The sequence below is a fragment of the Streptomyces sp. MK37H genome, assembly GCF_018035285.1.
GTDB lineage: Bacteria > Actinomycetota > Actinomycetes > Streptomycetales > Streptomycetaceae > Streptomyces > Streptomyces endocoffeicus.
The window spans coordinates 55,270-110,670 of record NZ_JAAAYH010000001.1; the positions used below are offsets into that span (position 1 = coordinate 55,270).

52 protein-coding genes and 5 pseudogenes (1 of these 57 only partly in view) are annotated in these 55,401 nt (G+C 70.2%); 37 read left to right on the forward strand and 20 right to left on the reverse strand.

Annotated elements, in window-relative coordinates; translation table 11 throughout:
• The first annotated feature begins 223 nt into the window (after positions 1-223).
• Together GWI24_RS00305 and GWI24_RS00310 are read left to right on the forward strand one after the other, a co-directional pair.
• A complete protein-coding gene (locus GWI24_RS00305; RefSeq protein ID WP_210943729.1) occupies positions 224-619 on the forward strand; it encodes a TetR/AcrR family transcriptional regulator C-terminal domain-containing protein in 396 nt (131 codons plus the stop codon).
• A 112-nt stretch (positions 620-731) separates the two neighbouring features.
• Positions 732-1,511, forward strand: coding sequence for a CPBP family intramembrane glutamic endopeptidase (locus GWI24_RS00310; RefSeq protein ID WP_210943843.1), 780 nt, complete (start codon positions 732-734; stop codon positions 1,509-1,511).
• On the opposite strand, the gene GWI24_RS00315 is transcribed toward GWI24_RS00310, so the two are convergent.
• Positions 1,476-2,675, reverse strand: coding sequence for an abortive phage infection protein (locus GWI24_RS00315; RefSeq protein WP_210943731.1), 1,200 nt, complete (start codon positions 2,673-2,675; stop codon positions 1,476-1,478). The genes GWI24_RS00310 and GWI24_RS00315 overlap by 36 nt on opposite strands.
• 166 nt (positions 2,676-2,841) lie before the next feature.
• Between GWI24_RS00315 and GWI24_RS00320 the strand changes: the two genes are divergently transcribed.
• The 3 genes from GWI24_RS00320 (at position 2,842) to GWI24_RS00330 (ending at position 5,318) form a co-directional block, all read left to right on the forward strand.
• Positions 2,842-4,050, forward strand: a complete 1,209-nt coding sequence (locus GWI24_RS00320) for a sensor histidine kinase (protein WP_210943733.1) — start codon at positions 2,842-2,844, stop codon at positions 4,048-4,050.
• A 4-nt stretch (positions 4,051-4,054) separates the two neighbouring features.
• Positions 4,055-4,708: a response regulator transcription factor gene (locus tag GWI24_RS00325; RefSeq protein ID WP_210943735.1), complete on the forward strand. Its 654-nt coding sequence runs from the start codon at positions 4,055-4,057 to the stop codon at positions 4,706-4,708.
• Positions 4,709-4,946: 238 nt separating this feature from the next.
• Positions 4,947-5,318, forward strand: a complete 372-nt coding sequence (locus GWI24_RS00330; RefSeq protein WP_210943736.1) for a hypothetical protein — start codon at positions 4,947-4,949, stop codon at positions 5,316-5,318.
• Between the two features lie 83 nt (positions 5,319-5,401).
• Here GWI24_RS00330 and GWI24_RS00335 read toward each other — a convergent pair whose 3' ends face one another.
• From GWI24_RS00335 to GWI24_RS00350, 4 genes are read right to left on the reverse strand one after another with little or no spacing between them, the layout of a single operon-like run.
• Positions 5,402-5,857, reverse strand: a complete 456-nt coding sequence (locus GWI24_RS00335; protein WP_210943738.1) for a MaoC family dehydratase — start codon at positions 5,855-5,857, stop codon at positions 5,402-5,404.
• Positions 5,854-7,380: an o-succinylbenzoate--CoA ligase gene (gene menE, locus GWI24_RS00340; protein WP_210943740.1), complete on the reverse strand. Its 1,527-nt coding sequence runs from the start codon at positions 7,378-7,380 to the stop codon at positions 5,854-5,856. Before menE ends, GWI24_RS00335 begins: the two co-directional genes overlap by 4 nt.
• Positions 7,381-7,390: 10 nt before the next feature.
• A complete protein-coding gene (locus GWI24_RS00345) occupies positions 7,391-8,266 on the reverse strand; it encodes an amidohydrolase family protein (RefSeq protein ID WP_210943742.1) in 876 nt (291 codons plus the stop codon).
• Positions 8,266-9,183 (reverse strand): SDR family oxidoreductase, encoded by a 918-nt coding sequence (locus GWI24_RS00350; RefSeq protein ID WP_308343253.1) that lies wholly within the window; start codon positions 9,181-9,183, stop codon positions 8,266-8,268. Before GWI24_RS00350 ends, GWI24_RS00345 begins: the two co-directional genes overlap by 1 nt.
• A gap of 248 nt (positions 9,184-9,431) precedes the next feature.
• Between GWI24_RS00350 and GWI24_RS00355 the strand changes: the two genes are divergently transcribed.
• From GWI24_RS00355 to GWI24_RS00370, 4 genes are all read left to right on the forward strand, one after another.
• On the forward strand, positions 9,432-9,857 hold the full coding sequence (locus tag GWI24_RS00355; RefSeq protein ID WP_210943845.1) for a MarR family winged helix-turn-helix transcriptional regulator: 426 nt from the start codon (positions 9,432-9,434) through the stop codon (positions 9,855-9,857).
• A 105-nt stretch (positions 9,858-9,962) separates the two neighbouring features.
• Positions 9,963-10,787 (forward strand): PaaX family transcriptional regulator C-terminal domain-containing protein, encoded by an 825-nt coding sequence (locus GWI24_RS00360; RefSeq protein WP_210943743.1) that lies wholly within the window; start codon positions 9,963-9,965, stop codon positions 10,785-10,787.
• Positions 10,788-10,950: 163 nt separating this feature from the next.
• Positions 10,951-12,333 (forward strand): alpha/beta hydrolase, encoded by a 1,383-nt coding sequence (locus GWI24_RS00365; protein ID WP_210943745.1) that lies wholly within the window; start codon positions 10,951-10,953, stop codon positions 12,331-12,333.
• A 15-nt stretch (positions 12,334-12,348) separates the two neighbouring features.
• Entirely contained in the window at positions 12,349-13,977 is a 1,629-nt protein-coding gene (locus tag GWI24_RS00370; protein ID WP_210943747.1) for an MFS transporter, read from the forward strand.
• On the opposite strand, the pseudogene GWI24_RS44675 reads toward GWI24_RS00370, so the two are convergent.
• A pseudogene (locus GWI24_RS44675) lies at positions 13,962-14,359 on the reverse strand (VOC family protein). The gene GWI24_RS00370 and the pseudogene GWI24_RS44675 overlap by 16 nt on opposite strands.
• Before the next feature lie 75 nt (positions 14,360-14,434).
• Here GWI24_RS44675 and GWI24_RS00380 point away from each other — a divergent pair.
• The 3 genes and pseudogenes from GWI24_RS00380 to GWI24_RS00390 all read left to right on the forward strand — a co-directional run bounded on the left by GWI24_RS00380 (position 14,435) and on the right by GWI24_RS00390 (position 16,438).
• A complete protein-coding gene (locus GWI24_RS00380) occupies positions 14,435-14,728 on the forward strand; it encodes an IclR family transcriptional regulator C-terminal domain-containing protein (RefSeq protein ID WP_210943751.1) in 294 nt (97 codons plus the stop codon).
• A gap of 364 nt (positions 14,729-15,092) precedes the next feature.
• A pseudogene (locus GWI24_RS00385) lies at positions 15,093-16,109 on the forward strand (PHB depolymerase family esterase); the annotation flags it as partial.
• Positions 16,110-16,165: 56 nt separating this feature from the next.
• On the forward strand, positions 16,166-16,438 hold the full coding sequence (locus GWI24_RS00390; protein ID WP_210943859.1) for a hypothetical protein: 273 nt from the start codon (positions 16,166-16,168) through the stop codon (positions 16,436-16,438).
• Here GWI24_RS00390 and GWI24_RS00395 read toward each other — a convergent pair.
• Positions 16,437-16,571, reverse strand: a pseudogene (locus GWI24_RS00395) (LysR family transcriptional regulator); the annotation flags it as partial. The gene GWI24_RS00390 and the pseudogene GWI24_RS00395 sit on opposite strands and share 2 nt — an antisense overlap.
• A 166-nt stretch (positions 16,572-16,737) precedes the next feature.
• Between GWI24_RS00395 and GWI24_RS44680 the strand changes: the two are divergent.
• Complete coding sequence (locus tag GWI24_RS44680) at positions 16,738-17,139, forward strand: hypothetical protein (RefSeq protein ID WP_247615660.1); 402 nt, start codon at positions 16,738-16,740, stop codon at positions 17,137-17,139.
• A gap of 671 nt (positions 17,140-17,810) precedes the next feature.
• Positions 17,811-18,932 (forward strand): LCP family protein, encoded by a 1,122-nt coding sequence (locus tag GWI24_RS00405; RefSeq protein ID WP_210943755.1) that lies wholly within the window; start codon positions 17,811-17,813, stop codon positions 18,930-18,932.
• A gap of 59 nt (positions 18,933-18,991) precedes the next feature.
• On the opposite strand, the gene GWI24_RS00410 is transcribed toward GWI24_RS00405, so the two are convergent.
• The 3 genes from GWI24_RS00410 to GWI24_RS00420 all read right to left on the reverse strand — a co-directional run bounded on the left by GWI24_RS00410 (position 18,992) and on the right by GWI24_RS00420 (position 21,173).
• Positions 18,992-19,159, reverse strand: coding sequence for a hypothetical protein (locus GWI24_RS00410; protein ID WP_210943757.1), 168 nt, complete (start codon positions 19,157-19,159; stop codon positions 18,992-18,994).
• Positions 19,140-19,832: a tetratricopeptide repeat protein gene (locus tag GWI24_RS00415; RefSeq protein ID WP_210943759.1), complete on the reverse strand. Its 693-nt coding sequence runs from the start codon at positions 19,830-19,832 to the stop codon at positions 19,140-19,142. Before GWI24_RS00415 ends, GWI24_RS00410 begins: the two co-directional genes overlap by 20 nt.
• 183 nt (positions 19,833-20,015) lie before the next feature.
• A complete protein-coding gene (locus tag GWI24_RS00420) occupies positions 20,016-21,173 on the reverse strand; it encodes an alkaline phosphatase PhoX (RefSeq protein ID WP_210943761.1) in 1,158 nt (385 codons plus the stop codon).
• A gap of 324 nt (positions 21,174-21,497) precedes the next feature.
• Between GWI24_RS00420 and GWI24_RS00425 the strand changes: the two genes are divergently transcribed.
• Positions 21,498-23,849, forward strand: a complete 2,352-nt coding sequence (locus tag GWI24_RS00425) for a glycoside hydrolase family 95-like protein (RefSeq protein ID WP_374103248.1) — start codon at positions 21,498-21,500, stop codon at positions 23,847-23,849.
• A 45-nt stretch (positions 23,850-23,894) separates the two neighbouring features.
• Here the strand turns inward: GWI24_RS00425 and GWI24_RS00430 are convergent, their stop codons facing one another.
• Both GWI24_RS00430 and GWI24_RS00435 read right to left on the reverse strand, forming a co-directional pair.
• Positions 23,895-24,962 (reverse strand): D-2-hydroxyacid dehydrogenase, encoded by a 1,068-nt coding sequence (locus tag GWI24_RS00430; RefSeq protein ID WP_210943764.1) that lies wholly within the window; start codon positions 24,960-24,962, stop codon positions 23,895-23,897.
• Positions 24,959-25,597 (reverse strand): RraA family protein, encoded by a 639-nt coding sequence (locus tag GWI24_RS00435; protein WP_210943765.1) that lies wholly within the window; start codon positions 25,595-25,597, stop codon positions 24,959-24,961. Before GWI24_RS00435 ends, GWI24_RS00430 begins: the two co-directional genes overlap by 4 nt.
• 536 nt (positions 25,598-26,133) lie before the next feature.
• On the opposite strand from GWI24_RS00435, the gene GWI24_RS00440 reads away from it, so the two are divergent.
• The 8 genes from GWI24_RS00440 (at position 26,134) to gdhA (ending at position 34,276) form a co-directional block, all read left to right on the forward strand.
• Positions 26,134-27,510, forward strand: a complete 1,377-nt coding sequence (locus GWI24_RS00440; protein WP_210943766.1) for an MFS transporter — start codon at positions 26,134-26,136, stop codon at positions 27,508-27,510.
• Positions 27,511-27,562: 52 nt separating this feature from the next.
• Positions 27,563-28,378 (forward strand): LamB/YcsF family protein, encoded by an 816-nt coding sequence (locus tag GWI24_RS00445; protein WP_210943767.1) that lies wholly within the window; start codon positions 27,563-27,565, stop codon positions 28,376-28,378.
• A gap of 18 nt (positions 28,379-28,396) precedes the next feature.
• On the forward strand, positions 28,397-29,134 hold the full coding sequence (locus GWI24_RS00450) for an allophanate hydrolase subunit 1 (RefSeq protein ID WP_210943768.1): 738 nt from the start codon (positions 28,397-28,399) through the stop codon (positions 29,132-29,134).
• The gene (locus tag GWI24_RS00455; protein WP_210943770.1) at positions 29,131-30,135 is read left to right on the forward strand and encodes a biotin-dependent carboxyltransferase family protein; all 1,005 of its coding nucleotides are present in this window, start codon (positions 29,131-29,133) and stop codon (positions 30,133-30,135) included. The genes GWI24_RS00450 and GWI24_RS00455 overlap by 4 nt, the downstream gene beginning before the upstream one ends.
• 53 nt (positions 30,136-30,188) lie before the next feature.
• Positions 30,189-30,986 (forward strand): SDR family oxidoreductase, encoded by a 798-nt coding sequence (locus tag GWI24_RS00460; protein WP_210943772.1) that lies wholly within the window; start codon positions 30,189-30,191, stop codon positions 30,984-30,986.
• A 24-nt stretch (positions 30,987-31,010) separates the two neighbouring features.
• Positions 31,011-32,180, forward strand: a complete 1,170-nt coding sequence (locus GWI24_RS00465) for a pyridoxal phosphate-dependent aminotransferase (RefSeq protein WP_210943773.1) — start codon at positions 31,011-31,013, stop codon at positions 32,178-32,180.
• Positions 32,181-32,212: 32 nt separating this feature from the next.
• Positions 32,213-32,842: a TetR/AcrR family transcriptional regulator gene (locus GWI24_RS00470; RefSeq protein WP_210943775.1), complete on the forward strand. Its 630-nt coding sequence runs from the start codon at positions 32,213-32,215 to the stop codon at positions 32,840-32,842.
• Positions 32,843-32,929: 87 nt separating this feature from the next.
• Positions 32,930-34,276, forward strand: a complete 1,347-nt coding sequence (gdhA, locus tag GWI24_RS00475; RefSeq protein WP_210943777.1) for an NADP-specific glutamate dehydrogenase — start codon at positions 32,930-32,932, stop codon at positions 34,274-34,276.
• 85 nt (positions 34,277-34,361) lie between these two features.
• Here the strand turns inward: gdhA and GWI24_RS00480 are convergent, their stop codons facing one another.
• The 6 genes and pseudogenes from GWI24_RS00480 to GWI24_RS44695 form a co-directional block, all read right to left on the reverse strand.
• Positions 34,362-35,624 carry a PQQ-binding-like beta-propeller repeat protein gene (locus tag GWI24_RS00480; RefSeq protein WP_210943779.1) on the reverse strand — a complete coding sequence of 421 codons (1,263 nt, stop codon included), beginning with the start codon at positions 35,622-35,624 and terminating at the stop codon, positions 34,362-34,364.
• Between the two features lie 136 nt (positions 35,625-35,760).
• A pseudogene (locus GWI24_RS44685) lies at positions 35,761-36,202 on the reverse strand (hypothetical protein); the annotation flags it as partial.
• A pseudogene (locus tag GWI24_RS00490) lies at positions 36,193-36,966 on the reverse strand (acyl-CoA dehydrogenase family protein); the annotation flags it as partial. The pseudogenes GWI24_RS00490 and GWI24_RS44685, both read right to left, overlap by 10 nt.
• The gene (locus tag GWI24_RS00495) at positions 36,959-37,237 is read right to left on the reverse strand and encodes an acyl carrier protein (protein WP_210943783.1); all 279 of its coding nucleotides are present in this window, start codon (positions 37,235-37,237) and stop codon (positions 36,959-36,961) included. The gene GWI24_RS00495 and the pseudogene GWI24_RS00490, both read right to left, overlap by 8 nt.
• Complete coding sequence (locus tag GWI24_RS44690; protein ID WP_308343259.1) at positions 37,234-37,608, reverse strand: 3-hydroxyacyl-CoA dehydrogenase family protein; 375 nt, start codon at positions 37,606-37,608, stop codon at positions 37,234-37,236. The genes GWI24_RS00495 and GWI24_RS44690 overlap by 4 nt, the downstream gene beginning before the upstream one ends.
• A 16-nt stretch (positions 37,609-37,624) precedes the next feature.
• A complete protein-coding gene (locus GWI24_RS44695; protein WP_308343261.1) occupies positions 37,625-37,969 on the reverse strand; it encodes a 3-hydroxyacyl-CoA dehydrogenase NAD-binding domain-containing protein in 345 nt (114 codons plus the stop codon).
• A 188-nt stretch (positions 37,970-38,157) separates the two neighbouring features.
• Here GWI24_RS44695 and GWI24_RS00505 point away from each other — a divergent pair, with 188 nt between their 5' ends.
• From GWI24_RS00505 to GWI24_RS00515, 3 genes are all read left to right on the forward strand, one after another.
• Positions 38,158-38,799 carry a hypothetical protein gene (locus tag GWI24_RS00505; protein WP_210943784.1) on the forward strand — a complete coding sequence of 214 codons (642 nt, stop codon included), beginning with the start codon at positions 38,158-38,160 and terminating at the stop codon, positions 38,797-38,799.
• Between the two features lie 106 nt (positions 38,800-38,905).
• A complete protein-coding gene (locus GWI24_RS00510) occupies positions 38,906-39,772 on the forward strand; it encodes a helix-turn-helix transcriptional regulator (RefSeq protein ID WP_210943786.1) in 867 nt (288 codons plus the stop codon).
• 44 nt (positions 39,773-39,816) lie between these two features.
• Entirely contained in the window at positions 39,817-40,800 is a 984-nt protein-coding gene (locus GWI24_RS00515) for a zinc-binding dehydrogenase (RefSeq protein WP_210943788.1), read from the forward strand.
• A 32-nt stretch (positions 40,801-40,832) separates the two neighbouring features.
• On the opposite strand, the gene GWI24_RS00520 is transcribed toward GWI24_RS00515, so the two are convergent.
• A complete protein-coding gene (locus GWI24_RS00520) occupies positions 40,833-41,318 on the reverse strand; it encodes a TetR/AcrR family transcriptional regulator (RefSeq protein ID WP_210943790.1) in 486 nt (161 codons plus the stop codon).
• Positions 41,319-41,487: 169 nt separating this feature from the next.
• The gene (locus GWI24_RS00525) at positions 41,488-42,168 is read right to left on the reverse strand and encodes a TetR/AcrR family transcriptional regulator (protein WP_210943792.1); all 681 of its coding nucleotides are present in this window, start codon (positions 42,166-42,168) and stop codon (positions 41,488-41,490) included.
• 102 nt (positions 42,169-42,270) lie between these two features.
• Here GWI24_RS00525 and GWI24_RS00530 point away from each other — a divergent pair, with 102 nt between their 5' ends.
• The 11 genes from GWI24_RS00530 to GWI24_RS00580 form a co-directional block, all read left to right on the forward strand.
• Complete coding sequence (locus tag GWI24_RS00530) at positions 42,271-43,857, forward strand: methylmalonyl-CoA mutase family protein (protein ID WP_210943793.1); 1,587 nt, start codon at positions 42,271-42,273, stop codon at positions 43,855-43,857.
• 48 nt (positions 43,858-43,905) lie between these two features.
• Positions 43,906-45,510, forward strand: a complete 1,605-nt coding sequence (locus GWI24_RS00535; protein WP_308343262.1) for an acyl-CoA carboxylase subunit beta — start codon at positions 43,906-43,908, stop codon at positions 45,508-45,510.
• A 17-nt stretch (positions 45,511-45,527) separates the two neighbouring features.
• The gene (locus GWI24_RS00540) at positions 45,528-45,737 is read left to right on the forward strand and encodes an acyl-CoA carboxylase epsilon subunit (RefSeq protein ID WP_210943797.1); all 210 of its coding nucleotides are present in this window, start codon (positions 45,528-45,530) and stop codon (positions 45,735-45,737) included.
• 31 nt (positions 45,738-45,768) lie between these two features.
• Positions 45,769-45,996 carry a hypothetical protein gene (locus GWI24_RS00545; RefSeq protein WP_210943861.1) on the forward strand — a complete coding sequence of 76 codons (228 nt, stop codon included), beginning with the start codon at positions 45,769-45,771 and terminating at the stop codon, positions 45,994-45,996.
• The gene (locus GWI24_RS00550) at positions 45,993-47,765 is read left to right on the forward strand and encodes a biotin carboxylase N-terminal domain-containing protein (protein WP_210943846.1); all 1,773 of its coding nucleotides are present in this window, start codon (positions 45,993-45,995) and stop codon (positions 47,763-47,765) included. The genes GWI24_RS00545 and GWI24_RS00550 overlap by 4 nt, the downstream gene beginning before the upstream one ends.
• Before the next feature lie 197 nt (positions 47,766-47,962).
• On the forward strand, positions 47,963-48,385 hold the full coding sequence (locus tag GWI24_RS00555) for a Zn-ribbon domain-containing OB-fold protein (RefSeq protein WP_210943798.1): 423 nt from the start codon (positions 47,963-47,965) through the stop codon (positions 48,383-48,385).
• A gap of 201 nt (positions 48,386-48,586) precedes the next feature.
• Positions 48,587-49,558, forward strand: a complete 972-nt coding sequence (locus GWI24_RS00560) for a cyclase family protein (RefSeq protein ID WP_210943800.1) — start codon at positions 48,587-48,589, stop codon at positions 49,556-49,558.
• Positions 49,559-49,625: 67 nt separating this feature from the next.
• Positions 49,626-52,394, forward strand: a complete 2,769-nt coding sequence (locus tag GWI24_RS00565) for a SpoIIE family protein phosphatase (RefSeq protein ID WP_210943801.1) — start codon at positions 49,626-49,628, stop codon at positions 52,392-52,394.
• A 175-nt stretch (positions 52,395-52,569) separates the two neighbouring features.
• On the forward strand, positions 52,570-54,120 hold the full coding sequence (locus tag GWI24_RS00570; protein WP_210943847.1) for a sugar ABC transporter ATP-binding protein: 1,551 nt from the start codon (positions 52,570-52,572) through the stop codon (positions 54,118-54,120).
• A 7-nt stretch (positions 54,121-54,127) separates the two neighbouring features.
• Positions 54,128-55,174, forward strand: coding sequence for an ABC transporter permease (locus GWI24_RS00575; protein ID WP_210943803.1), 1,047 nt, complete (start codon positions 54,128-54,130; stop codon positions 55,172-55,174).
• Position 55,175: 1 nt separating this feature from the next.
• A protein-coding gene (locus tag GWI24_RS00580) for a substrate-binding domain-containing protein (protein ID WP_308343264.1) crosses the window boundary here: on the forward strand, positions 55,176-55,401 show its beginning. It continues 914 nt past the right edge of the window; only the first 226 of its 1,140 coding nucleotides appear in the window; the start codon lies at positions 55,176-55,178; its stop codon lies off the right edge, out of view.

Sequence of the window (55,401 nt, forward strand, 5' to 3'; positions counted from 1 at the left end):
GGCTCGGTGCCACGGTCGCCCGCACGCTACCGACCCGGGTGCATCCCGCCCAGCCACGACGTCCACGGGCCGTCGACAGATCCAGGCCGTAGGTCGTCGTCGGTGCCCAGGGACCGGCCCCCGTAGAAGAAGCCGTCGGGGTCGGGAGCGGCGTCCCCGTCCGGGCCGAGGAACTGGCGCGCCTCCGCGTACGACGCTCTGATCGGCGCGCCCGACGCGACTGGTGATCGACCTCGGCGTACTGGCCGGAGGCTACGTCGAGTTGGGGATCCGGCGGCTGACCGACGAGCAGTGGTGGGCCGCCCGCGCCCACTTCTGGGAGGCCGTCTTCGTCCCGGCACGCTATCCGGTGGTGGCGACCCTTCGCGCCGCGGGTGCCCTGCTTCACCCCCGCGACCGTGGCTTCGAGTTCGGCCTCCGGCTCGTGCTGGACAGCATCGAGACGTTCGTCCGGAACCAGCCCAATGCCCGCGACGAAACATCAAGGCGTTACGAAACTCCCTGTCCGCAGTGCGGCAACCCCGTCTCCCGCCTCGCTTCCACCGGCCGCCCACGTACCTACTGCTCCGACGCCTGCCGCCGACGTGCCTACCGCATCCGCCGGGCCCGCCCGGCGTAGGAAGCCCAGTGCCGAAAGTCCAGCCAGGACTAGCAAAGCAAGACCGGATCATCTCGACCACCGAAAGCTCCGCGTTCCCTTTGCCGCGCCCGCGGCTACGCTCGTCCCCGTGATGCAGCGGTGGAAAGACCACGTCATCCGTCATCCACTGTGGGGCGCGGTGGAGTTGACGCTCGCATGGCACACCGTGCTGCTGCTCTTCGCCAAGGTCATCCTGCCTCCATTGGCGCCCTCCTGGTACCCGGACCTCGGCGCCACCCTGGTCAACGCCATCTGCGCCGCGGGGGTGTGGCTCGTGCTGTGGCGGTGGGGCCGGCTGCGTGTCTCCGGGGTGGCCGCGCTCGGCCGTCCACGCCGCTGGTGGCTCGCCGCGCCGATGCTGCTGGTCGCCTGCTCGTACTCCGTGGTCGGCCTCGACGGAAGCGTGACCGTTGTCGTCAGCGGCCTGGTGTCGCTGCTGTGGGTCGGCATCAACGAGGAGATGTACAGCCGGGGACTGGTCCAGCAGGCCCTCGGCCCACTCGGTCCGGTGCGCGCGGCCGTCGGCGTCGCCGTCCTCTTCGGAGCGGGCCACATCCAGAACGTCCTGTTCTTCGGCGACCCGCTCGACGACACTCTGTGGCAGATGCTGTCCGCCGGATTCTTCGGCTTCACATGCGCCGCACTGCGCTACGCGATCGGCTCGATCTGGCCGATGGTTGTCGTCCACGGCCTCGACGACTTCTTCCAGATCCGCTCTCCCGGCTCGGCCCCGGACTGGTGGCAGGCGAGCGTGTACGCCTTCCACTTGGTGTACGGCCTGTGGCTGCTGCGCCGGTACGGTACGGTGCGGGCGGGTCGTACGAGCGCACATGAATCACCACGTGAGTGGCTGCGGTGGCCGCGGTCGTGAGGGACGCCGTCGGTGGCGGGCGTACTCGTCGGCCAGGGCCCGGAAGGATTCCTTGGGCTCCCAGTGCCAGGGGGAATCCGGCTCCGCCGGACGGTCCCGGATCACTTTCACCAGGCTGTAGCCGGCCATGTCCAGGTCGAGTCGCGGCTCGCGGCGGTGTGGGGCGTCGGGCGTGACGAAGGTGTAGGCCATGGCCGCGTACAGGTTCATCGACTCGAACACATCGAGCACATCGGTCAGATACGCCGCCTGTGTGTGCTCGCTGCGCACCAGCCCCTTCTTGACCCGCGGCGGCGTCTTGGCGTAGTCGACGACGTCCCAGGCCATACCGCCCAGGCGGGGTGCCCCCTCGAAGGTGCAGCAGCCGAACTCGGTGATCGCGAGCGGCTTGCCGTGACGCTGGTACTTACACAGTTCCTTGACGTGCCCGCCGCGGTTCGGATACCAGCCGTAGTAGTCGACGCACACCAGGTCGAACAGGTCCCAGTCCACGTCCTCGTCCTGCGCGGCCCCGTACGACAGCGGCCCGCGGAAGACCGAGCGGCCGACGGCGGCGGCCCGTGCGGTGAAGCGGCGCAGCCGCCGGGCGGTCTTCACCGGGTCGTAGTTGCCCTTGACCAGGTTCTCGATCCGCTCGGTCGCGGTGGCGCCGGGCACGATCCCGGGGACGAACAGCAGAAACTCACACCCCACGTTCAGATGCACCTGTACGCCCTGCCGGCGCAGTCGTTCGGCGAACCGCCCGGTCTCCGCGAGGTGGTCGAGGATGTCCGAAGCGGGCACATCGCCGAGGGTCGGCTCCAGCCAGACACGCAGACCGTTCTCGGCCGCCTCGGCCGCGGTGCGGGTGAGCCGCTCGACGCCATCGCCGGTGATCTTCACCGTGTCGGCATGCAGTTGGTGGCGGATGGCCCGCAGGTCGGTGCGGGTACGAGCCGTGTTCCACGCCGTCGCCGGCGTCTCGCCCTCGCCCACTTCGTAGACGACCCCGCGATAGCGCACTCCGCCCGCCCGGGCGTCCCCCACCCGCTTCCGATCGGCCGGGGCGCGTGTGCTGTCGTGCCACTCCGCCGCGGCGGCGTACCCGGCGGGCAGTGCCGTGCCGACGGCGACCGCCCCCGCGAGCCGCAGCAACCGAGCCCTGCTCATCTGGGCTGCACCCATCTCGTTCTCTCCCGTCTTCCGGATGGGAGCAGCCTGCGGGGACCACCGGGGTCGGCACCATTCGCCGATGGTCCACGAGGGGATGGCTGGAGTCAGACCGATGGCCAAGGGACGTCTGGCCGGTTGGCCGATGTGCCGCCCTTCGCGGCCCGCATACCCTCACCTCATGACCAACGGCCTCGACCCCGCCCTCCCGGCCGGGCACACCTGGCGCGACCGGGCGGTGGACGCGGTCCTCTTCTGCGGGGCCGTCTTCCTCGGCATGGTCGTGCTCGGTGTGGTGAGGGAGCAGGGCGATCTGCCGGGGTGGGCGGCGGAACTGGACCCGCTGCTGGGGCTCGTGGCCTGCTGTGCGCTGTGGTTCCGGCGCGGTTTCCCGCTCGCCGTGGCGCTGATCGGGCTGCCCGCGGTGGCGCTGGCGACCAGCGCTCTGCCTGCCGGTGCGGTGATCGTCACCAACCTCGCGCTCCGTCTCCGCTGGCGGCAGGCGCTGCTGATGCTCGGTGCGTACGTGGTGTGCATGGTGCCCTCCGGCCCGCTGCTGTCGGGAGCGGCTGACGACCTGTGGTTCGACGCCGCGTTCTCGCTGGCCTACCTCCTGGCCGCCTTCGCCTCGGGCAACGCCCTGCGGTCCCGGCGGCTGCTCGTCGAGCGGCTGCGTGTGGACGCCGAGCGGGCCCGGGCCGAAGACGAGCGCCGGCTCGCCGACGCCCGCCGCGGCGAACGCCAGGCCATCGCCCGCGAGATGCACGACGTGCTGGCGCACCGCATCTCCCTGCTCTCGGTCCACGCGGGCGCGCTTGCCTACCGCACCCGGCAGGCGGAGGCGGGCGCCGGTCCCGCGCTGAGCAGCGCCGAGGTCGCCGAGAGCGCCGAGGTGATCCGGGGCAACGCGCATCAGGCCGTGGAGGAGTTGCAGGAGGTGCTGCACCTGCTGCGGGCGGAGGGCGGGGGAGAACCGGTATCGCTGCTCCCACGGATCGCGGACATCGACGGTCTGGTCGCGGACGCCCGTGCCACGGGCCAGCCGGTGGACTTCCGTACCGAGCTGACCGCCGACGCCGTCCGCGGCCTGCGGTTGCAAATGCACCGGACCGTCTACCGCGTGGCGCAGGAGGGCCTCACCAACGCCCGCAAGCACGCGCCCCGCACACCCGTCAGCGTACGTCTGGCCGGAGGTCCCGGCGGCGGCCTCACGGTGGAGATCCGCAACGGGCTGCCCGCCGTGCCACGCGCCGACGGGGCGGTCCCGGGCACCGGAGCCGGTCTGACCGGGCTCGCCGAACGGGTCCGTCTCGACGGCGGCACCCTCGACCACACCGCCACCGACGGCACCTTCACGCTGCGCGCCCGGCTACCGTGGCCCGCGAGGTGACGCCATGATCCGAGTGCTGCTGGCCGACGACGACCCCCTGGTGCGGACCGGGCTGAAGATGATGCTGCGCGGGGCGGACGGTATCGAGGTCGTGGGGGAGGCGTCGGACGGCGCCGAGGTGGCCGCCGCCGTCCGCGAACACGCGCCCGATGTGGTCCTCATGGACATCCGGATGCCGGTCATGGACGGCCTCGCGGCCACCCGCGAGCTCACCCGGCGCGGTGCCCAGGCCCCGCAGGTGATCGTGCTGACCACCTTCGACGAGCACGGCCTGGTGCTGGAGGCGATGCGCTCCGGCGCCGCCGGGTACCTGGTCAAGCACGCCGTGCCCGAGGAAATCGTCGAGGCGGTACGGCGGGCCGCCCGCGACGAGCCCGCGCTGTCGCCGTCCGCCGCGCGTGCCCTCATCCGGCACGCGGCGGCCGGACCGGACGACCGCGCCGAACACGCCCGGCAGCGGCTGGCGTTGCTCACCGAACGCGAGCGCGAGGTGGCCGAGGCGGTTGCCGAGGGCCTGTCCAACACCGACATCGGCACCCGCCTGCACCTTTCCCTCGGCACGGTCAAGGCCCACCTCTCCAGCGCCCTGGCCAAACTGGACCTCGACAACCGTGTCCAGCTCGCTCTCCTCACCCACGACGCCCATCCGCAACCCTGACCGGAGGCGCGAGCGGATCCGGCCACCGGGCTTCGCCACTGCCGTCAGGGCTGACCGGTGAGGATCGGGGTCTGCCAGTTCCGCCATTCGGCCAGGCTGTAGTCCTGCAATGCTACCGGTGTCCGTGCCGACATGCCCAAGCCCCGCCGCTCGAACGGGAGTTGTGCCATCGAGATCAAATCACTGCTTTAATTGGGTAGCTGATCTTGAGTCCCGGCCCCTCGGAAAGGCAGCCCTGATGTCCCCCGTCCTCTACCCCTCCCGCTCCCGTTCCGAGGTCCCGTTCGAGGCTGCCGACGCCGGTGTTCTCCGCGTCATGGCCAACTCCCGCACTCCGGTGTTCTGCACCGTGCACGCGAGTGGACGGCGCCGGTACGGCTACTGGCAGCCGTACGACTCCATCACCAACAGGGGCGGCTGCTACGTCGCGCTGCCCACCCCCGTATGCGACAGGCTGTACTCCCAGGGGCGGATCACTCTCGGTGAGCCCCTGGTGGATCCGGCCAAGACCACATACCGCGTGTGGCCCGCTCATGGTCCGGTCGCGCCGGTACGCATCCCGGTGACACCCCTGCCCGCGGTGGCGGTGGCACAGGTGCTCGCCGCCTGAGCCGAGGTTCCGGGAGCCGGTTCGGCAGTGTGGTCGTCGGCTGCCGGACTCGCCGGACTCGCCGGGCTTCGTGGTGCGGCGGGTCAGACGTAGAAGCGGGAGAGACTCCGCACCACGGCCGCGGGCTTCGTGCCGCCGTCCACCTCGATCGTGCCGTCGACGGTGATCTGGACGCCGCCGGGTACGTCCTCGACCGAGGTGAGCCGGGCCACGAGCCGTATGCGGGATCCGGCCCTCACCGGTGCGGGGAAGCGCACCTTGTCCAGGCCGTAGTTGACCTTGGTGGTCACGCCCCGTACGTCCAGCAGTTGGGTGAAGAGGGGGATGAACAGGGACAACGTGAGGTAGCCGTGCGCGATCGGTGCGCCGAAGGGGCCCTGGGCCGCTCGCTCCGGGTCGGTGTGGATCCACTGGTGATCGCCGGTGGCATCGGCGAAGGTGTCGATGCGGTCCTGGGTGACCTCGACCCACTCGCTGGTGCCGAGGTCCGCGTCGGCGAGCTTCTTCAGTTCGTCCAGGCCGTTGACGGTGATGCTCATGAATCGGCTTCCTGTTCAGGGGCGGGGGTGCCGTAGCGGTCGCGCACCCGGGACTTGAGGAGCTTTCCGGAGGCGGTGCGCGGAAGTTCGTCCGCGACCACCACCGACTTGGGGATCTTGTACTTGGCGAGCCGCCCGGACAGTGATGCCAGCACCTGCTCCGGGTCGAGTCCGGCGCCCGCCGCCGGGACGACGACCGCGCGGGGCACCTCGCCCCATGTGTCGTCCGGGACACCGATCACCGCGCACTCGGCGATGCCCGGGTGGGCGAGGAGGAGGTCCTCGATCTCGGCGGGGTAGATGTTCTCGCCGCCGGAGATGATCATGTCCTTGATCCGGTCGACGATGTACACATATCCGTCTTCGTCGACCCGGGCCGCGTCCCCGCTGCGGAACCAGCCGTCCGCGAACGCGGCCTCCGTCTCCTCGGGCAGCCCCCAGTAGCCGGACATCACATGTGGTCCGCGCACCACCACTTCGCCGGTCTCGCCGGTGCCGACCGGGGTGAGGTCGGGCCGTACGACCCGTACGTCGCTGAAGAAGTGCGGTACGCCTGCCGAGCCCGCCTTGTCGGCGGCGTGCTCGGCGTCCAGGAAGAGGGTGCCGGGCGCGGCCTCGGTCATGCCGTAGCCCTGGAGGAAGGTGAGCCCGCGCTCCTGGTAGGTGGCGATGAGCGGGGTCGGCACAGGTGATCCGCCGCAGGTGAGGATGCGGAGCGAGGACAGATCGGCGTTCGTCCAGCGGGGGTGCCGGGCCACCTGGCCGAACATCGTCGGCACTCCGAACATGAAGGTGATGCGATGCCGTTCGATCAGATCGAGGGTCGTCCCCGGGTCGAAGGCCTCCACCAGGACGCAGGTGCCGCCCTTGAGCAGCACCGGCAAGGTGATCATGTTCAGGCCGGCGGTGTGGAACAGCGGGGCGGACACCAGGGCGCGCTCGTCGGCGAACAGGTCGTGGTCGACCAGCACATTGACGGCGTTCCAGATGATGTTGGCGTGGGTGAGCATCGCGCCTTTGGGGCGGCCGGTCGTCCCCGAGGTGTACATGATGAGGCAGGTGTCGTCGGGGGAGACCGGTTCGTCGATCGGCTCGGTCGGCGCGGCTGCCAGGATCTGTTCGTATGCGTCGCCGATCTCGACGCGGATCCGTACATCGTTGCCGGCCGGCAGTCCGGCGACGAGCCCGGCGTGTGCGGCGCCGTGGATGAGGGCCTTGGCGCCGGAGTCGGCGAGCTGGTAGGCGATCTCGGGGCCGGTGAGCCGGGTGTTGAGGGGGACGAAGACGGCGCCGAGGAGGCCGGCGGCGAACAGGGTCTCCAGATAGGCGGGGTGGTTGGGGCCGAGATGGGCGATGCGGTCGCCACGCCTGACGCCCCGGGCGCGCAGGGCGTGGGCGAGACGGGTGGTGCGGGTGTGCAGGGTGCGGTAGTCGGTCGACTGCTCGCCGTGGATCAGGGCCGTGCGGTGCGGGGTCTTACGGGCCCGGCGTGCGGGCCATGACCCCAGTCCCTCGTTGCGCATCTGGCACCCCTTACGGTTTGGTCAGCCCGAGCAGCCGGGCCGCGTTCTCCTTGAGGATCTTCGGCTTGACCGCCTCTTTGATGGAGAGCTTGTCGAAGTCGGCCAGCCATCGGTCCGGGGTGAGCACCGGGAAGTCCGAACCGAACAGGACCTTGTCCTTCAGCAGTGTGTTGGCGTACTGCACGAGCTGCGGCGGGAAGTACTTCGGCGACCAGCCGGACAGGTCGATGTGCACGCCGGGCTTGTGGGTCGCCACCGCGAGCGCCTCGTCCTGCCACGGGAACGACGGGTGCGCCAGGATGATCTTCAGATGCGGGAAGTCGGCGGCCACGTCGTCCACATGGAGCGGATTGGAATACTTCAGGCGGATCCCGCCCCCGCCGGGAACTCCGGCGCCGATGCCGGTCTGGCCGGTGTGGAAGAGAGCGATGGTGCCTGTCTCCTCGATCACCTCGTACAGGCCGTACGCCACCGAGCGGTCATTGGGGAAGAAGCCCTGGATGCTGGGGTGGAACTTGAAGCCCTTCACGCCGTACTCCTCGACCAGCCGCCGGGCCCGCTGCACGCCCGCCTTCCCCCGGAAGGGGTCGATGGAGGCGAAGGGGATGAGGACGTCCGCGTTGGCGGCGGCTGCCTCGGCGACCTCCTCGTTCGGGACGGGCTCGGTGCCGGTGGCGGACTCGGCGTCCACCGTGAAGATGACGGCGGCCATCCGCCGCTCGCGGTAATACGCGGCCGTCTCCTCGAGGGTGGGCTTCCGTTTGCCCTCGACCTTGAAGTAGGCGGAGGAGGCGTCGTGCAGATCGTCGTCCAGGGAGGAGTGGCCCTTGGAGGACACCTCCGCGTGGGTGTGGACGTCGATGGCGACCAGATTCCGGGGGTCCATCACGCCTCCGGGGTCTTCGGCGCGGGGATGCCCACCGTCTGTGGTTCGGCGCCGACCGATGTGGACCAGACGTCGGCGAGGGCCTCGGAGGTCCAGCCGCCGTCGGCGTAGGCGGTCCGGATCTCCTGCGGATGCGACCAGAGCGCCACCTTGTCGCCGCCGATGCCGACGCACTGGCCGGTGATGCCGCGGGCGGCCTCGGAGGCCAGGAAGGGGACGAGGGCGGCGCAGTCCTCCGGGGTGCCGAATCCCTCCCCCTTGCGCAGGAAGTCCGGCAGCGGTTCGCCGTTCCTCAGGGCCTCGACATACGGGGCGAAGGCGGGAATGGTCTCGGTCATCGCGGTGGCGGCGACCGGCACGATCGCGTTGACGGTGATGTTCGCGCGGGACAGTTCCATGGACCAGGTGCGGGCCATGGCGGCGATTCCGGCCTTGGCGGCGGCGTAGTTGGTCTGGCCGAAGTTGCCGCGCTGCCCGGCCGGGGAGCCGACGAGGACGAGTGTGCCGCCTTCGCCCTGCTCGCGCATGCGCACGGCGGCGGCGCGGGCGCAGGTGAAGGTGGCTCGGAGATGGGTGGTGATGACCGTGTCGAAGTCCTCGTCGGTCATCTTCCACAGCACCTTGTCGCGCAGGATGCCCGCGTTGGTGACCAGGACGTCGAGTCGGCCGAACTCCTCGACGGCGCGGCTCACCAGCCGGTCGGCGGCCTCGGCGGAGCCGACCGGGACCACCTCGGCCACTGCGGTGCCACCGGCCTCGGAGATGGCCTTGACGGCCTGTTCGGCCACGGCTTCGTCGACGTCGTTGACGACCACGGACGCGCCGTGGGCGGCGAGGGCGTGTGCGTAGGCGAGGCCGAGGCCCCGGCCGCTACCGGTGACGACGGCGGCCTTGCCGGTCAGATCGATGGTGGGCACGAGCGGGTCCCTTCGCATGGGGTGCGTCTGTGCGGCGCCGGGTGCGGCAGTGAGATCGAAGCTAAGCGCAATAATTGGTGTCGTCAACAGTTGTTGTTCACCTCGGGTGCGTCATGCTGGACTCTGCACACGAGACCCGCCCCTCCGGGGGGAGCCGAGACCGGCGCCCCGGGGCCGAGACCAGGGAGCCCGCCATCGCCCGCCGGCACACCGACACCCCGCCCCCCATCGACGCGGACGAACCGTGGATGCGGGCGCTGCACGCGGACACGGGCTATCTGCTGTACCGCCTCGGTCTGCGCTCCGGTCAGCTGTTCAACACCTTCCTCCAGGAGTCGGGGCTGCGGCTGCGGCACTACGCCGTGCTGCGCTACCTCGCCACCTGCGAGGGCGCGTTGCAGCGGGAGCTCAGCGCCCGGCTCGGCTATGACCCGAGCGCGATCGTCGGCCTGGTGGACGACCTGGAGAGGCTGGGCTTCGCCGAGCGCCGCCCCGCCCCCGACGACCGCCGCAGCCGCATCGTCGTCCTCGCCGAGGACGGCCGCGCGTTCCTCCGCGATACGGATCAGGCGGGCCAGCGGGTGACCGACGAACTGCTCACCACGCTCGCGCCCGCCGAACGGGAGACGCTGCACGCGCTCCTGGTGCGCGTCGCCGGGAACGGGCTCGCCTGACGCGTCACTCGGGGACACCCGGCGATGGCCGCCGACCGGCAAACGCCCGACCGGCAAACGCCCGACCGGGTGCTGGCTGCCGCGCGTGCGGGGGCCTCGTAGTGTATGCATGTGACCGGTCCAGCCCTCCGCCCCCAGTCCCTCCTGCTCAGCTTCCTCGGTGACGAAGTGCTGGGCCGCGGGGTGTGCGTGTACACGGGGAGCGTCATCGAGGTGTTCCGGCGCGCCGGAGTCGGAGAGCAGGCCACCCGGTCCACCCTCACTCGCATGGTCGGCCGCGGCCTGCTGAGTCGTCGGCGTGAGGGCCGGCGGACCTATATCGGCCTCACCGACCGCTCGGAGGCGATCCTCCGTGACGGCGAGCGGCGCATCTGGAAGACGGGCGCGGTCAACCGCGAATGGGACGGTACCTGGACCCTGCTCGGCTTCTCGCTCCCGGAGTCATGGCAGCGCCAGCGGCACGATCTGCGCTCCCAGCTGACCTGGGCGGGCTTCGGCGCGCTGTTCAGCGGACTGTGGATCGCGCCGGGCGAGGTCGACGTCTCCGGGATCGTCGCCGAGCTGGGCCTGGCCGCGCATGTGAAGGTCTTCCGCGCCCACGCGGACGCCGGCATGGACATCGCCGAGATGGTCGACGAGACCTGGGACCTGCACGCACTGGGCGCCGGATACCGGGACTTCGAGGCGTCCTGGCGGCCGTACGCCTCAGGTGGCGTGGACTTGGCCGGAGAGGACGCCCTCGCGCTGCGTCTCCGATTGACCGCCGAGTGGCTCCAGGTCATCCGCGGTGATCCCCGGTTGCCCGTACGGCATCTGCCGGAGGACTGGCCCGCGGCCGGGGCGGAGGAGACGTTCCGCGCGGTCCACGGCCTGTTGGAGGCGCCCGCCCGGGACGCGGCGCACCGGTCGATCGAAACGGTTCCGGCGTAGCCGTCCTCACGCGTGCCACACCGGGGCGTGCTCTCAGGCGAAATTGTGCATTTTGTTGACGGCTGCAAGAAATCAGCCCTACATTCCTCCACACCTTCGTTCAGCGCGCTGAGCACGCGCCCCGGGTTCCCCGCTCCGCAGCCGCCCACAAGGAGCCACTTCCATGTCTGCTCGCACCCGTCCGCGTATCGCCCTGGCCGCCCTGGCGTCCGTCGCCCTCGCCGCCCTTCCCTGGTCAGCCGCCCAGGCGGACCCGACGGCCACGGCCCACCTCACCGGCACCCTCGCCGACGGCGCCACCTGGATGGCGGACGTCCCCGACCGCTGGAACGGCACCCTGCTGCTGTTCAGCCATGGCTTCGGCCCCACCGTCGCCCAAGACGCCCCCTCCGACGCCGTACGCACCGAGTTGCTCGCCGAGGGCTATGCGATGGCCGGTTCGTCGTACGACCCCCATGGCTCGATGTGGGCCCTGAAGAGCGCCGAACTCGACCAGTTCGCCACACTCGACGCCGTTACCGCGAAGATCGGCACCCCGCGGCGCACCCTGGCCGTCGGCCAGTCCATGGGCGGACTCGTCAACGCGCAGATCGCCCGCGACGGCGCCCGCCGTGTCGACGGCGCGCTCGGCCTGTGCGGCCTGGTCGCGGGCGGCACCGACCTGGACAACTACCAACTCGACGCCGAGTACACCCTCGCTCGGCTGCTCCTGCCGGGGCAGGACCTCCGTCTGGTGCGCTTCGGCTCCGCCGACGACGCGGCCGCCACCGCCAGGAAGCTCACCGACGCCGTCAACGCCGCGCAGGCCACACCACAGGGCCGGGCCCGGATCACGCTGGCCGCGGCCTTCCTCAACCTGCCCGCCTGGGCGCCCGGAAAGGACCGGCCCGCCCCGGCCGACTGGGCAGGGCAGGAGGAGCAGCAGTACACGTGGTTCGCGCAGGGCATCCTGTCGTTCGTCGAGGGCGGCCGGTTCGCCATGGAGCAGTCCGTCGGCGGCAACAACTCCTGGAACCGGGGCGTCGACTACGCCCACCTGCTCGCCGGTTCCGCCCGCGCCCCGCAGGTCCGCGCGCAGTATCGGACGGCCGGACTCGACCTGCGCGCCGATCTGGCGTCCCTGACCCGGGGTGCCTCGATCGCCGCCGACCCCGCCGCGGTCCGTACGGCGCAGCGCACCTCGTCCGCCGGTCAGGGTCTCGGCATGCCGCTGCTGGACGTGCACACGATCGCCGACAACCTCGTACCCGTGGAGCAGGAACGGCGGTTCGGCGACCGGGTGCGCACGGCCGGGGACGGCGCGCTGCTGCGGCAGGCCTACGTCGAACGACAGGGCCACTGCGCATTCACCACCGCCGAGACCGTGGCCGCCCTGCACGCGCTCGAGCATCGCGTCATCACGGGCCACTGGGACGACGCCGCGACCCCGGCCGTGCTTCAGCGGTCCGCCACGGCGCTCGGTCTGGACGGCGCGGCGTACGCCCCGTACCGCCCGGCACGCCTGACGGTCGGCCGCGATCGCCCGGCGCCTCCCGTCCGCCACTGACGTTGGGACCCTCAGATGTCCGACGCATCCGCCTCTTCTCCCTCCGCACACCCTTCCGCATCCCCGGTCCCGCGTCTCCCGCTCGGTACGCTCGTCGCCGGCTGTCTCGCCGTCTGCCTCGCCCAGATCGGCCTGGCGATACCGGCCACCCTCAACGGCCTGTTCCAGGAACACCTCCACCCCGTCGGCGCCCAGCTCACCTGGATCTCCGACGCGTTCCTGTTGCCCGTCACCGTCCTCGAACTCTCCTTCGGCGTGCTGGGCGACCTCTTCGGCCGCAAACAACTCCTCGTCGGCGGGGCCGCGCTGGTGTGCGCGGGCGAGGTCGTCGCCGCGAGCGCGTCCGGCATCCATCAACTGTGGGCGGGACAGGCGCTGGCCGGTCTCGGCGCCGCCGCGCTCTTCCCCACCTCGCTCGCCATGATCGCGGCCGGCACGCACACCGGTGCCCAGCGTGCCCGGGTCATCGCCCTCTGGGCCTCCAGCCTGTCCGCGGGCGGCTTCCTCGCGCCGCTGCTCGGCGGTATCACCGGCACCTACGGCTCGTGGCGCTCGGCGTTCGTGGTGGTCGCCGTGCTGGCCGCGGTCAGCGCCCTGGTGAGTCTTCGGCTTGCCGCCAACTCCCGTGCGCCTGAGGGACGTTCGCTGGACATCGGCGGCCAGATCACCATCGGCGTCGGTCTGTTCGCCCTGCTGTACGCCGTCATCCAGGGGCCGACCGGCGGCTGGGGATCGACCCCCGTGGTCGTGGCGTTCGTGATCGCGGCGGTGTTCCTGGGCCTGTTCGTGGCCGCCGAGAGCCGGGCCCGCTCGCCCCTCCTGCGCCTGGACCTGTTCCGCAACCGTTCCTTCGCGATCGCGTCGGTCGTCGCGGTGGTGGGCATGTTCAGCTTCCTGGGCACGGCCTACGCGGCGAGCATCCGGCTCGGCCCCATCCAGCACCAGAGCCCCCTGCGCACCGCCTTCGCGTTCCTGCTGCTCAACGGCATCGCCCCGGTGCTCACCCCGCTGACCTCAAGGCTGCTGAACCGGCTGCCCGCACGGGCGCTGCTCACCTCCGGTCTGGCACTGATCGCCGTGGGCGACTTCCTGGCCGCCGGGCTCGACGTCGGCGACCGGAGCCTGACCTCGCTGATCCTGCCGCTCGGCCTGGTCGGCATCGGCTTCGCCTTCACGGTGTCGTCCATCACCGCGACCGCCGTCAACACGGTGCCACTGCCGCTCGCGGGCATGGCCAGCGCGGCCACCAACCTGCTGCGCGACTTCGGCTTCACCCTAGGACCCGCGGTCATCGGCGCCGTCGCGCTGAGCCAGGCGGCGTCCCGGGTGACCTCGTCGCTGGCCACCTCGTCGTCCCTGACCGCGGAGTCGAAGGCGGCGGCGCACGACGTGCTGAGGGAAGGCGGCCCGCTCGCGCTGAACTCCGTCCCCGCCACCTCCCCGCCGGGCGCGGCCCGCGCACACGCCCTCGACGCCCTCGGCCACGGCTACGCGATCGGCTTCGTGGTGTGCGGCTCAGCCGCCGTGTTCTCCGCGCTGCTGGTGGTGACGGCTCTGCGGGAGCGCACGGCGGAGAAGAGCGCGCCACAATCGGAGGGCGGTGTGCGACGGTGGCCCGCCGGAGAGTCTCACGCCGCCGGTTGAGTGAAGCGGATGCGGTTGCCGAACGGGTCACCCAGGCCGCAGCCGATCCCGTACGGGCGCTCAGTGGGTTCCTCGGTGAATTCCACGCCCTGCGCCAGCAGTGTCTCGTAGGTCTTGCGGCAGTCGGGGTGGTCAAGATGAGCCAGCCGCCCATCACACCCTTGGTCACCAGCTCACGGACCTGCTCCGCCGTCTCCTCCGGCATCGCCGGGGCGCCCGGCTTCTCCAGCAGGATCTGCCGCTCGGGGCGACCGGGAACGCTGACGGCGAGCCAGCGCATGAAGCCCAAGTTGACGTCCGCGACGACCTCCGGGCCGAGCTCGCCGACGTAGAAGTCGAGGGCCTCGTCCTGGTCGAGGACGTAAATCTGCGAATGCGTGATGGCACTTGGCCCACTTCTCGGTACGGGACGGCGCCGTGGCGGTGCATGTGACGCAGAGCCGTCTCCACGTACCACATGCCGCTGACCGCGGGCGGCGAAGTCCCGCTGTACTGCTCGGCGGTGGGGTGGGCGATGCTGTCGGCCCTGCCGTCGCCGGTGGCGGCGGAGCTTCTGGGCGGCGAGTCGCTCCCGGCCCGTACGTCAGGGACGGTGCGGGACCCGGGGGCAGTGCTCGCCGCTCTGTCCGCCGTGCGCGAGCGAGGCTATGCGGTCGATGACGAATACGCGGAGCTGGACGTCCGCGCCATCGCGGCCCCGGTGCTGGGGCCGGGCACCGGGTCGCCGGCGCGGTCGGCATCGTCGGGCTGACGTTCACACTGGACGAGGAGAGCGTGCTTCGATGCCCGTCGGCTGATAGGTCGTGAGCCGACAGTTCGTTGTCCCCGGCCCGTGACAGCCACACACCTCGCCGGTCACATGTGGCGACGCAACACGTCCGAGCTGACGCCGTCAGACGGAGGGCGCGCGGGACGGTCACGCCAGTTAGCAGATCGGCTGTCGACCGCGCAATCCGTGAGACGCCGAGGGCGGTGAATCCGCTTGTGGTCCCCCGGGCCATGGCGATGGGCTGCGCCGGATTCTACGGTTTCGGCCACGTCTGGTGCTTCCGGCGCACGGGACGCGCCGGTGACCTCAGGAACACCGGGAGCGCATCAACCGAAGGAGCACTTCCATGCCAGTCCCCCCACACCACGTACCGCCACGGAGCCGATGGACCCGCATCGCGGCCCGGCTCCTCGCCGTCGCCGCCCTCCTGTTCGGAGCCGTTCTCGCCGGGCCCGCGCCCGCCGCGAACGCCGCGGTCACCCTTACGAAGGTGACCAACTTCGGGTCCAACCCCGGCGCGTTGAACATGTACGTGTACAAGCCGACGTCGCTGCCCGCGAACGCGCCCGTGGTCGTCGCGCTCCACGGGTGTACGCAGAGTGCCCAGGTCTACGCCGACAACTCGGGGCTGCCCGAGCTCGCGGACCGCGACAAGTTCGTCCTGGTGCTCGCGGAGACCACCTCGTCGAACAATCTCAGCAAGTGCTTCAACTGGTTCCAGGCAGGTGACAATCGGCGTGACCAGGGCGAGGCCCTTTCGATCCGGCAGATGGCGGACCACGCCGTCTCGGCCTACGGCGGGGACTCCAAGCGGGTCTACATCACGGGGCTGTCGGCGGGTGGTGCCATGACCTCGGTCATGCTCGCCACCTACCCTGACGTCTTCTCCGCCGGCGCGGTCGTCGCGGGCCTGCCCTACGGCTGCACCAAGAACAACAGCCCTTACCAGTGCATGAACCCCGGGCTCGACCTCAGCCCGAGCGAGTGGGCCCAGCGGGTGCGTGAGGCGTACCCGTCGTACGAGGGACCGTGGCCGCGCACCGCCATCTGGTACGGCGATCGGGACACGACGGTCGTGCCGCGCAACGCCACCGAACTGCGCGACCAGTGGACCGCGTTGCACGGACTGTCCCAGACGCCCACCCGTACCTCCAGCATCGGTCCCAATGCCACCCAGCACGACGAGTACGTGGCGTCCGACGGCACGGTGGCCGTCGAGGTCAACAGGGTCCCCGGCATCAACCACGGCACCCCGGTCGACCCCGGCACCGGTGCCGAACAGTGCGGCAGCACCGGCGCCCCGTACTTCCTGGACTCGATCTGCTCCAGCTACTGGATCACCAAGTTCTTCGGTCTCGGCGGCTAGGGCGGCGAGCGCGCATAGGCCCCGGCCGCCAGCGCGATGTGAAACGGCCCGCCATGGTGTCCGGCGCCCTTGTCCGGGCCGCCGCCATGGCGGGCCCGCATATGTCCCGTGCGGTGAACGTGCCCTGGCATCCGGCTCGTCCACCACTCGACTCGCCGGTGGTGCCCGCGGCCGGTGCGGAGGGGACACCGGGCGGCCGTTGCCCCGGATACGCCCTGCCGCACGCACCGGGCGCCGCCCGCCAACGGGCCGACTTCCTGGACGAGTTGACCACAGCCGGAACGGTGGCCTCGGGCCACACCGACCGGGCCGACTTCGCGGGGTGACCCCGAGGTCGCGCTCCAGCAGCCGGAACTGCTGGTTCAGCGGCGACTGGGCGATGTGCAGCCGCTCGGCCGCCCGCCCGAAGTGCAGTTCCTCGGCGACGGCGACGAATCCGGAAAGGTGACGTAGCTCCACGCACCCGACCATGCCATCCACACCGCTCCAAGAGAACTGATGCCGCATCAAATTACTGCGCTGCCCGAGGCCGGTTATCGGCGGAATTCATAACACCCAGGGAACGCCGGTGTGAAACGAGTGTGAAGAAGGTTTCGGTTGGGCTGGCCCGGCAAGGGGGAGCCCCATGAGTTACCCCCATGACCGCATAGCGGATAACAGTCAGTACAACAGCGATGGAAATCGCCCATACCCCGCCAACCCTGCCGGCTATCCCGCCGCCAATCAGCGTCGGGCGGGCAATCGAGGGGGTCTGGGTGCAGACAGGACAGCCCTGGTCATTCACACCCTCGCAGACATTGCCGCGGGTTTTCTGGCGTTGTGGATCCTGCTGTACATGCTCGACGCGAATCAGGCGAATGTCTTCGTCGACTTCGTGCACGGCGTAGCGGACTGGCTCGCCGGCTGGTCACAGGACATCTTCACGATGGACACGGAATCCGTGCGAGTCTTCTTCAACTACGCACTGCCCGCGGTGATTTACCTGGCGATCGGGCACGGCGCCGCGGCCTGGGTGCGACGGCTCTGACTCCGCACGCTCGGCGGCCGGTATCCCTCCTCGTGCCGAGGGGTACCGGCCGCCGCCGTGTTCGGGTGGACGGACGCTCCGGACCATGTGGTGACCAGCGGCGATGCCTCGCGCGGACGATGTTGGCACCTGGGGCCGGCAGGGCGGCTCGAGGGGGGCGCGGGCGGATATCGGGTACCCGCCCGCGCCACGCGCCCTGCTGTCCCTGAACCGGGGGGGACCGGAGATCGACCAGGGAGGGCGCGTGCCGATGACCAATCGGCAGTATCTACAGCGCCGTACCGTAAACGCGTGTTACTCCTGGGCCATTTTCGCCCTGCGTACCCTGCCCGATCCTGGCCGAGTAACAAGATCCGCGTCCTGGACGCTGTAGGTAGTGGCGCCCCCATCACCGCCGTGGAGTGGTGTGTGGGGCCATGCTCCAGCCGTACGCGGTAAATCCCAGAAGGTCGGCACACGAGAGCCGGAGGCCCACCGAGAGCACATATAGAGAATGTCCGAAATGCAGGGTGGTCGCAGAGCCTTCGCATGCGCAGTCACGGCGGATGGGAAATATTGGCTGTGCCTTTTCCCTGCCCGCCTTGGAGTTGTATATCAAATTGGAAACACTCCGAGGTGCATCCCCTCCTCCATTTGCATTTCAGCTGGGCGAGGAATGCACACTGTCGGGCATGCACCCAAGGACAGACAGCAGAAACCCCGACTTCGCGCACCCCGCTGGATGGGGAAACACCGCGCGGGGCGCCGACGGCACGCACCCACCGGATGACTTCCCGTACGAGGAGCACCCTGGTGGGCACCGCGGCAGGCCGCACCGCCGCCGTGGCAGGACGGTCATACGTGTCCTGGTCGCCTTGGTCCTCGTTCTGCTGGTCGTCTCGGTGGCAACGTACTTCTGGGCCGACTCCGAGCTGCGCAAGGAAGTCGACCTCAGCAAGGTGGTCGACCGCCCCGGGACGGGGGAGGGCACCAACTATCTGATGGTGGGGTCCGACAGCCGCGAGGGCATGTCGGACCAGCAGAAGAAGGACCTGCACACGGGCTCCGCCGACGGCAAGCGCACGGACTCGATGATGATCCTGCACGACGGCGCGTCCGGCCCGACACTCATATCGCTGCCGCGCGACTCGAACGTGACCATCCCGAAGTTCCGCGGCTCGGAGTCCGGCGACATCAAGGGCCCGCTGGGCGACAACAAGCTGAACGCCGCGTACTCCATCGACGGCCCGCAGCTGCTGGTCCGCACCGTCGAGTACAACACCGGTCTGCACATCGACCACTACGCGGAGGTTGGCTTCTCCGGCTTCGCCAACATCGTGGACTCCATCGGCGGCGTCGACATGACCCTCGACAAGGGCTTCAAGGACAAGTGGTCCGGCGCCGACTTCGACGCGGGCGAGCAGACGCTGAACGGCCAGCAGGCACTCGCGTTCGTCCGCACCCGGCACGCGTTCGCCACCAGCGACCTGGAACGCACCAAGAACCAGCAGAAGTTCCTCTCCGCGCTGGCCGGCCAGACCGCGACGCCCGGCACGCTCCTGAACCCCTTCAAGCTCTACCCCACCATGGGAGCCGGACTCGGCACCCTCATCGTCGACAAGGACATGAACCCCTACTACCTGGCCAAGATGTTCTTCGCCATGCAGGACGTCACCGGCAGCGACGGCAAGTCGCTGAACATGCCCATCTCCGGCAGCGTCGGCGGCAACCTCCAGTGGGACAAGGCCAAGGTCAAACAGCTGGTGCAAGAGCTCAAGAACGACGAGCCGGTCACCGTGACCGACGCCCGGTGACCCCCGCCGAGCGGCGGCCGGCCTGCCGCTCGGCATCACCGGCCGGCCGGCGGACGAGATCAATACCGGCGCCGTGCTGGTGTCCGGGCTTCTCCCCGCCACAGGGCCAGCTTGTGCCGGGTCCACCGGGTGCCACGGTGGTCCTCGCCGAGCACGCGCACCGTGTCGGCCAGCAGGTGCTCGTACGCTTCCGTGGCCCCGGCCACATCACCGGCCTCCGCCCGCATGTCGGCCAGAGTGAGCCGGGTGACCAGCGCGACGTCGTGGTCGGTGCCCCACGCCCGCACCCGCTCCGTCAGCACATGCTCGTACGCCTTCCACGGCACCGACGTCGTCCCCTGAATTCCACCGCACCGTGGCCAGGTTCCGGAGGGCGGCGGTGCCGTGGGGCTCCTTGCGCAGCGCGTCCTCCCGGACCGGCCCCTCCACCTCGATCATCCTCGGCAGCGGCGGCGGCACCCAGCGCTTCTTCCGCCGCCAATGGGCCAGGTTGCGCCGGATCCACGGGATCCGGGGGTGGTCCTCGCCGAGTACCCGCACCGCGTCGGCCAGCAGGCGCTCGTACGCTTCCGCTGCTCCGGCCACATCACCGGCCTCCGCCCGCACACCGGCGAGGCTGAGCCGGGTGTCCAGGACGAGGGGATGGCCCGCGCCCCACGCCCGTGCCCGTACCGCGACGAGCCGCTCGTACGGTTCCACGGCGTCGGCCGCATTCCAGCTCCGTCGCCGCCACAGGGCCAGATACCGGAGGTCGCGGGTGTCGTCGTCCCGATCCTCCTCACGCAGCAGCCAGTCCCGGCCCGTACTCACCTGGTCCGGGTGCTGTTTCAGTCTCCTGCCGATGTCGCGGCTGTCGGCGATGACGCCCAGTCCTATCGCGATCCACCTCGTCCAGTTCATGTCCACGCCTCGCGATCTCGCCTCGGGCTCGACCCGGCTGACCGGCCGCTCCTTGGCATTGTGCGGTGGAGGGGCGCGGTCGTGAAGGCGATGGGGCAGAGGTCGCTCAGTGAGCGGAGTGGCCCGGAGCCGCTGTCGGGCCCTTGACCGGCAGCGGCTCCGGCTCCGGTTCACCGCAGGCCGTCAGCCGCGGAACGGCCCCGTCACCTCATAGGTGATGCCGCCCGACGAGCTGCCGCTGGTGCCGCGCTGGCTGGAGAAGTACAGCCGCTTGCCATCCGGCGAGAACGCCGGGCCGGTGATCTCCGAGCCCGACTGGCCGTCGACGCGCAGGAACGGGGCCACCACATCGTCCGGGGTGATGACGCAGATCTCCATGTTCCCGCCGTCCTCGGCCACGTACAGATCGCCGGAGGACGCCCCGGTCACGTTGTCCACACCGGTCAGCGGGGCCGTGCCGCCGGTCACCAGCGAATCGTCATAGGCCAGTTCTATCGTCCGGGCGGCCGCGTCGTACTGCCACACCCGGTTGTCGCCCTTGGTGGTGAACCAGCAGGTGTCGTTGGCGTAGTAGCACCCTTCGCCGCCGTTGAACCGCTTGGCCCCGGTCACCTGGTTGCGGGTGGCGGTGGCGCCGGTCGGGTCCGGCACGGTCGCCCAGGTGACGGGGCCACTGGTGCCGGAACCGGCGACCATGACCTCCAGCCTGCCGGAGGACAGGTCACCCCACGTCGTCGGCGTGAAACGGTAGAAGCACCCGTCCGTGACGTCCTCGGTCAGGTAGACGGTCCGGCGGACGGGATCGGCCGCCGCCGCCTCGTGCTTGAAGCGGCCCATCGCGTCGCGCCGCACCGCGGCCTTCACGCCCCACGGGTCGGTCTCGTACACATAGCCGCGGTCGACCTCCTCACAGGACAGCCAGGTGTTCCACGGGGTCTTGCCTCCCGCGCAGTTCTGCCGGGTACCTGAGAGGACGCGGTACGCGCCCGTGATTGCCCCGGCAGAGGAGAACGTCACCGCGCTCGCCCCGCCCGACGGGTTGATCTCCGAGTTGGAGACATAGATCCAGCCGCTGCCGTCGGCGTAACAGGCTCCGCCGTCCGGGGCGTCGTGCCAGGTGTACGAGGTGCCGGCGACCGTCTGCCGCGAACGGGCGATCACCCGGCTGGTGAACCCGGCGGGAAGCCGTACGCCGTTGGCGTCCGGCGAACCGAGCGCCCCGTACGGCCCGGCGCCCGGCTGCGCCGGTGCGGCGTACGCGGCGCCGCGCCACAGGGTTCCGCCGAAAGCTGCCGAGGAGCCGCCGATGACGGCGGCACGCAAGAGGGTGCGACGTTTCACTCTGGCTCCAAGGAGTGCCGTGACCGTTCCCCACCGCCGGCCGACGGCGGGGTCCCACGGCCTTGAACCCTAGACAGGTATCACGTAGGCGGAATTGACGGGGCTTGGACACCACATGACGCGGGCGTGGATCCTCGCGCTCGCCGGAGGAGGCTTATACATCGGTTGGCTGGCGTCCTCCATCAGCTCGACGGCCACTGAGCGATCCAACTCACCTGCGGATATGGGCTCTTCTGAATTCCGATACGTCGGAGGTCTTCCCCTGAACCCCATACGGCCTGCACCATGCCGGGTAGTTCACCACCGGATATGGGAGGCACATACGTGACCCCGACGACAGGGAACGGGATCTCTCGAAGAGGAGTGATCGGCTCGGCGGCCGTAGCCGGCTCGGCGGTCGCGCTCGGTGCCGGAGGGCCGCTGACCGGCTCCGGTACCGCCTGGGCCGCGCCCCGGGGGCCCGGCGGGTCGGGAGACTTGGCCGAACGGCTGGCCAGGGCCGCCGCTCCGCTGTGGCGGCGGATGCCCGGCGACTGGAAGGACGGTCCCTTCCTCGGCAACGGTCTGCTCGGGGTGAACGTCTACCGGGGCGCCACGGCCAACTCCGTGAAGGTGATGGTCAGCCACAATCAGGTACAGGACCAGCGACCCCAGTGGGCCGCCACGTACGGCTACTCACGGCTGCCCATAGGGCATTTCGACCTCACGCTGGCGGGCGAGGTGACCGATGTCGACTGGACCCTCGACATCTGGGACGCCGAGCTGAACGGCACCATCACCACCACCCGGGGCAGCGTCCGCTTCTCGATGCTGGTGCACAACGCCCGTACCGCGCTGCTGATCTCCACCCGGCCGAGCGCGGGGGAGGAGAGCGCCGCCTGGTCGTTCACATGGATGTCCGCCATCTCGCCCCGGACGAAGGGCAGGCCCGCCGACTACACCGGCAACCCCGACCCCCGCACCGGCTCCACGGGCGCCACCCACTACGTCGAACAGCCGTTGATCGCCGGTGGCGGGTGGACCACCGCCTGGCGTGAACGCCGGGTCGGTACCGGCAGGCTGCTCGCCGCGCATATCGTCTACCGCTACCCCGACGACCTCTCGAAGACCACCGAACTCGCCGTGGCCGAGGTGGCGCGCACCCTGGCCGAGGACCCGGACGACCTGGTGCGCGAGCACCGCGGCTGGTGGAACCGCTTCTACGAGCGCAGCCTGCTCTCCGTGCCCGACAAGCGGATTCAGGACTTCTACTGGATCCAGCTCTACAAGGCCGCCTGTGCCACCCGCGCCGGAGGACCCTCGATGTCCGAGTGGGGACCCTGGTACCCGGAGACCGGGGGGAGCTGGACCGCGGTCTGGTGGAACCTCAACGTCCAGATCGCCACCTGGCTGATCCAGGGCTCCAACCACCTCGAACTCGACTCCGTCACCTCCACCTTCAAGAGCTTCGAGAAGAACCTGCCGCTGTCCCTCCCGCCCGAGATCCCGAACGAAGAGATCTACGCCCTGTCCCACCCCTCCGACTGGACGCTGCGCCCCGGCGCCCACACCGTCGGCGTCCCGGGCACCTCCACCAAGACCGACAACAACGGCAACCTCTCCTGGGCCATGCACAACGTCTGGCTCAGCTACCGGCACACCATGGACACGCGCATCGTGCGCGACGTCCTCTACCCGATCCTCGTCAAAGCGGTGAACTACTACGACCACTTCCTCCACGAGGGCGGCGACGGCAAGCTGCATCTGCCACTCGCCCGGTCCCCGGAGTACGCGGACGCGGTGGACTGCACCTACGACCTCTCCCTGCTCCGCTGGGGCTGTGCCACGCTCCTCGACTGTCTGCGCATCCTCCGCACCGACAACCCGCGCGCCGGGCGCTGGCGGGAGATCCTGCGCCGTCTGGTCGACTATCCGCGCGGCGCGGACGGCGTCCTGATCGGCGCCGGCACACCCCTCGCCGACTCCCACCGCCACTTCTCCCACATGCTGTGGCTGTACCCGCTGCACGAGCTCACCTGGGACCGGCCGGCCGACCGGGACATCATGCGGACCACGTTCGACCACTGGACCGAGGACCGCAGCCTCTGGGCGGGATACAGCTACGCGGCGGCCTCCTCGATGGCGTCGCGGATGGGGCGGCCCGAGGACGCCCTCGACTTCCTCACCACCTTCACCGGGAACCTCTTCGACGAGTCCTACATGGACTGCTACATGACCGCGAACACCATGTACGCGGAGGACACCAACCTGGGCATCGAGAGCCCGCTGACCACGGCCCAGTCGATCCTCGACATGGGCATACAGAGCCATGGCGGCGTCGTCCGGGTCTTCCCCTCCGTCTCACGGCGCTGGCCCGACGTCTCGTTCCAGGCACTGCGCGCCCAGGGCGCGTTCCTCGTCGACGCGGACCGCTCCGGCGGCAGGACCCGGTGGGTGCGGGTCCACAGCGAGGCGGGTGCGCCACTGGTGCTGCAGCACGGCATCGCCGGCGCCATCGACGTACGGGACGAGCACGGCCGCGGGCTGCGGTACCGGGAGACGGGCCCCGGCCGTATCGAGATCCCGCTCGGCCGGGACGAGACGGCCGTCGTCGCTCCGCGCGGCACCCACCCGGATCTACGCCCGCGCGACGTACCGGCCGTCGGCGACGCGAAGCCGTGGGGGCTGCCGGACTGAGCCGGGGCTCCGGGGAGAGGCCATATGCGCGGGTGGTCTCCCTGGTCAGTAGAACTCGACGGTGTTGACACGGTTGATCAGCTCGTGTCCGTCGAGGAGCCGGGTGGCGTTGGCGGCGAAGAGTTCGGCGATGAGGCGGTCCTCCGCCGCGTCGAGCGCGGCGGTGTGCGGGCTCACCAGAACCCGCTCGTGGTCCCACAGCGGGCTGTCGACCGGCAGAGGCTCCGTCTCGAACACGTCCAGCGCGGCGAAGCCGACCCGGCCCGAGTCGAGCGCGCGGGCCAGGGCGGCCTCGTCGACGACGCTGCCGCGGCCGACGTTGACGAGGGAGGCCCCGGGGCGTAGGGCGTCGAAGAACCGCTCGCCGAGGAGGTGCTCGGTCGCCTCGGTGCCGGGGAGCGTGTTCACGACGGCGTCCACGGTCGGTGCCACCTCGGTGATGCGGTCGGGGTGGATCACGGTGGAGACACCGGGGACGGTGGCGCCTGACCGGCTCGTGCCGATGACCGACGCACCCAGCGCCTGGAGTGCCCCGGCGACGGCCCGGCCGATCCCGCCGAGGCCGAGGACGAGAACGGTCTGGCGGCTGACCTGTCCCATCGTCCAGCGGCCGCTCCACTCCCGGTCACGTTGCCGGCGGCTGAGGCGGGGCAGGTCCTTGGCCCCCGCGAGCACGCCGAAGACGGCGAACTCCGCGAGCGGGCGTCCGTGGACCCCGGCCGAGGTGGTGAAGAGGACACGGTCGAGTTCGTCGGGACGCAGCCCGGCGGCCTTGACCTGGCTGCCCCCGCCCGCCGCCATGGTGTGTACCCAGCGCAGGCGCGGATTGGCCCGGACGGCTCGCGCCAGGGCGGCCGGGTCCACGTCGGGGACGCCGTACAGGGCGTCGGCGGAGTCGATGGCCTCCTCGTAGGCGCGCTGCCGCGCGGGGCCGCGCTTCCAGGCCGGGTCTCCCGCGAAGTCGGCGGGCCAGCGCATCGGGGGCAGCAGATCATGGTCGACGACGAGGTCGATCCGCGGCTCCAGCTCCCTGACGCGGGCGCGGTTCTCCGCTGACAGCGGGGCGGCGACCGCGACACGGAGACGGCCTCCCGCCTGGTTCCGGCCGGTCATCGGACGCCCGCGTTCCGCAGTGCCTCGACCTCGGCGTCCAGGGCGGCCTCGCGGGCGACGATCTCCTGCACCGACGTCAGCGCTTCATGGGCCCGGTGGGGCGGGATGACGATGACGCCGTCGCCGTCGGCCGCGACGATGTCCCCGGGATTCACCACGACGCCGCCGATGGCGACCGGTTCGCCGATGGCGCCGGGCCCGTTCTTGAACGGGCCGGCGGGGGTGAGCCCCCGGGCGAAGACGGGAACACCGAGTTCCTCGATGATCGCGGCGTCGCGGACATAGCCGTCGACGACCGCGCCGACGGCCCCGTACGCGGCGAAGCGCTGGGCGAGGTTGTCCCCGATGACGGCGCGCCCGTCGTGGCCGAAGGCGTTGATGACGAGGATGTCGCCGTGGCGTATGTGCTCGAGTGCCGCGATCACCGCCTTGTTGTCTCCGGCGACCGTCAGGACCGGAAGGGCGGTTCCGACGGCCTTGGCGCCCTGCCAGACGGGTGCGATGCCGCCGTCGACGATGTTCAGCCGGTCGAGCGCATCGCCGAGGTTGGCCACGGAGTGGGCGCGGAACCGGTCCAGCAACTGCCCGTCGACGCGTTCCCATGGGGGTGTCACGCGCACGTTGTCCTCAGTCATCGAGGGCTCCTTCGGATGGTGTCCGGCGCGAGGGATGAAACGCGCCGGCGGCGGTGTCGTGCGGCATAGAAACTGCGAAAGTTTTCGCGTTTCGCGGGTGTCAGTCTGCATCGGTCCGCGCCGCAGGACAAGGGCCGGGGTGGCGGAGTGCGCTACCGGAGCCTGCCTCGATCGGCCGGGCAACTCCGACAATCCGGGATGGAAGCGCGACGGAAGCGAAAGGTTAACGTGGGGGCAACGCGGACCCTTGACCGCCCCAAGAATGCGAATCTATTCTCATTCGCGATTCAAGTCGCACCTTGGAACCGTCGCGACGAGCGGTCCGGCACGGACCACCGCGAGCCCTGGACGGACGGGTTCCTGAACATACAGAAGCCACCCAACTCTCCCGAGACGCCGTCACCGCCTTCCCCGCCGGACCACAGCGCAGGGGTGCGCCCCGGCATCACCGCGGCTGCCGGCGGCTACCAGGCCCAGCTCACGATCCTTCTTCAGGACACCCTTCCCGGAGTCCGCGACACCGAAAGTGAACGCGTATGACAGCGTCAGACCGGCTTGACACCACATCAGCCCGCCCGGAGGCGGTGCCGGGCCAGTTCGATACAGCAGCCGCCGATGTCGTCTCCGCCGATGACAAGGTGGTCCGCAGGGCCACCCTCGCCGGCGCGATCGGGTCCTTCGTCGAGTGGTACGACTACGGCATCTACGGCCTGCTCGTCACCTATCTCGCGATCGACATCATGGGGGAGGCCGAGGCCGGCGGCCTCCTCCTCACCAATGTCGGCTTCCTGATCAGCTTTGCCGCCCGCCCCTTCGGCAGCGTCATCTGCGGATACCTCGGTGACAGGATCGGCCGGAAGTCCCTCCTGGCCACCCTGCTGGTCCTGATCAGTACGGCGACCGCGGCGATCGGGCTGATCCCCTCCCACTCGGTCATCGGTGTCGCGGCGCCCGTCCTCCTGGTCCTGCTGCGGGTGCTCCAGGGCTTCTCGGCGGGCGGCGAGGTGGCCGGCGCGATGTCCTTCGTCGGCGAGTACGCCCCCGACTCGCGCCGCAACTACATGATGAGCTTCATCGCCGTGGGCTCGTTCATCGCCCTGATGTTCGGCAGTGCCTTCTCCGCCATCCTCATCACTGCGCTCGGCGACGACTCGATGACCTCATGGGGCTGGCGCCTGCCGTTCCTTCTGGCCGTCCCCCTCGGGTACATCGGCTTCTACATCCGCCGCCGGCTGGAGGAGACCCCTCATTTCGAGGCGCTGCGCGAACAGCGGACGGTCGCGCGCAACCCGCTGCGGGAAGCCTTGAGTTCACCGCGCCACCTGAAGGCGATCGGGCTGACCATCTTCCTCCCCGCGCTCAACGGCCCCGGCTACTACCTGCTCTTCGTCTACATGCCGACGTACCTGAAGACCTCGCTCGGCGAGCACGACTTCTCCATGCTGCGAGCTCTCACGGTCACGGCGTTCAGCCTGATCGCCATCGCCATATGCATCCCGCTCATGGCCCGCCTGTCGGACCGGATCGGCCGCAAACCCGTCCTCGCCGGCTCGGCCGTGGCCATGGCCGCCGTCTCGTACCCGATGTTCCGGCTTCTCACCACGGGCGAGTTCGGGCTCGCCTGTATCGGCACCATCGTGCTGGCGATCGCCTTCTCCGGGCACGCCGCCGTCGTCCACACCGCGCTTGCCGAGATGTTCCCGACCAGCGTGCGCTACTCCGCCTACAGCATCGGGTTCAGCATCTCGACCATCATCTTCGGCGGCAGCGCCCCCCTGGTGATGACCGAGCTGATCGAATCGACCGGCTCCAACATGATCCCCGCCTACGCCTCCATCCTCACCGCTCTGATCACCTTGGCCACTGTCGCCTTCGTACGCGAGACCAAAGGCCGGCCCCTCGCCGGCCACTGAGCCACCTGGCGGCATCCCACTCGGCGCCCGCCCCTACCTCAGGAGACACCTCATGGGAAGCAATTCCGTAGCCGTCGTCGCCGACCTCGGCGAGAGCTTCGGCAACTACACGATCGGCGACGACGCCGCCCTGCTCGGTCTCGTCACCTCCTCGAACATCGCGTGCGGCTTCCACGCCGGTGACCCGCGCATCATGGACCGCACCGTCGCCGACTGTGTCGAGCGGGGCATCGAACTCGGCGCCCACCCCGGCTACCCGGACCTCGTCGGCTTCGGCCGCCGGCTCATCGAGGCCACCGAGGCGGAGATCCGCACGGACGTCCTCTACCAGCTCGGCGCGCTCGACGCGTTCGCCCGGGTGCACGGCGGCACCATCAGCCATGTGGCCCCGCACGGCCGTATGGGCTCCATCGCCCAGACCGACGCCAAGCACGCGCGGGCCATCACCGACGCGATCGCCGCGTACAACACCGACTACATCGTCATCTGCCAGCGCGGGCTGCTCGCCGAGGAGTCCCGCAAGCGCGGCCTCGAGGTCGGCTACGTCTTCCTGGCCGACCGCGGTTACGGCGACGACGGCATGCCGGTGTCCCGCGCGCACGAGGGCGGTCTGATCCACGACCCGGAACTGATCGGCCGGCGCTCCGCCCAGGTCGTCCAGGAGGGCACCGTCCGCTCGGTCAACGGCAAGGTGGTCCCCCTCGGCCACGACGCGGACGTCCTGCTCCTGCACGGTGACCACCCGGCCGTGCTGGAGAACGGCACCGCTGTGCGGGCAGCACTCGACGCCGCCGGCGTACGGGTCACCGGACTGCGGGACGTCCTGGCGGAGAAGGCACAGAAGACGGAGGCCGCGCTCGCCGGCTGACGTCGAGCGCACCAGGCGATGACCACAGCACAGTACGGCGCCATCACCGTCGAACCCTTCGGGGACTCGGCGGTGATGGTGACCATCCCCCACGCCGACCAGGCGATCCGCAGAGCCGGGATTGTCGCTTTCCGAGACCGGTTCCTGGCGCACCGCCCGCACGGTGTGCTCGACGTCGTCTCCGGTCTCGAATCCCTGCTCATCGAGTTCGATCCGCTGCGGACCGCGCTCCAGCACGTGGAGTACGCGGCTCGTCTGGTGGCGCGGTGGGCGCCATCCCCGTCGGGCCCCACGGACGGCGGGCGAGCCGTACGGACCTTCGCGATCCCCGTCGTCTTCGGCCACGACAGCGGTCCCGACCTGGCCTCCGTCGCCGAAGAACTGGGACTCGGGCCTACTGAGGTCGTCGAGGCGATCGCGGAGTCCACCTTCACCGTCGCCCTCCTCGGCGCGGCGATGGCCCCGATGATGGACGGTCTGAAGGTACCCGGGCCGGTGCGCCGCCGTGCCGAGCCCCGGACGGATGTCGCCCCCGGAGCCGTCATGATCGCCGGTACCAACGCGATCATCCAGCCGTTCCCGGGGCCGACCGGCTGGCGGGTCGTCGGCCGCACTCCGCACACCATCGTCGACATCTCCCGCCCTGACCCCGCCGCGTTCGGGACGGGCGACATCGTGCGCTTCGTGCCCGTCACACGGGATGAGGCCGAGGCACTGAACGCCGGTTTCCCGCTGCCGACGGGGGAGGGCGCATGAAGACCGTGGCACTCGAGATCACCGGCACCGGCTGGGTCACGACGTTCCAGGACCTCGGCCGACACGACACCGAACGCCGCGGGGTGCCCACCGGTGGCGCCGCCGACCAGCACTCGGCAACCGTCGCGAACCTCCTGGTGGGCAACGCCCGGGGCGCGACCCTGATCGAGAATCTCGGAGGCGAGCTGGCGCTCGTGCCCGACGAGGACGTCCTGGTGGCCGTGACCGGTGCTCCCGCCCGGGTCACCGTCGCGGGCGGGCCGGTCGAGGGCTGGTCGCCGCTGGTCGTTCCTGCCGGGCACGAGATACGGGTCCGCGGTGATATGAACAGGGGAGCCCGCGTCTATCTGGCCGTGAACGGCAGAATGGCCGCGCGGACGCTGCTGGGCAGCGCGGCCCCGGACGCCCGGATGGGATTCGGGCAGAACCTCGCCCCGGGCTCGCGCGTACTGCTGGAAACGGGGTTCGGCGGATTCGGCCGCAGTCTGTTCGAGCCGCCGTTGTTCCGGCTCCCTGTCCCCGTGCCCCGCTTCGAGGACGGCCCCTGGGTCATCGACGTCGTCGCCAGTCACGGCATCCACGCGATCCCTGGCATCCGCGAGGTGGTCGAGGAGTCGGCCTACGTCGTCACCCCTCGCTCCAACCACGTCGGACTCCGTCTCGACGGCCCCGTACTGCATCCGGACAGCGACACCGAGATCGTCTCGCACGGGGTGCCCATCGGGGCGTTGCAGATCCCGCACGCGGATGAACTGATCGTGCTCGGCCGCTACCGGAGCCTGACAGCGGGCTATCCGATCGTCGGCGTTGCCGCACGCGCCTCCTTGCCGGTGCTCGGGCAGGCCGGCCCCGGCCGGGAACTGCGGTTCCGCTGGATCGACCGGGAGAGCTCGCTGCGGCGGTCCGCGCGGCGCGCGGCGGAGGTCAGGGCCCTCGGGCATGCCGCCGCCGAGGCGTTCGGCGCCCTCGGTTTCAAGGAACCCTTGTCACACACTAAGTGAGAAGATATTCTCACTTGCAATTGGGATCGCAGATGAGTCATGGAGGAGGAGCGGTGGCACCGTCGGCCGGCAGGATCGCGCTCATCACGGGAGCGGGCAGCGGAATGGGCCTCGAGACCGCCCGGCTGCTCGCCCGCGACGGCGCCACGGCCGTGCTGATCGGCCGCAGACAGCGGGTCCTCGACACCGTCGCGGCCACGATCCGCGCCGAGGGCGGCACCGCCCTTCCCCTCGCGGCGGATGTCACCCGCGCCGAGGACGTCACCCGCGTCGTCGAACAGGTCCATGCCGCGCTCGGCCCGATCGACATCCTCGTGAACAACGCGGGGAGCGCCTCGTCGGTGCTCAACCCGCAGTGGCTCCCGCACGACGAGTGGCGCCAGGTCCTCGAAGTGAACCTCACCGCGGTCTTCCAGCTCACCCAGGCCGTCCTGCCCGACATGCTCGGCCGTGGCACCGGGACGATCGTCACCGTCTCCTCGCTCGCCGCCGTCAACCCCAACCTGCTGGGCGGGGCCGCCTACGGCGCGGCCAAGGCCGGGGCCCGCAACTTCATGACCTTCCTGCACAACACCTTCCGCGACCAGGGGCTGCGAGCGATCACCGTACTGCCTGGGGAAGCGGACACTCCCATCCTCGACAACCGCGCCCGGCCCCCGGAGCCGGAGGAGCGCGCCACCATGGTGCGGCCGGAGGACGTGGCCGAGGCCATCCGCCTCGCCGTCACCCTTCCCCAGCGCGTCGTCCTCCAGGAGATCGTCGTGGCCCCCACCCGGCAGCGCGACACCTCCGACGACCTCGAGATCAGCCGCTGGGCCGGAGCGCCCGCCGACGCCGCACCGCCGGCCTGACCACCCGCCACCAGGAGGAGCGCCATGCCGCCCACCGTCACCACGCAGCCGCCCCGGTTCGCCACCGCCGACGCCGTCGCCCGGATCGCGGCCGCGTCCCGCCGGACGCAGCAGCCGCAGTCCCGGGCCGACCTCGTCTCCCTCGCCATGGGCGAACCCGATTTCGACACGCCCCCCTTGGTGACCGAGGCGGCCCAAGCCTCGCTGCGCGCCGGACGGACCCACTACTCGCCCCTGCTCGGCGAACCCGCCCTGCGCGAAGCGCTGGCCGGGAAGCTCGCCACCACCGCCGGAGCGCCGGTCTCCGCCGCCGACATCCTGATCACCCAGGGCGGGACCGCCGGCCTCGCCGCCTCGATCCTCTCCATCGTCAACCCCGGTGACAAGGTGGTCATCCCCGACCCCACCTACTCCCTCTACGCCGACCTCGTCGCCATGGCCGGGGGTGTCGTCGAACCCGTTCCGCTCGGTCCGGACCTGCACTGGGACCTCGACCGGCTCGCCGCGGCCCTCACGGACGCCAGGCTCTTCGTCTTCTGCAACCCCGTGAACCCGACCGGGATCGTCCACAGCCACGAGGAACTCTCCGCGCTCGCCGACCTGCTCGACGGCACCTCCACGATCGTCATCTCCGACGAGGCCTACTCCGACCTGGATTACACCGGGCGGCCCTTCACCTCCGCCGTCTCCGTCGACGGGCTGCGCGAGCGGACCGTCTACTGCCAGACCTTCTCCAAGAGTTACGCGATGACCGGCTGGCGCGTGGGTTACCTCTGGGGTCCGCCGTCCCTCATCCAGGCGGCCGCGCGCGTCCACAACACCTTCAACGGGTCGGTGAACACCTTTATCCAGGACGCCGCGCTCGTCGCGGTGGAAAGCTGTGCGGATGACGTCGCCCGGATGCGCGCCGCCTACGAGGAACGCGGCGAGATCATGCGCAAGGAACTGGCCTCGATCCCCGGTCTCACCCTCAGCGCGCCCGAGGGGGCCTTCTACCAGTTCCCGCGGTACGACCTCGGCCTGCCCTCCGTCGATGTGGTGGCGGCACTGCGCGCGCACGGTGTCGCCGTCCGGCCCGGAAGCGAGTTCGGGGCCTGGGGCGAGGGGCACCTGCGCCTGTCGTACGCTGCCGGCCCGCGGTCCATCATCGAGGGTGTCCGCAGGCTGGCCCACGGCCTCGCCGCCCTGCGATGAACGCCGTCCCGGACGCGAGGAGGAGTCGTCCCATGCGCAGTGACACCGAGCGCAACCGCAGGCACCTCATCAAGGCGGCGGCACGGCTCTTCGAGAACTCGCCCACCCCGGTCAGCCTCGCGGAGATCGCCAAGCATGCTGAGGTGTCCACCGCGACCGCCTACCGCCACTTCTCCTCCGTGGAGGAGATCCTGCACGCCTTCCGCGCCCAAGTGGGCTCCGAACTGAGGGACTTCAGCGCCGCGCAGACGTCCCGGGGCATGCGCAAGCTCGACGCGGTGTCACGGTACTGGGTATCCCTTGTCCTCGAGCACGGCGGCGCGATGGCGCAGATGCGCTCGCACCGCGGCTACCTCGAGCGACTTCGCGAGGGCACGGGCTACCTCACCCCGCAGGCCGAAGCGCTCACCGAGCCACTGCGGCAGACGGCCGAGGAGCTCGGTCTGGGAGACCTGGGCGACGAAGCCCTCTATCTGTGGAACGCGTTGTTCGATCCACGGGACATCCTCGACCTCATCAAGAGCGGACGAACCGAGGACGAGGCGGCCACCCGCCTCATGGGCGCACTGCGCGGAGCCCTGATCGGGTGGTCAGCGGCCCGGCCCGGCACGCCGGAGGAATCAGGTCTGGTCTCTTCCCCACTGAAGGCCGACACCGGCTGAAGTACGCTGTCGGCGCACTTCAGCGCCTGAAGCACGGCTCGTGTCGGCGCCTGGCCGACACGCATGCGAACGGAGAGAACAGCGCACATGGACGTCAGTGCCTACCTCGAGGCCGTCTACGGCAATCTCCACCGCCGGGATCCCGCGGAAACGGAGTTCCATCAGGCAGCACACGAAGTCCTGCAGGCGATAGGACCTGTGCTCCAGGCCCACCCGGAGTACCTGCACGCCAGGATCGTGGAACGGCTCTGCGAGCCCGAACGACAGCTGATCTTCCGGGTCCCGTGGGTGGACGACCAGGGAACGGTGCAGGTCAACCGCGGCTTTCGGGTGGAGTTCAACAGCGCCCTCGGACCGTACAAGGGCGGGCTGCGGTTCCACCCCAGTGTCAACCTCGGCATCGTCAAGTTCCTGGGTTTCGAGCAGATCTTCAAGAACGCGCTGACCGGCATGGCGATCGGCGGCGGCAAGGGCGGTTCGGACTTCGATCCCAAGGGCCGCTCGGACGGCGAGGTGATGCGCTTCTGTCAGGCGTTCATGACGGAGCTGTACCGGCATCTGGGCGAGCACACGGATGTGCCCGCCGGGGACATCGGAGTCGGCGGCCGTGAGATCGGCTACCTCTTCGGCCAGTACAAGCGGATCACCAACCGCCATGAGTCCGGCGTTCTGACCGGCAAGCCGGTCGGCTGGGGCGGATCGCATGCCCGCACCGAGGCCACCGGCTACGGCGCGGTGTACTTCGCCCAGGAGATGCTCGCCACGCGCGGCCAGGACTTCGACGGACGGCGGGCCGTGGTCTCCGGATCGGGCAACGTGGCCATCTACGCCATCGAGAAGGTTCACGCCCTCGGCGGACGGGTGGTGGCCTGCTCCGACTCCTCCGGCTATCTGGTCGACGAGGACGGCATCGACCTGGAGCTGCTCAAGGAGATCAAGGAGGTGCGCCGTGAGCGGATCTCCGCTTACGCCGAGGTGAAGGCGACCGCCCGGTTCTCCGCCCGGGGGTCGGTGTTCGACGTGCCGTGCGAGGTCGCACTGCCGTGCGCGACCCAGAACGAACTGCACCAGCAGGACGCCACCGCGCTGGCCAAGAACGGTGTGCTGGCCGTGGCCGAGGGCGCGAACATGCCGTGCACGCCCGAGGCGGTCGAGATCTTCCGCGGCGCGCGGATTCTGTTCGGTCCGGGCAAGGCCGCCAACGCGGGCGGGGTGGCGACCTCCGCACTCGAGATGCAGCAGAACGCGTCCCGCGAGAGCTGGAGCTTCGAACGCACCGAGGACCAGCTCGCCACCATCATGCGGCAGGTGCATGCGCAGTGTCGCGCCACCGCGGAGACCTACGGCGGTGACGCCGACGACTACGTGCTCGGCGCCAACACCGCGGGCTTCCTCCGTGTCGCCGAGGCCATGACCGCCCAGGGGGTCGTCTGACTACTGCCGACATGACGAGGCGGGGGCCGCGTGACGTATCGGCCCCCGCCAGTCCATCGGCGCGCCGCGACGCTCCGGGATACCGCTACGAGGTCGACGGTCCGGTCCAGTCGGCGGCCACATGGCCGATGCGCACCCGCTGCGGGTGGTCGCCGACCGACACGGACGCGGTCTTCTCGCCCGTCGCGAAGTCGATCGCGGTGACCCGGTCGGCACCGCTCTCGGAGACGACGCACGAGGTGCCGTCGCCGCTCACCGTCGCCCAGTACGGCTTCGAGGTCGGCACCAGGGGGCCCTCCTGGAGCGATTCCCGGTTGACGACGGTCGCGTAGTCGTCCATCGTCCCGGCCACGCACAGCTTCTTGCCGTCGGGGCTCATCGACAGGCCGTGGTGGCGGGAGTCGTTGACCCAGGTGGTGCGGTCCTCGCTGGTCGCCGGGTTCTTCGGGAGGGTCTTCGCGCGGGTGATCTTGTCCTTGGCCACGTCGTACTCCAGGAACCCGTTGAAGAAGGAGACCTGGAAGTAGAGCTTGGACTCATCGGGGGTGAAGGCGACGGGCCGGACGGCGTCGGACAGGTCCTTGCGGCCGAAGGCGTCGAGCCGTTCGCGCATGTCGATGACCTTGACCTGCCGATATGTGTTCGTGTCGACCACGGTGATATGCCGGTCGCCCTTCGTCCAGTCCATCGACGGATCGTCCAGGTCGGTGTTGACCTCACCGATCGACATGTTCCAGAGATACTTGCCGCCGTCGGTGAAGACGTTCTCATGGGGCTTGTCACCGGCGGAGAACGAACCGAGCTGCTTCCCCGTCTCGATGTCGAGGACATGCACCGTGTTCGACGTCGAAGCCGACACCGCGACGCGTTTGCCGTCGGGGGACACGGCCATGTGGTCCGCGCGGAATCCCGACACGGGGAAGCGCCAGTTGACTTTGCCCGTCGTGACGTCGATCGAGACCACGTCGGCGAAGCTGGGCCGGGAGACGACGATGGCGGAGCCGTCCGGGGTCGAGTACATGTCGTCCACGAACTGGTCGTGGCCTTCTCCCGGCCCCAGCCGGATCCCCAGGAAGAAGGCGAGCTTGATGGGGTTGAGGTAGATCTCGGTGAGCCGCTGGTCCTTGTCCGGTATGACGTTGATCCGGCCGATCCTGGCCAAGTCGCCGGTGGACTTGATGACGTCGGCGGTGCCGTCCCAGTTGTTGCCCACGAACATCACTTCCCGCAGGCCGGCCGCCTTCGGCTGTGCGGAGGCGCTCACCGCCGTGGAACCGGTGACGGCCAGCGCCACGGCGGCGGCGAGGGAGAGAACCATTCGGGTGGAGCCACGGTGCTCGGGAGGCATGGTCACTCCATTGGAGGTGGGGGTCTGTCATCGTCGGGGCGCCACCTACTGGAAAGTAATGAAGGTGGATGCCTCTCACAAGAGCTCTGACGGCAAAAAATGACAGGCTCTCAACTTCATGGGAAAGACCGACCGGCAGTTGCAGGCCGACCGCGCCGTGCGGCCCGAACCGGTCGGTGAGCGTGGTCACCAGTACCTCGTGGTGCGGGTCGGCCAGCAGCGCGCGCAGGGCGGCGATGGAGTAGTGCACACCCGTGGCGTTCATCTGGCTGGTGCGCAGGGTCAGCTCCTCGACCCGGGTGAGCTCCTCCTCGGTGGCGCGCTGAATGCGCATCACCAGGCCGAGGGAGCACAGGAAGTCCTCGCTCGGCCCGGTGAGCTCCTCCTCGGCCGACTTCCGCTGGAATCCGGCTTGGTACATCTGCCGGCGGCGGCCCGCGTCCACGGTCACGGTGGGCGGGCTGAACTCCGGCCGGGCGGCGAGGCCGGACAGCTGCTCCGGGGTGTAAGCGCGGACCTCCGGCAGTGAACTGGACCTCAGCCCGCTCCGCCGGCTAGTCGTCGACGAAGGCGATCGTGACTGCCGGCGGTCGCGGGCGTGGCGGCGGGCGGCGTCGAGACAGGCCCGCAGGATGCCCACGCAGCCCCAGGCGACCGAGATCCGCCCGTACGCCAGCGCCGTCGTCACCAGCAGCATCAGCGGCTGTCCACCGCCGAGTACCGCGTCGGCGGGCAGCCGTACGTCGTCGAGGCGTACATCCGCGTGGCCCGCCGCCCGGCAGCCGGACGGCCGCGGCACCCGGCGTACGGTGACGCCCGGAGCCGAGACGGGGACCACCACGGCCGCCGCACCGGAGCCGTAGCGGCCGACGACGATCACATCGGCGTAGTGGGCGGCGGTGGTCCACACCTTCCGCCCGCGGACAATGACCGCGTCCCCGTCCGGTTCGGTGGTCGTGGTCATCGCCGGCAGATCGCTACCCGCCTCCGCCTCGCTGAACGCGACGGCGGCGAGCCGGCCACCGGCCGGCTTCGGCAGGTACATCGCGTGCTGCCGCGGGCCGCCCAGGCGCTCCATGGCCCACGCGGCCATGCCCTGCGACGTCATCACGCTCCGCAGGGAGCTGCACCGGCTGCCGACATACGCCGTGAACTCGCCGTTCGCCGCGCTGGTCGCGCCGAGTCCGCCGAGGTCCGCCGGCACCCCCGCGCACAGCAGGCCGCGGGCCGCCAGCGTCCGCAGCACCTCATCGGGGATCTCACCGGTCCGATCCCACTCCGCGGCCCGGTCGCCGACGAGGTCGTCGACGAGCTCGCGCGCACCGGCGAGCGGCTCAGGCATCGGCGGGCTGCCCGGCGTCGCGCAACCGCAGCACAAGGGCGGTCATGGCCCGCACGGTGCGGAAGTTGTCCCGCTTGAGGTCGTCCCCCAGGATCTGCACCGAGAACGCCTGCTCCAGGTGGACGACGAGTTCCATCGCGAACATCGACGACACCAGCCCGGAGGCGAACAGGTCCTGGTCGGCGGGGACCTCCGCGTTCACCCGCCCCGAGACGAACCCCGCGATCTCCTGCGCGATCCCCTCAGCGGTGATGGCCTGCTCCGCGCTCATGAAAGCACCCCTTCGTAGTCATAGAAACCGCGCCCCGCCTTGCGGCCCAGATCGCCGCGGCGCACCTTTTCCCGCAGCAGGTCACAGGGGGCGAAGGCGGTATTTCCAGTCCGCTCGGCAAGCAGCCGAAGAGCGTCCGCGAGATTGTCGAGCCCGATCAGATCGGCGGTGCGCAGCGGCCCGGACGGATGGCCGAGGCACCCCTGCATCAGCCGGTCCACGGACTCGACGCTCGCGGTGCCCTCGGCCACGATTCTCGCCGCCTCGTTGATCATGGGGTGCAGCAGCCTGCTGGTGACGAGCCCCGGCGCGTCGTGCACCACGACCGCCTTCTTCCTTAGGCGCCCGAGCAGGGAGAACACCGCGGCCACGGTGTCGTGTTGGTGATCAGCGTGGTCCCGGGGCGACCACGCCGGAGACCTCCGCCAGCATCCGCGCCTTGAGCGAGGAGTCCGCGGTGATCGCCTCGATCACCGCGGTGGCGTCCGTCGCGGCCTCGCCGGACAGCGTCGTCGTCAGCGTTCCGGTCGCCTGGGAGCCCGGGAAAGCGCCCATGAACCGCCCGTGCCGCAGCTGCTGGGCGATTTCCGCCTCAGCGGCGCGCAACACGTCGTCCGAGATGTCGACGAGGATGACGTCCACCCCACGGCCCAGTGCCAGTGCGGTGATGCTGCGCCCCATTACCCCGGCGCCGAAAACGGCGATCGTGTCCGAGCGCGGATTCGCCGTCACTCTGCCTCCGTGATTCGTCCCATTCGGTGTGCCATGACGCTAGTCGGCTGATCGAACACCCCGGAAGGCAACTGGTATCGATCAAGGGCATCGGCGCCAGGGATACCAGACCTGTCGAGCAAACCGCCCAGCATGCGCATACCAGGCCTCTCGGAGGTCACCTGGAAGGCTCCTCTAGGATCTTCGGCATGGCGAAGCGCGCGGTCCATCGGCGGGCCCGGAAGATATTGGGCGAGGAGCCCGTGGCCCTGGTCTGGTGCGAGATCCACAAGCCCATTCCCACGCCGCCCGAAGAGATACACCGCGCCGCGGGCAGGGGACGGCTGAAGCCGGGTCACCACTGGCTGCTGTACGTCGGTGCCGTGGTGTTCTTCTTCGTCGTCGTCCCGGTGATGCTGATCGACAAGCTGGGTACCGGCCGACGTGACCGGCCGAACGCCCGCCCCTCCGGCTCCGGCCGCGGCGGTGCCCGCGATCGCGGACAGGATCCGGCGAACCGCGTCTTCGACGGCGACTGGAACCTGACGGCGGGCCAGTTGCTGCTGCACTGGTACGGGCACTCACCCAACCCCAAACGCCTGGTCATGCTGGCCCGCGATCGCGTCTGTATCGCCACGTCCCCTCGCCGTCGGCTTTCGCCCACCAAGGCCGACGACTTCCGGATAGTCGCGGAGTTCCCCCTCGATCAGGCCCGCGTCGAAGGCGAGGCGGGCCAGCCGCGCGGATTCGCCACTTTCCGGCTCCGCTTTGCCGACAGCTCCTGGCTGGAAGTAGGACGGCTGGGCGAACCCGAGGACGCGGACCACTTCCTTCGCACCATCAACGGCTGATCAACCGTCGTGGCCGGCCCGGGCGGGCGGCCGGTGTCCTCGGGGTATCAGCCGCGAAGTACGGCAGCCGCATCCTTCCGCGGACGCGCTGCTTAAAGTTGACCCCATGGCCAGTCCTGATTCGCCCCTGTCCCGCGACGACCGGCGCACCGAGCTGCGGGAGTTTCTGCGTAGCCGCCGAGCCCGGGTCTCGCCGGCCGATGTCGGCATGCCCGACGGTGGCCGGCGGCGCACGCCGGGTCTGCGGCGCGAGGAGGTCGCGGTGCTGGCAGGCGTCGGAGTGTCCTGGTACACGTGGCTGGAGCAGGGGCGCGACATCAAGGTGTCCGGGCAGGTCCTCGACGCGATCGCCCGGGCGCTGCTGCTGGGCTCCGCCGAGCGTGCCCACCTGTACCGCCTGGCCGGACTCAATCCGCCGCAGGCCCCCTCCGCGCCCTCGGCGGCACCCTCGCCCGAGGTGCGGCGGTTGCTGGACGCCTGGTCACCGCGGCCCGGTTATGTTCGCGACCGCCACTGGAATTTCACCGCCGTCAACGACGCGGCACGCGTGGTGTTCGGCTACCGCGAAAGCGACCACAACTGCCTGGTCTCCTTCTTCACCAACGCCCGCTACCGGGTGCTGCACCGGAACTGGGCCGAGACCGCGACCGATGTGGCCGCTGCCTTCCGGGCCGACGCGGCGCGTTACCCGGACGATCCGGAGTTCGGCCGCATCGCCGCCGATCTGGCCGCGGTCAGCTCCGAGTTCGCCGAGCTGTGGGCGCGCCACGATGTGGCCGAGCACACCAGCGCGGTGAAGGCGGTCGATCACCCCGACGCCGGGACGATGATCTTCGATGCCACTTTGCTGCCGCTGCCCGAGCACCCCGGGCACCATCTGATCCTGCACAACCCACGTCCCGGCACCGACACCCAGCAGCGGCTGGAGACGCTGCTGCGGCAGCACAGCCTGGTGGTGCCACACCCAGGATGAGTGGGCACTGCCCGCGTCGCCGCCGTGCCCGCAGGATCGTGGGCATGAGCAACAGCAGCAGGCAGATGAAGGCAGTGACCATCCCCGAGTTCGGCGACGCCGAGGTGCTCCGCGTCGCCACCGTTCCCGTCCCCGAGCCCGGGCCCGGCCGGGTCGCCATCGATGTGGCGTACGCGGGCGCCAACTTCGCCGAGGTCCTCTACCGGCGCGGCGTGGTCGACGTGCCGCTTCCCTTCGTGCCCGGTATCGAGGTGTCGGGGCGGATCCGGGCCGTCGGCGAGGGCGTCGAGGAACTGACCGTCGGGCAGCCGGTGGCCGCGCTCTCGATCGTCGACAGCGGTGGTTACGCCGAGGTGGTGGTCACCTCGGCGGACCTGGTCGTGCCGCTGGACGGCCTCGGTATCGGGATGGACGTCGCCGCGGCGCTGCCGTCCAACAGCACTACCGCCTTCCTCGTACTCGACCGGGTGGCCCGGATCGAGCCCGGAGAACGCGTTCTGATCCATGCGGCGGCCGGCGGTGTGGGAAGCCAACTCGGCCAGGCCGCCCGCCTGCTGGGCGCGGGCCATGTGGTCGGCACCGTCGGCAGCGCGGCCAAGATCGAGACCGCCAGACGCTTCGGCTACCACGAGGTGATCACGCGGGACCGGATCGCCGAGGCCGGCGAGTTCGACGTCGTGGTCGACATGGTCGGCGGCCCGGCCCGCCGCGCAGGCCTGGACCGGCTGGCCCCGATGGGGCGACTGGTGGTGATGGGCAACGCCTCCGGCGCCGAGGACATCGGTATCCCGGCCAACGAACTGTGGTTCACCAACAGGACCGTCTCCGGCTTCAATCTGGCCGCCTTCTCCGCCGCCTTCCCCGAGGAGACACGCCGGGCGCTGCGCCGCGCGGTGGCGGCCGCGGCGACGGGAGATCTGCGGACGCGGGTCGAAACCCTGCCGCTGGAACAGGCCGCCGAGGCCCACCGCCGCATCGAATCGGGCACGACCACGGGCAAGCTGGTGCTGGAGGTCGCGGCGTTGTGACCCACGGCCGAGAATTGGCGGGTGTATCGCGCTCAGACGTCGGGACGCGGGTGTTCGACGGGAAGGCGGGCGGGCAGGCCGCGCAGCAGCGTGTCGAGGAAGAGGTCGAAGCGGGGCGGTGCGCCGTCCATGGAGACGCCCTGGTCGGCCCCGCCGAGCCACTGGACGACGCGCGGATGCGCGACGCGGGCGGTGTATCCGGGTACGGCCAGGAACTCGTCGTGCATGGCCCATGACAGGCGGGCCGGCCATGAGCGCCAGGTGTGCTCCGTGGGGTCGTCCGGCGGCAGGATGCGCTCGACCATGACCTCGCTGATCGGGTCGAAGAGCCCTTCGCGGTCGCGGACCCAGCGGTAGAGCGCGGAGTGCGAGGCACCGAGACGGGTGGCGAGTTCCCGCATGGTGAGCGTGGTGAGGTCGCACCGCGGGGCGGTGGAGACGATCAGTTCACGGCTCAGCCGTGCGGGGCGCCCCCGTGCGGGGTGCGCGGCGCTCTTCGTTCCGGATGCTTCGGACATCACCGGCAGCCTATGCGGTCGCCTGCCTTCGACGCCCGGTAGCCGTACCGCAAAGGTCGCGCAGCTAGCCATCGTGGCCTCGTACCGGCGCTCTTCGCGCCGGCCCCGGCACGTCGGCGCGAAACCAGCCTCCGGTCAGGATGCCGGTGAACGCGATACCGATGCACGCTCACGGGCCGTCCTCGATGAGGCGTCGCAGCGAGGGGAGCAAGGCATCGAGGTCCTGGCTGGTTCGGAACGCGACGAGGGTGGTGCCGTCATCGTCCCTTCCCCTCGGGGACTGAGGTGTCGGGAAGAGAGCGAGGACTTCGCGCATCGCCTCGTCGACCTCTGCGACGGGGTCGGCGGACTCGCCCCGGAGCCATCGGCGCAATACGTGGTTGTGAGCCGCTACCACTGCCGCCGCCATGAGCTCGGCCCGAAGCGAGGCCGCCTCGGTGGGGTCTCCCATCCACTCCGCGATGAACTCGCGGAACAGTCGCTGGTAGCGCGCCACGCTGGCGATCTCCCGATCCCGCAGCGCGGCGACCTTGCTGGTGAGCGCGTACCTGCGGCGCGCGAGGTCGCCCTCATCGATGTAGTGCAGCAGCACCAGGCGTACGGCGTCGGATACGGCGACCAGGGCGGTGCTGTCACTGGAGGTCGCCAGGCGGTCCCTGATCAGCTCCAGCAGCCGGTCATGGTCGGGGAAGATGACCGCCTCCTTGGACCGGTAGTGCCGGAAGAACGTCGTACGGCCCACTCCGGCCCGTTCGGCGATGTCATCGACGGTGGTCCGCTCGTATCCGCGTTCGTCGAAGAGAACGAACGCGGCGTCCGCGAGCCGGATCCGCGCGGCTGGCTTGCTCATGACCACTCATCCTTCCTTGTCTCACCCCTCGGAGACCACTTGCCCCACCGTGCGGTACTGAGTACCGTTCATAAGACATTGAGTACCACAGGAGGTTTCGGCGTGGATTCCGTTGCACAGACTGAGTCCGGCCTGCCGATCCGGCCGGTGTACGACGGCTGGGCGCTGACGGATTTCGACGCGGACGCCAAGCTGGGCGCGCCGGGCGCGTTCCCGTTCACCCGGGGCGTGTATCCGTCGATGTACACCGGGCGGCCGTGGACCATGCGGCAGTACGCCGGGTTCGGCACGGCGAAGGAGTCCAACGAGCGCTACCACGAGCTGGTCGGCGCCGGGACCGGTGGTCTGAGCGTGGCCTTCGACCTGCCGACGCAGATGGGCTATGACTCCGACGAGGCCGTCGCTCAGGGCGAGGTGGGCAAGGTCGGCGTGGCGATCGACTCGATCGAGGACATGCGCACGCTGTTCCAGGGCCTGCCGCTCGACAAGGTGTCGACTTCGATGACGATCAACGCGCCCGCATCGACCCTGCTCCTGCTGTACCAGCTGGTCGCGGCCGAACAGGGTGTCGCGGGCAACCAGCTGACCGGCACGATCCAGAACGATGTGCTCAAGGAGTACATCGCTCGCGGCACCTACATCTTCCCGCCGAAGCAGTCCCTGCGGTTGATCAGCGACATCTTCGCCTACTGCCACAAGGAGCTGCCGCGCTGGAACACCATCTCCGTCTCCGGATACCACATGGCCGAAGCCGGAGCGAGCCCCGCGCAGGAGATCGCCTTCACCCTGGCCAACGCCAAGGAGTACGTGCGTACGGCGATCGCCGCGGGCCTGGACGTCGACGACTTCGCGCCGCGGCTGTCCTTCTTCCTCGTCGCCCGGACGACACTCCTGGAAGAGATCGCGAAGTTCCGTGCGGCCCGTCGCATCTGGGCCCGGATCATGCGCGACGAGTTCGGCGCCAAGAACCCCAAGTCCCAGATGCTGCGCCTCCACACCCAGACCGCCGGTGTGCAGCTGACCGCACAGCAGCCCGAGGTCAACCTCGTCCGCGTCGCTCTGCAGGGCCTGGGCGCGGTGCTCGGCGGAACGCAGTCCCTGCACACCAACTCCTACGACGAAGCCATCGCCCTGCCGACCCGGAAGGCGGCGCGGCTCGCTCTGCGCACCCAGCAGGTCCTCGCCCATGAGACCGACGTGACCAGGACTGTGGACCCCTTCGCCGGGTCCTACGTCATGGAGTCGATGACCGACGACGTCGAAGCGGCGGCGCTGGAACTCATCCAGGCCGTCGAGGACCGAGGCGGCGCGGTGGCGGCGATTGAGCAGGGCTTCCAGAAGTCGGAGATCGAGAAGTCCGCGTACCGGATCACCTTGGAGATCGGCGACCAGGAACGGACCGTGGTCGGCGTCAACAAGTACGTCCTCGACGAGGAAGAACCTTACGAACCCCTGCGAGTGGATCCTCAGATCGAGATCGACCAGTGCGAGCACCTCGCGGCACTGCGCAGGGAACGCGACAACGGAGCCGTCGGCCACGCCCTCGATGCCCTGCGGTCCGCCGCGCAAGGCACGGACAACGTGCTGCCCCCGATGCGCGAGGCCCTGAGGCTACGCGCCACGGTCGGTGAGGTCTCCCACGCGCTGCGCGACGTCTGGGGCGCGCACGTCCCTCACGAGACCTTCTGACTACGCATGCCAAGTCGCCGACAGTATCAGCCAGAAGGGATCCATTCGGTGAGTGCCGAGCCCGAAGACGTGTCCGACATCGACATCCACACCACCGCCGGCAAGCTCGCGGATCTCCAGCGCCGTATCGAGGAGGCGACGCACGCCGGCTCGGCACGCGCCGTCGAAAAGCAGCACGCCAAGGGGAAGTTGACGGCGCGTGAGCGGATCGAGCTGCTGCTCGACGAGGGCTCCTTCGTGGAGCTCGACGAGTTCGCCCGGCACCGCTCCACCAACTTCGGCCTGGACGACAACCGCCCCTACGGCGATGGCGTCGTGACCGGTTACGGCACGGTCGACGGCCGCCCGGTGGCCGTGTTCTCCCAGGACTTCACGGTCTTCGGCGGCGCGCTGGGCGAGGTCTACGGCCAGAAGATCGTCAAGGTGATGGACTTCGCGCTGAAGACCGGCTGCCCGGTCATCGGCATCAACGACTCCGGCGGCGCCCGCATCCAGGAGGGCGTGGCCTCCCTCGGTGCCTACGGCGAGATCTTCCGCCGCAACACCCACGCGAGCGGTGTCATCCCGCAGATCAGCCTGGTCGTGGGCCCCTGTGCGGGGGGAGCCGTGTACTCCCCGGCGATCACCGACTTCACGGTGATGGCCGACCAGACCTCGCACATGTTCATCACCGGCCCGGACGTCATCAAGACCGTCACCGGTGAGGACGTCGGCTTCGAGGAGCTGGGCGGCGCCCGCACCCACAACTCCACCTCCGGCGTGGCCCATCACATGGCCGGCGACGAGAAGGACGCCATCGAGTACGTCAAGCAGCTGCTGTCGTACCTGCCGTCCAACAACCTCTCCGAGGCGCCGGCCCTCCCCGAGGAGGCGGACCTCGCCGTCACGGAGGAGGACCTCGAGCTGGACACCCTCGTGCCCGACAGCGCGAACCAGCCGTACGGCATGCACACGGTGATCGAGCGCATCCTCGACCACGCCGAGTTCTTGGAGACGCAGCCGCTGTTCGCGCCGAACATCGTCACCGGCTTCGGGCGGGTCGAGGGCCACCCGGTGGGCATCGTCGCCAACCAGCCGATGCGGTTCGCTGGCTGCCTGGACATCAAGGCGAGCGAGAAGGGCGCGCGCTTCGTACGCACCTGCGACGCCTTCAACATCCCGGTCATCACCTTCGTCGACGTCCCGGGCTTCCTGCCGGGCGTGGACCAGGAGCACGACGGCATCATCCGCCGCGGCGCCAAGCTGATCTACGCCTACGCGGAGGCGACGGTCCCGCTGATCACGGTGATCACCCGCAAGGCCTTCGGCGGCGCCTACGATGTCATGGGTTCCAAGCACCTGGGCGCCGACCTCAACCTGGCCTGGCCGACCGCCCAGATCGCCGTGATGGGCGCCCAGGGCGCGGTCAGCATCCTGCACCGCCGCACCCTCGCCGAGGCCGAGGCAGGCGGCGACGTGGAGGCGACCCGGGCGCGGCTCATCCAGGAGTACGAGGACGCCCTCCTCAACCCCTATGTCGCGGCCGAGCGCGGCTACGTCGACGCAGTGATCATGCCGTCCGAGACCCGTCGGCACGTCGTGCGCGGCCTGCGTCAGCTGAGCACCAAGCGCGAGTCGCTGCCGCCCAAGAAGCACGGCAACATCCCTCTCTAGTCCGGCCGGGAGCCGTCATGAACATCAAGGTCGTACGGGGCAACCCGACACCCGAGGAGCTGGCCGCCGCCCTGGCGGTGGTCAGGGCCCGCGCCGCGGCCCAGGCATCGGTGCCAACCGCGCCCGAGCAACTGGATGAGTGGGCGGCCAAGCGACGTAACGTTCCTCACCGCTCCTTCGCCCAACCAACGCCTACGACTTGGCGCAGTTCGTACTGGCCTCGCTGAACGAGCAGACCCCGACTCTTGGAGAAAGAGCATGAACGACCTGTGGGAACGAGCGGAGCAGGCCGGCGCCATTGCGGCACCGCACCCGCGCGTGGTGATCGCCGAACCCGGACTCGATGGCCACGACCGCGGCGCGACGGTCATCGCCGAGGACGCACCGCTCCTGGGGCTCTCCGTGCTTTCGGGCGCTCATCTGACGATCGTCGAGACCGCGCACCGGCTGACCACGGCTGGGAACGAGCTGGAGTCGGCATGCTGACGAAGGTGCTGATCGCCAACCGTGGTGAAATCGCTGTCCGCGTGGCCCGGGCCTGCCGGGATGCCGGGATCGTGAGTGTGGCCGTCTACGCGGACCCGGACCGCGACGCTCTGCACGTCCGCGCCGCGGACGAGGCGTTCGCCCTGGGCGGTGACACCCCGGCGACCAGCTACCTGGTGATCGACAAGATCCTGAACGCGGCACGCGAGTCCGGCGCGGACGCCATCCACCCCGGCTACGGCTTCCTGTCGGAGAACGCCGAGTTCGCTCAGGCGGTCCTGGACGCCGGTCTGATCTGGATCGGCCCGCCGCCGCAGGCCATCCGCGAGCTCGGTGACAAGGTCTCCGCCCGGCACATCGCCCAGCGCGCCGGTGCCCCGCTGGTGGCCGGCACCCCCGACCCGGTGGGCGGTGCCGAGGAGGTCGTGGCCTTCGCCGAGGAGCATGGCCTGCCCATCGCCATCAAGGCCGCCTTCGGCGGCGGCGGCCGCGGCCTGAAGGTCGCCCGCACCCTCGAAGAGGTCCCCGAGCTCTACGAGTCGGCGGTCCGCGAGGCGGTGGCCGCGTTCGGCCGCGGCGAGTGCTTCGTCGAGCGCTACCTCGACAAGCCCCGCCACGTGGAGACCCAGTGCCTGGCCGATACCCACGGCAACGTGGTCGTCGTCTCCACCCGTGACTGCTCGCTGCAGCGCCGCCACCAGAAGCTGGTCGAGGAGGCCCCGGCGCCGTTCCTGTCCGAGGAGCAGGTCGCGCAGCTGTACTCCGCATCCAAGGCCATCCTCAAGGAGGCCGGCTACGTCGGTGCCGGCACCGTGGAGTTCCTGGTCGGCCTCGACGGCACGATCTCCTTCCTGGAGGTCAACACCCGCCTGCAGGTGGAGCACCCGGTCACCGAGGAGGTCGCCGGCATCGACCTGGTGCGCGAGATGTTCCGCATCGCCGACGGCGAGGAGCTCGGCTACGGCGACCCCGAACCGCGCGGCCACTCCTTCGAGTTCCGCATCAACGGCGAGGACCCGGGCCGCAACTTCCTGCCCGCACCGGGCACGGTCACCACGTTCGCCCCGCCGTCCGGCCCGGGAGTGCGCCTGGATGCCGGTGTGGAGTCGGGCAGCGTGATCGGCCCGGCGTGGGACTCGCTGCTGGCCAAGCTGATCGTCACCGGCGCCACCCGCGCGCAGGCCCTGCGGCGCGCGGCCCGCGCCCTGGAGGAGTTCCAGGTCGAGGGCATGGCGACCGCCATCCCGTTCCATCGCGCGGTGGTCAGGGACCCGGCGTTCGCGCCGGAACTGACCGGCTCCACCGAGCCGTTCACGGCCCACACCCGCTGGATCGAGACCGAGTTCGTCAACGAGCTCAAGCCCTTCGCCGCCCCCTCGGACGCGGAGACGGAGGAGGAGCCGGGCCGCGAGACGGTGGTCGTCGAGGTCGGCGGCAAGCGCCTGGAGGTCTCCCTGCCGTCCTCGCTGGGCATGTCGCCGGCCCGCACGGGCCTCGCGGCCGGTGCCCGCCCCAAGCGGCGCGCGGCCAAGAAGTCCGGCCCGGTCGCCTCGGGTGACACCCTCGCGTCTCCGATGCAGGGCACGATCGTCAAGGTCGCCGTCGAGGAGGGCCAGGAGGTCAAGGAGGGAGACCTGGTCGTCGTCCTGGAGGCGATGAAGATGGAGCAGCCGCTGAACGCGCACAAGTCCGGCACCATCAAGGGCCTGTCCGCCGAGATCGGCGCCTCCCTCACCTCCGGCGCCGCGATCTGCGAGATCAAGGACTGACGCCGCATCAGCCCGCCCGTCCTGGGCCCAGCGCCAGGACGGAGACGGTCTCCCTGACGCCCAACCGATGACCTCGCCACGTACTCCACTGAATGCCCTGATCTGCCATATCCGTGACCAGGGCCGCCCTCGTTCCCTTCACAGAGCCGTTCCGCCGCGCCCGGCAGCGGCCAGGAGAATTCGCCATGTCCCATACAGTGATCGAAACCGCGGAGAACGGCCCCTTCGAAGGGGACAGCGTCTCGACTGCCGCACCGCGGATTGACGCGGACCATCGCGGCCCCATCCCAGCAGGGGGGATCTGGGGCGGGGTGCTCTACTTCCAGCGCTGCCGCTGGTGCCATACCTCGGTCTTCCGCCGCCTGCTGTGCCCTGCCTGCGGCTCCACCGACATGGCCGAGGAACGCAGTGACGGTATCGGCGTCATCCATCACGTCACCGTTGTCGGTCGCAGCGTGGGCAAGCCCCGCGCCATGGCCATCATCGACATGCACGAAGGGTTCCGTCTCCGTGCCAGGGTCAGCGCCGTGCCGCTGACCAGGGCGTGTGTCGGAGCCCAGGTACGGCTGGGGTTCGGGCCGCAGCCACAGGAGATCGCCTTTCAGCTCTGCGACTCATAGCGGGCCGGCAAGGAGCAGTGGGGCCACGACGCCGCCCACAGTCCGGCACCATCAAGGGCTTGTCCGCCGCGGTCGGCGCCTCCCTCACTGTCCTTCTTCGTGGCCGGGCGCGGGTAGAGCTCGTCCTTGGCCAGGACGTACAATCTTGATCATGCAGTCGTCCCGCTGAAGTCGTTCCGGACCCCACAGGGGTGAGTACGGATGACCGGTAGCCCGGGTGATGATCCAAACCCCATGACGCCGACCGATGCAGGCAACGGCCCCGCTGTCTCCCGCCGGGAGTTCGACGCGCTCTTCGAGGCGGTCCGTACGTGGGGCCGCTGGGATCCGGCCGACCGGGGCGCCTGGAACCGGGTGACCCCGGGCCATGTACAGCGGGCCACCGCCCGGGTGCGGTCCGGGACGGTCGTTCCGCTGGGCCTGCCCTGGAATACACGGCCCGCACCGGACAACCGCAGGCCCGCCCTGCACCACATGACGGACCTCGGCGATGTGGAGGCCCCGGAGCCCTCCGTCCACAAGGACTTCATCGCCGTCGACTACCACGGCAAGGGCGTCACCCACCTCGATGCCCTGTGCCACATCGCCTATCGGGGGCAGCTCTACGGCGGGTGGACGGCACGCGAGGCCATCGACGCATCGGGCGCCCGTCATGGCGCGGTCACCGCGCTCGGCCCCCTCGTCACTAAGGGTGTGCTGCTCGACTTCCCCGCCATCTGGGGATCCCCCTGGCTGGAACCGGGGCAGGCGGTCCACGCCGAGGACATCACCGCGGCCGAGGAGGCGCTGCGGGTGAGGATCGGCGACGGCGACGCGGTACTTCTGCGCTCCGGGCGCTTCCGCCGCCGTGCGGAACTCGGCGCCTGGGACGCCGACGCGGCGAGCGCGGGGTTGCATGTGGACGCCGTACCGCTGCTGGCCGAGCGCGGTGTCGCGCTGCTCGGCGGTGACGGCGACAGCGACGTACGTCCTTCGCCGGTCGAGGGGGTGCACTCTCCCGTCCATACGCTCGCTCTGGCCGCAATGGGGGTGCCGTTGCTGGACAACCTCGATCTCGAAGCGCTCTCCGTCGCCACCGCCGAGGCGGGCCGTTATGAGTTCCTCCTGGTCGTGGCGGCGCTGAACATTCCGGGTGGGACCGGCTCGCCGGTCAACCCGGTCGCGGTTCTGTGACCTGCCGCCTTCTTTGCTGCGCTATTGTCGAAAAGGGGATATTTTGGACTCATAGTCCGGGAGAGGCGTGATCCAGCGCGGCGCGGAACCGATTCTGGTAGGGCTCGCGAGAGGTGACATCGGGCCCGCATATCCGCGTGAGCGGTTCCTGGAGGGGGAAGCGGTCCAGGGAGGCGTGCGCAACCTCATCCTGAATTCATGGCAGCGCTGCCGGTCCCTGGGTCTGCCGCTGGGCGGAATGGAACTGCCCTACCAGGAGGACGTCGATCCGGAGAGCCGGCTGGTCCGGGCGGCCGGTCCGGTGCTCGACCGGCTGCGGGCCAGGTTCATGGGCAGCCAGATGAACATCTCGCTCGCCGACGGAAGTGGGATGGTGCTCCTGCGCCGCTTCGGCGATGAGTCGTGGGCCAGAACCCTCCCCGATATCCAGCGGGTACCTGGTTTCGTTTTCGCCGAGCGGTTCGCCGGTACCAACGGCATCGGCCTCGCGCTTGTGGAGAGGCAACTCATCCAGGTCTACGGCGCCGAGCACTTCGCCGAGCGCGGCCAGGCGAACGGCTGTCGCGCCATACCCGTTCACGACCCGATCAGCGGGCGCGTCGAAGGCATCCTGTGTCTCGGCTATCCGCGCAATGCCTCGCATCCCGCGCTGGACGAGGTGGTGCGCAAGGCGGCTCAGGCCATCGAATCGCGTCTGCTGGAGGAGAGTTCGGCGCGAGAGTGCGCCCTGTTGCGTGCGTACCTGGAGGCGAGCCGGGTGCGGACGGAGGAGCCGTCGGGAGGCGGGCAGGCCATCGGGGTGGACACGTTCATCGAGCGGCTGCACCACCATGACCGGACGGTGATCAAGGAGAAGGCCGCCGAACTGCTCTCCCACGCACAGCGGGCAGCCACCGTCGTGTCCCTGTCCGACGGACGGCGGGTCACCCTGATGAGCCGCCCGACGACGAGCGCGTCCGGGGTGGAGGGCATCGCCGTCGAGGCCGTCTTCCACGACCGCGCACCGCGACAGCCCCTCACCCTCCCGCGCCGTCCCGACACCCCTTACCACGCCGCGCCAGGCCCGGATGGTCCGGCCGCCGGGGCGGCGAGCGGCACGGTCGGTACCACGGACGGCCAGGCCAGAGGGCTGGTGCTGGTGGGCGAACCGGAGGTGGGGAAGTACGCCCTGGCCGCGCGACGCCGCATGGAGCTGCTGTCCGAGGCCAGCGCGCGCATCGGCACCACCTTGGATGTGCGCCGCACCGCCCAGGAACTCGCTGAGACGGCCGTCCCGCAGCTGGCGGACTTCGTCACGATCGACCTGTCCGACGCCGTACTGCGCGGCGAGGAACCCCTCGACCTCCGGAACGACCTGCGCCGTGCGGTGGTGCACGGCATCCATGACGACTGCCCCTTCTATCCGGTCGCCAAGCGGATCGACTTCCATCCGACCACCCCTCAGCTGCGGTGCGTGAACACTGGGATGGCGATTCTGGAACCGGACCTGGAGGCCGCGTCGGGCTGGCTCGCCCAGGACCCCGAGCACACCGAGCGGTTGCTGGCCCACGTCCGCTCCCTCATCGCCGTACCCCTGATCGCACGGGGTGTCGTCCTGGGCATCGCCAGCTTCTACCGCTCGCTCGACCCCGCGCCCTTCGGCGACGACGACCGTTCACTGGCCCAGGAACTGGCGACCCGCGCCGCCCTCTCCATGGACAACGCCCGGCGTTACACCCGCGAGCACAACATGGTTCTGGCCCTCCAGCGCAGTCTGCTTCCCCAGGGCGTGCCCGACCAGAACGCCGCCGAGGTGGCCCATCGCTATCTGCCCGCCGAGTCGCGGGTGGGCGGGGACTGGTACGACGTCATCGCCCTGCCCGGCACCCGCTTCGGCCTCGTCGTCGGCGATGTCGCCGGTCATGGCCTGCACTCCGCCGCCACCATGGGACGGCTGCGCACCGCCGCACGCAGCTTCGCCGAACTCGACTTCCCCCCGGACGAGGTCCTCACCCACCTGGACAACCTCGTAGTGCGCCTCGACCGGGAGGAGCACGGCGAGGGCGCGGCCGACGGATTCGGCATCATCGGCGCGACCTGTCTGTACGCCGTCTACGACCCGACCTCGCAGCGGTGCACCATGGCCCGCGCCGGCCACCCTCCACCGGCGCTGGTCAGCCCCGACGGCAGCGTGTCGTTTCCCGACCTGCCCGCCGGCCCCCCGCTCGGCCTGGGCGGACTTCCCTTCGAAACCGCCGAGATCGAGGCCCCCGAGAACAGTCAGCTGGTCCTCTACACCGACGGACTCATCGAGGACCGGCACCGCGACATCGACGTGGCCCTCGACCAGCTCCGCGATGCCCTGGCCCACCCGGGGCGTACTCCCGAGGACACCTGCCAGGCGGTCCTGGACGCCGTGGCCCCCGCCCATCCCGGCGACGACATCGCCTTGCTCGTCGCCCGCACCCATGCCCTCGCCCCCCACCAGATCGCCACCTGGGATCTGCCCGCCGACCCGGCCGTCGTCAGCGAGGTCCGTGCCGCCGCCGCCCGCCGGCTCACCGACTGGGGCCTGGAGGAGGTCTCGTTCGTGGTGGAGCTGGTGCTCAGTGAGCTGATCGCCAATGCCGTCCGCCATGGCACCGGGCCCCTGCGGGTGCGGCTGCTCCATGACCGCACCCTGATCTGCGAGGTCTCGGACACCAGCAGCACCGCGCCGCATCTGCGCCGGGCCGCCACCACCGACGAGGGCGGTCGTGGGCTGTTCCTCGTCGCGCAACTGGCCCAGGCATGGGGGACGCGCCACACCCCGGACGGCAAGGTCATCTGGGCCGAGTGCGCCCTCGGTCCGCCCTGAGCCGGCCGGCGCAGGGCCGGCGGCCGGACGCCGCGCAGACGAACGAATATCCCGCTGATCAACTGATCCGTTGGAGTAACAGAGCCCCGGAAGACCGCTGGATTCCGGAGATATGCCGGTCGGCCCCGCTACTGTCGTGGGTGAGTTCGCGACAGTTCGCCAGGCCGACCCGGAGATGTCCGTGCATGACGCCACATCGGTGAACGCATCCCCGGCCGCCCGACCGGACCCCCTCGTCCGCATCCGGGGTCTCAGCAAGCGGTTCGGCGGGACCCTCGCGCTGGACCGCGTCGACCTCGACCTCCACGGCGGCAGTGTCCTCGCCCTCCTCGGCCCCAACGGCGCCGGAAAGTCCACCCTCATCAAGGTGCTCGCGGGCGTTCATCCCGCCGACGGGGGAGAGGTGACGGTGGCCGGGCACCCACTGGGAACCGAGGCCGCCGCTTCGGGCATGTCCTTCACCCACCAGGACCTCGGCCTCGTGGAGTGGATGACGGTCGCCGAGAACATCGCCCTGGCCACCGGGTATCCACGCCGCGGCGGGCTGATCTCCTGGCGGCGGACCATGGAGCGCGGCACGGAGGTCCTGCGGACCGTCGCCGGGCAGCTTCCGGCCGACGCCAGGATCGCCGACCTCGCCCCCGCCGAGCGTTCCCTGGTCGCCGTCGCCCGTGCCCTCGCCACGAACGCACGGCTCATCGTGCTCGACGAGCCGACCGCCAGCCTCCCCGCCGCGGACTGCGCCCGGCTCTTCGACGTCCTGCACACCCTGCGCGACCGGGGGCACGGCATTCTCTACGTCACCCATCGCCTGGACGAGGTGTACGAGGTCGCCGACGCCTTCGCGGTGCTGCGCGACGGCCGCCTGGTCAGCCGGGGCCCGCTGGCGGACCACAGCCCCACCCGGCTGGTGCGGGACATCGTGGGCGATCAGCCGACCGGCTACCGGCCCGGCACCGCCTCCGCCGGCACCGCCTCCGCCGGCGGCCCGGCCGTGCTGACCCTCGACGGCGTTCGGACGGCACACGCCGGACCCGTCGACCTCGAACTGCGCGCCGGGGAGATCCTCGGTCTGGTGGGCCTCACCGGCGCTGGGCACATGGAGCTCGGCCGCGCCCTCGCCGGCGCCCAGTCGATCCTCGACGGGCGGGCCCTGCTCGACGGCCGGCCGTACCACCCCCGTACGGTCGCCGCCGCCGTCGGCTCCGGCGTCGGCCTGGTGACCGGCAACCGAGTGGAGGAGGGCTGTGCCGCCGAACTGACCGTACGGGAGAATCTCCTGGCCAACCCCCGGGCGGGCGGTCTGCCGGCGCTGCGCCGGCTCAGCCCCCGCCGCGAGCGCGCCGAGGCCACCGCCTTGATCGAACGGTTCGCGGTGCGCCCCCGGGACACCGAGGCTCCGATCGCCACCCTGTCCGGAGGCAACCAGCAGAAGGTGATGCTCGGCCGGTGGCTCCGGGTGGGCCTGCGGCTGCTGATTCTCGAGGAGCCGACCGCGAGCGTGGACATCGGGGCCAAGGCCGCGATCTACCGCCTCCTCGACGAGGCGCTGGCCGCCGGCCTCGCGGCACTGCTCATCTCCACCGACTCCGAGGAGGTCGCGGGCGTGTGCCGACGCGCCCTGGTGTTCGTCCGGGGCACCGTGACGGCCGAGCTGAGCGGCTCGTCGCTCACCGCCGCGGGACTCACCCGGGCCGTCTCGGCGATGCCGGCCCCCCGGACATGAGGGACCGATGACGAGCCCTCCTCCGCCACGGTCCCGGACGGGCCCACTCGGCAGACCGCTCCGGGGGCGCGGCCGGGGCCGAGCGGGCGGGCATCTGATCGGCACCTACGGCCTGCTCGCCCTCACCGCCCTGCTGTTCCTGATCTTCTCCGTGACCCTGCCGCGCACCTTTCCCACCCTGGACACCATCTCCTCGATCCTGACCACCCAGTCGATCCCGGCCATCCTCGCGCTCGGTGTGACGGTCCCCATCGCGACCGGCAATTTCGACCTCTCCATCGGCTACGGGCTCGGCCTGGCGCATGTCCTGGTGATGCGGCTCATCGTCAACGAGGGGTGGCCCTGGCCGTTCGCCTGCCTCGCGGTGATCGTCGGAGGCACCGTCGTCGGCGTACTCAACGGTGTCATCGCCGAGTTCGGCCGGATCGACTCCTTCATCGCCACCCTCGGCACCGGCAGCATGCTGTACGCCTGCACCGGATGGATCACCGGCGGCGGCAGGATCGTCCCCGGCCCGCGGGGGCTGCCGGCCGCCTTCACCGACCTCTACGACTCCACCTTCCTCGGACTTCCGGTGCCCGCCTTCTATGTGCTCGCCCTCGCGGTCGCCCTCTGGCTCCTGCTGGAGCGGCTGCCACTCGGCCGGTACCTGTATGTCATCGGCTCCAACCCTCGCGCCGCCGACCTCGTCGGCATCCCCACCCGTACGTACACCGTCTGCGCCTTCGCGGTATCGGGGCTGGTCGTCGGCTGCGCCGGGGTGCTGCTCGCGGCCCAGCAGCAGATCGGCAACCCGAGCGTCGGCATCGACTACCTGCTCCCCGCCTTCGCCGGGGCGCTGCTCGGCTCCACCGCGATCAAACCGGGCCGCCCGAACGCCCTGGGCACCCTCGTCGCCGTGGCGGTCCTCGCCATCGGGCTCGCCGGTATCGGCCAGCTCGGTGCCCAGTTCTGGGCCACCCCGCTGTTCAACGGCGGCACGCTGCTCATCGTCGTCGGCCTGGCCGGCTACTCCGCCCGTCGCCGGCTGCGCACCGGAGTCGGAGAAGCCTGACGTGCACCGCGACCGCGCCATCCCGCTCACGGCCGTCGTGCTGCTGGCGGCGACCGCCCTCGCCGGCTGCGAACGCGGCTCGTCGGCCGGTCCCGGAGAATCCACCGCGGGCCCGAGCGGTTGCCCCGCGACCCTCACCAGGGCCAAGGCCGCCGTCAAGCGGGCCGAGCGGACCGATGCCCCCTGGAACGGCCCGACCAGCGGCCCCACGGCGGCGCGCGGCAAGA

What these genes read in the sequence shown, in the direction of transcription:
- GWI24_RS00310 (WP_210943843.1), top strand. Translation starts at nt 732, where the DNA reads ATGCAGCGGTGGAAAGACCACGTCATCCGTCATCCACTGTGGGGCGCG.
- GWI24_RS00315 (WP_210943731.1), bottom strand. Translation starts at nt 2,675, where the DNA reads ATGGGTGCAGCCCAGATGAGCAGGGCTCGGTTGCTGCGGCTCGCGGGG.
- GWI24_RS00320 (WP_210943733.1), top strand. Translation starts at nt 2,842, where the DNA reads ATGACCAACGGCCTCGACCCCGCCCTCCCGGCCGGGCACACCTGGCGC.
- GWI24_RS00325 (WP_210943735.1), top strand. Translation starts at nt 4,055, where the DNA reads ATGATCCGAGTGCTGCTGGCCGACGACGACCCCCTGGTGCGGACCGGG.
- GWI24_RS00330 (WP_210943736.1), top strand. Translation starts at nt 4,947, where the DNA reads ATGTCCCCCGTCCTCTACCCCTCCCGCTCCCGTTCCGAGGTCCCGTTC.
- GWI24_RS00335 (WP_210943738.1), bottom strand. Translation starts at nt 5,857, where the DNA reads ATGAGCATCACCGTCAACGGCCTGGACGAACTGAAGAAGCTCGCCGAC.
- menE (WP_210943740.1), bottom strand. Translation starts at nt 7,380, where the DNA reads ATGCGCAACGAGGGACTGGGGTCATGGCCCGCACGCCGGGCCCGTAAG.
- GWI24_RS00345 (WP_210943742.1), bottom strand. Translation starts at nt 8,266, where the DNA reads ATGGACCCCCGGAATCTGGTCGCCATCGACGTCCACACCCACGCGGAG.
- GWI24_RS00355 (WP_210943845.1), top strand. Translation starts at nt 9,432, where the DNA reads ATGCGGGCGCTGCACGCGGACACGGGCTATCTGCTGTACCGCCTCGGT.
- GWI24_RS00360 (WP_210943743.1), top strand. Translation starts at nt 9,963, where the DNA reads ATGCATGTGACCGGTCCAGCCCTCCGCCCCCAGTCCCTCCTGCTCAGC.
- GWI24_RS00365 (WP_210943745.1), top strand. Translation starts at nt 10,951, where the DNA reads ATGTCTGCTCGCACCCGTCCGCGTATCGCCCTGGCCGCCCTGGCGTCC.
- GWI24_RS00370 (WP_210943747.1), top strand. Translation starts at nt 12,349, where the DNA reads ATGTCCGACGCATCCGCCTCTTCTCCCTCCGCACACCCTTCCGCATCC.
- GWI24_RS00380 (WP_210943751.1), top strand. Translation starts at nt 14,435, where the DNA reads ATGCCGCTGACCGCGGGCGGCGAAGTCCCGCTGTACTGCTCGGCGGTG.
- GWI24_RS00390 (WP_210943859.1), top strand. Translation starts at nt 16,166, where the DNA reads ATGGTGTCCGGCGCCCTTGTCCGGGCCGCCGCCATGGCGGGCCCGCAT.
- GWI24_RS44680 (WP_247615660.1), top strand. Translation starts at nt 16,738, where the DNA reads ATGAGTTACCCCCATGACCGCATAGCGGATAACAGTCAGTACAACAGC.
- GWI24_RS00405 (WP_210943755.1), top strand. Translation starts at nt 17,811, where the DNA reads ATGCACCCAAGGACAGACAGCAGAAACCCCGACTTCGCGCACCCCGCT.
- GWI24_RS00410 (WP_210943757.1), bottom strand. Translation starts at nt 19,159, where the DNA reads ATGCGGGCGGAGGCCGGTGATGTGGCCGGGGCCACGGAAGCGTACGAG.
- GWI24_RS00415 (WP_210943759.1), bottom strand. Translation starts at nt 19,832, where the DNA reads ATGAACTGGACGAGGTGGATCGCGATAGGACTGGGCGTCATCGCCGAC.
- GWI24_RS00430 (WP_210943764.1), bottom strand. Translation starts at nt 24,962, where the DNA reads ATGACCGGCCGGAACCAGGCGGGAGGCCGTCTCCGTGTCGCGGTCGCC.
- GWI24_RS00435 (WP_210943765.1), bottom strand. Translation starts at nt 25,597, where the DNA reads ATGACTGAGGACAACGTGCGCGTGACACCCCCATGGGAACGCGTCGAC.
- GWI24_RS00440 (WP_210943766.1), top strand. Translation starts at nt 26,134, where the DNA reads ATGACAGCGTCAGACCGGCTTGACACCACATCAGCCCGCCCGGAGGCG.
- GWI24_RS00445 (WP_210943767.1), top strand. Translation starts at nt 27,563, where the DNA reads ATGGGAAGCAATTCCGTAGCCGTCGTCGCCGACCTCGGCGAGAGCTTC.
- GWI24_RS00450 (WP_210943768.1), top strand. Translation starts at nt 28,397, where the DNA reads ATGACCACAGCACAGTACGGCGCCATCACCGTCGAACCCTTCGGGGAC.
- GWI24_RS00455 (WP_210943770.1), top strand. Translation starts at nt 29,131, where the DNA reads ATGAAGACCGTGGCACTCGAGATCACCGGCACCGGCTGGGTCACGACG.
- GWI24_RS00465 (WP_210943773.1), top strand. Translation starts at nt 31,011, where the DNA reads ATGCCGCCCACCGTCACCACGCAGCCGCCCCGGTTCGCCACCGCCGAC.
- GWI24_RS00470 (WP_210943775.1), top strand. Translation starts at nt 32,213, where the DNA reads ATGCGCAGTGACACCGAGCGCAACCGCAGGCACCTCATCAAGGCGGCG.
- gdhA (WP_210943777.1), top strand. Translation starts at nt 32,930, where the DNA reads ATGGACGTCAGTGCCTACCTCGAGGCCGTCTACGGCAATCTCCACCGC.
- GWI24_RS00480 (WP_210943779.1), bottom strand. Translation starts at nt 35,624, where the DNA reads ATGCCTCCCGAGCACCGTGGCTCCACCCGAATGGTTCTCTCCCTCGCC.
- GWI24_RS00495 (WP_210943783.1), bottom strand. Translation starts at nt 37,237, where the DNA reads ATGAGCGCGGAGCAGGCCATCACCGCTGAGGGGATCGCGCAGGAGATC.
- GWI24_RS00505 (WP_210943784.1), top strand. Translation starts at nt 38,158, where the DNA reads ATGGCGAAGCGCGCGGTCCATCGGCGGGCCCGGAAGATATTGGGCGAG.
- GWI24_RS00510 (WP_210943786.1), top strand. Translation starts at nt 38,906, where the DNA reads ATGGCCAGTCCTGATTCGCCCCTGTCCCGCGACGACCGGCGCACCGAG.
- GWI24_RS00515 (WP_210943788.1), top strand. Translation starts at nt 39,817, where the DNA reads ATGAGCAACAGCAGCAGGCAGATGAAGGCAGTGACCATCCCCGAGTTC.
- GWI24_RS00520 (WP_210943790.1), bottom strand. Translation starts at nt 41,318, where the DNA reads ATGTCCGAAGCATCCGGAACGAAGAGCGCCGCGCACCCCGCACGGGGG.
- GWI24_RS00525 (WP_210943792.1), bottom strand. Translation starts at nt 42,168, where the DNA reads ATGAGCAAGCCAGCCGCGCGGATCCGGCTCGCGGACGCCGCGTTCGTT.
- GWI24_RS00540 (WP_210943797.1), top strand. Translation starts at nt 45,528, where the DNA reads ATGAACATCAAGGTCGTACGGGGCAACCCGACACCCGAGGAGCTGGCC.
- GWI24_RS00545 (WP_210943861.1), top strand. Translation starts at nt 45,769, where the DNA reads ATGAACGACCTGTGGGAACGAGCGGAGCAGGCCGGCGCCATTGCGGCA.
- GWI24_RS00560 (WP_210943800.1), top strand. Translation starts at nt 48,587, where the DNA reads ATGACCGGTAGCCCGGGTGATGATCCAAACCCCATGACGCCGACCGAT.
- GWI24_RS00570 (WP_210943847.1), top strand. Translation starts at nt 52,570, where the DNA reads ATGTCCGTGCATGACGCCACATCGGTGAACGCATCCCCGGCCGCCCGA.
- GWI24_RS00575 (WP_210943803.1), top strand. Translation starts at nt 54,128, where the DNA reads ATGACGAGCCCTCCTCCGCCACGGTCCCGGACGGGCCCACTCGGCAGA.